The sequence below is a fragment of the Companilactobacillus pabuli genome (assembly GCF_014058425.1).
Classification (GTDB): domain Bacteria; phylum Bacillota; class Bacilli; order Lactobacillales; family Lactobacillaceae; genus Companilactobacillus; species Companilactobacillus pabuli.
This window is the reverse complement of sequence record NZ_CP049366.1, coordinates 1,903,158-1,960,828: the sequence shown is the minus strand read 5'-3', so window position 1 is coordinate 1,960,828 and position 57,671 is coordinate 1,903,158. Positions and strand designations below refer to the sequence as shown.

The 57,671-nt window shown below is 35.7% G+C and carries 54 protein-coding genes (1 of these 54 only partly in view); 32 read left to right on the top strand and 22 right to left on the bottom strand.

Annotation, left to right across the window (positions count from 1 at the left end):
* Positions 1-83: 83 nt before the first annotated feature.
* A complete protein-coding gene (locus G6534_RS09555; protein ID WP_182082654.1) occupies positions 84-302 on the bottom strand; it encodes a hypothetical protein in 219 nt (72 codons plus the stop codon).
* 685 nt (positions 303-987) lie between these two features.
* On the opposite strand from G6534_RS09555, the gene G6534_RS09550 reads away from it, so the two are divergent.
* Together G6534_RS09550 and G6534_RS09545 are read left to right on the top strand one after the other, a co-directional pair.
* Positions 988-1,998 carry a sensor histidine kinase gene (locus tag G6534_RS09550; RefSeq protein WP_182082653.1) on the top strand — a complete coding sequence of 337 codons (1,011 nt, stop codon included), beginning with the start codon at positions 988-990 and terminating at the stop codon, positions 1,996-1,998.
* Positions 1,999-2,000: 2 nt separating this feature from the next.
* Complete coding sequence (locus tag G6534_RS09545; protein ID WP_182082652.1) at positions 2,001-2,738, top strand: response regulator transcription factor; 738 nt, start codon at positions 2,001-2,003, stop codon at positions 2,736-2,738.
* A gap of 150 nt (positions 2,739-2,888) precedes the next feature.
* On the opposite strand, the gene G6534_RS09540 is transcribed toward G6534_RS09545, so the two are convergent.
* The 4 genes from G6534_RS09540 to G6534_RS09525 form a co-directional block, all read right to left on the bottom strand.
* Positions 2,889-3,686: a CPBP family intramembrane glutamic endopeptidase gene (locus tag G6534_RS09540; protein WP_182082651.1), complete on the bottom strand. Its 798-nt coding sequence runs from the start codon at positions 3,684-3,686 to the stop codon at positions 2,889-2,891.
* Positions 3,687-4,162: 476 nt separating this feature from the next.
* A complete protein-coding gene (locus G6534_RS09535; protein ID WP_182082650.1) occupies positions 4,163-4,360 on the bottom strand; it encodes a hypothetical protein in 198 nt (65 codons plus the stop codon).
* A 24-nt stretch (positions 4,361-4,384) separates the two neighbouring features.
* Positions 4,385-4,669, bottom strand: a complete 285-nt coding sequence (locus tag G6534_RS09530) for a hypothetical protein (protein WP_057814160.1) — start codon at positions 4,667-4,669, stop codon at positions 4,385-4,387.
* Positions 4,670-4,786: 117 nt separating this feature from the next.
* Positions 4,787-5,080 (bottom strand): bacteriocin immunity protein, encoded by a 294-nt coding sequence (locus G6534_RS09525; protein ID WP_182082649.1) that lies wholly within the window; start codon positions 5,078-5,080, stop codon positions 4,787-4,789.
* Positions 5,081-5,253: 173 nt separating this feature from the next.
* Between G6534_RS09525 and G6534_RS12220 the strand changes: the two genes are divergently transcribed.
* From G6534_RS12220 to G6534_RS09510, 3 genes are all read left to right on the top strand, one after another.
* Entirely contained in the window at positions 5,254-5,397 is a 144-nt protein-coding gene (locus G6534_RS12220; protein ID WP_238788891.1) for a hypothetical protein, read from the top strand.
* A 130-nt stretch (positions 5,398-5,527) separates the two neighbouring features.
* Positions 5,528-5,869: a bacteriocin immunity protein gene (locus tag G6534_RS09515; RefSeq protein ID WP_182082648.1), complete on the top strand. Its 342-nt coding sequence runs from the start codon at positions 5,528-5,530 to the stop codon at positions 5,867-5,869.
* Positions 5,870-5,897: 28 nt separating this feature from the next.
* Positions 5,898-6,167 (top strand): bacteriocin immunity family protein, encoded by a 270-nt coding sequence (locus G6534_RS09510; RefSeq protein WP_182082647.1) that lies wholly within the window; start codon positions 5,898-5,900, stop codon positions 6,165-6,167.
* A 53-nt stretch (positions 6,168-6,220) separates the two neighbouring features.
* Here the strand turns inward: G6534_RS09510 and G6534_RS09505 are convergent, their stop codons facing one another.
* Positions 6,221-7,672: an APC family permease gene (locus G6534_RS09505; RefSeq protein ID WP_238788890.1), complete on the bottom strand. Its 1,452-nt coding sequence runs from the start codon at positions 7,670-7,672 to the stop codon at positions 6,221-6,223.
* A gap of 251 nt (positions 7,673-7,923) precedes the next feature.
* Between G6534_RS09505 and G6534_RS09500 the strand changes: the two genes are divergently transcribed.
* Both G6534_RS09500 and G6534_RS09495 read left to right on the top strand, forming a co-directional pair.
* A complete protein-coding gene (locus tag G6534_RS09500) occupies positions 7,924-10,011 on the top strand; it encodes a putative ornithine decarboxylase (RefSeq protein WP_182082646.1) in 2,088 nt (695 codons plus the stop codon).
* Positions 10,012-10,029: 18 nt separating this feature from the next.
* A complete protein-coding gene (locus tag G6534_RS09495) occupies positions 10,030-11,292 on the top strand; it encodes a methionine gamma-lyase family protein (RefSeq protein WP_182082645.1) in 1,263 nt (420 codons plus the stop codon).
* 387 nt (positions 11,293-11,679) lie between these two features.
* Here the strand turns inward: G6534_RS09495 and G6534_RS09490 are convergent, their stop codons facing one another.
* From G6534_RS09490 to G6534_RS09480, 3 genes are all read right to left on the bottom strand, one after another.
* Positions 11,680-12,669 carry an aldo/keto reductase gene (locus tag G6534_RS09490; RefSeq protein ID WP_182082644.1) on the bottom strand — a complete coding sequence of 330 codons (990 nt, stop codon included), beginning with the start codon at positions 12,667-12,669 and terminating at the stop codon, positions 11,680-11,682.
* A gap of 66 nt (positions 12,670-12,735) precedes the next feature.
* Positions 12,736-14,352 carry an ABC transporter permease gene (locus G6534_RS09485; protein ID WP_182082643.1) on the bottom strand — a complete coding sequence of 539 codons (1,617 nt, stop codon included), beginning with the start codon at positions 14,350-14,352 and terminating at the stop codon, positions 12,736-12,738.
* Positions 14,342-15,262 (bottom strand): ABC transporter ATP-binding protein, encoded by a 921-nt coding sequence (locus G6534_RS09480; RefSeq protein ID WP_182082642.1) that lies wholly within the window; start codon positions 15,260-15,262, stop codon positions 14,342-14,344. Before G6534_RS09480 ends, G6534_RS09485 begins: the two co-directional genes overlap by 11 nt.
* A gap of 194 nt (positions 15,263-15,456) precedes the next feature.
* Between G6534_RS09480 and G6534_RS09475 the strand changes: the two genes are divergently transcribed.
* Positions 15,457-16,050 carry a TetR/AcrR family transcriptional regulator gene (locus tag G6534_RS09475; protein WP_182082641.1) on the top strand — a complete coding sequence of 198 codons (594 nt, stop codon included), beginning with the start codon at positions 15,457-15,459 and terminating at the stop codon, positions 16,048-16,050.
* Here G6534_RS09475 and G6534_RS09470 read toward each other — a convergent pair.
* Positions 16,021-16,677: an endonuclease III domain-containing protein gene (locus G6534_RS09470; RefSeq protein ID WP_238788889.1), complete on the bottom strand. Its 657-nt coding sequence runs from the start codon at positions 16,675-16,677 to the stop codon at positions 16,021-16,023. The two genes, G6534_RS09475 and G6534_RS09470, sit on opposite strands and share 30 nt — an antisense overlap.
* Positions 16,678-16,823: 146 nt before the next feature.
* On the opposite strand from G6534_RS09470, the gene G6534_RS09465 reads away from it, so the two are divergent.
* Positions 16,824-17,087 carry a hypothetical protein gene (locus G6534_RS09465; protein ID WP_182082639.1) on the top strand — a complete coding sequence of 88 codons (264 nt, stop codon included), beginning with the start codon at positions 16,824-16,826 and terminating at the stop codon, positions 17,085-17,087.
* A gap of 64 nt (positions 17,088-17,151) precedes the next feature.
* On the opposite strand, the gene G6534_RS09460 is transcribed toward G6534_RS09465, so the two are convergent.
* The 7 genes from G6534_RS09460 to G6534_RS09430 all read right to left on the bottom strand — a co-directional run bounded on the left by G6534_RS09460 (position 17,152) and on the right by G6534_RS09430 (position 24,656).
* A complete protein-coding gene (locus tag G6534_RS09460) occupies positions 17,152-17,487 on the bottom strand; it encodes a ribonuclease G (protein ID WP_182082638.1) in 336 nt (111 codons plus the stop codon).
* A 68-nt stretch (positions 17,488-17,555) separates the two neighbouring features.
* A complete protein-coding gene (locus tag G6534_RS09455) occupies positions 17,556-18,287 on the bottom strand; it encodes a sulfite exporter TauE/SafE family protein (protein WP_182082637.1) in 732 nt (243 codons plus the stop codon).
* Positions 18,288-18,351: 64 nt separating this feature from the next.
* A complete protein-coding gene (cls, locus tag G6534_RS09450) occupies positions 18,352-19,818 on the bottom strand; it encodes a cardiolipin synthase (RefSeq protein WP_059074965.1) in 1,467 nt (488 codons plus the stop codon).
* Between the two features lie 111 nt (positions 19,819-19,929).
* Positions 19,930-20,628 (bottom strand): zinc metallopeptidase, encoded by a 699-nt coding sequence (locus G6534_RS09445; protein ID WP_059074967.1) that lies wholly within the window; start codon positions 20,626-20,628, stop codon positions 19,930-19,932.
* 5 nt (positions 20,629-20,633) lie between these two features.
* Complete coding sequence (locus tag G6534_RS09440; RefSeq protein ID WP_182082636.1) at positions 20,634-21,080, bottom strand: hypothetical protein; 447 nt, start codon at positions 21,078-21,080, stop codon at positions 20,634-20,636.
* Between the two features lie 20 nt (positions 21,081-21,100).
* Positions 21,101-23,860 (bottom strand): YhgE/Pip domain-containing protein, encoded by a 2,760-nt coding sequence (locus G6534_RS09435; protein WP_182082635.1) that lies wholly within the window; start codon positions 23,858-23,860, stop codon positions 21,101-21,103.
* Positions 23,861-23,900: 40 nt separating this feature from the next.
* Positions 23,901-24,656 carry an alpha/beta hydrolase gene (locus G6534_RS09430; protein ID WP_182082634.1) on the bottom strand — a complete coding sequence of 252 codons (756 nt, stop codon included), beginning with the start codon at positions 24,654-24,656 and terminating at the stop codon, positions 23,901-23,903.
* A gap of 69 nt (positions 24,657-24,725) precedes the next feature.
* Here G6534_RS09430 and G6534_RS09425 point away from each other — a divergent pair, with 69 nt between their 5' ends.
* Positions 24,726-25,418 carry a ribonuclease H family protein gene (locus G6534_RS09425; RefSeq protein ID WP_182082633.1) on the top strand — a complete coding sequence of 231 codons (693 nt, stop codon included), beginning with the start codon at positions 24,726-24,728 and terminating at the stop codon, positions 25,416-25,418.
* A 67-nt stretch (positions 25,419-25,485) separates the two neighbouring features.
* On the opposite strand, the gene G6534_RS09420 is transcribed toward G6534_RS09425, so the two are convergent.
* Positions 25,486-28,215: an HAD-IC family P-type ATPase gene (locus G6534_RS09420; protein WP_182082632.1), complete on the bottom strand. Its 2,730-nt coding sequence runs from the start codon at positions 28,213-28,215 to the stop codon at positions 25,486-25,488.
* A gap of 408 nt (positions 28,216-28,623) precedes the next feature.
* On the bottom strand, positions 28,624-29,568 hold the full coding sequence (locus G6534_RS09415) for a DUF1002 domain-containing protein (RefSeq protein WP_059075254.1): 945 nt from the start codon (positions 29,566-29,568) through the stop codon (positions 28,624-28,626).
* 170 nt (positions 29,569-29,738) lie between these two features.
* Here G6534_RS09415 and G6534_RS09410 point away from each other — a divergent pair, with 170 nt between their 5' ends.
* The 19 genes from G6534_RS09410 to G6534_RS09320 all read left to right on the top strand — a co-directional run bounded on the left by G6534_RS09410 (position 29,739) and on the right by G6534_RS09320 (position 50,044).
* Complete coding sequence (locus G6534_RS09410) at positions 29,739-30,794, top strand: D-alanine--D-alanine ligase family protein (protein ID WP_059075253.1); 1,056 nt, start codon at positions 29,739-29,741, stop codon at positions 30,792-30,794.
* Positions 30,795-31,305: 511 nt separating this feature from the next.
* The gene (locus G6534_RS09405; RefSeq protein ID WP_059075049.1) at positions 31,306-32,217 is read left to right on the top strand and encodes an L-lactate dehydrogenase; all 912 of its coding nucleotides are present in this window, start codon (positions 31,306-31,308) and stop codon (positions 32,215-32,217) included.
* Positions 32,218-32,503: 286 nt separating this feature from the next.
* Positions 32,504-33,673, top strand: coding sequence for an RNA-guided endonuclease TnpB family protein (locus tag G6534_RS09400; protein ID WP_059075048.1), 1,170 nt, complete (start codon positions 32,504-32,506; stop codon positions 33,671-33,673).
* Positions 33,674-33,777: 104 nt separating this feature from the next.
* Positions 33,778-34,686: an L-lactate dehydrogenase gene (locus tag G6534_RS09395; protein ID WP_059075047.1), complete on the top strand. Its 909-nt coding sequence runs from the start codon at positions 33,778-33,780 to the stop codon at positions 34,684-34,686.
* Positions 34,687-35,002: 316 nt separating this feature from the next.
* Entirely contained in the window at positions 35,003-35,863 is an 861-nt protein-coding gene (locus G6534_RS09390) for a PRD domain-containing protein (protein WP_059075046.1), read from the top strand.
* Positions 35,864-36,052: 189 nt separating this feature from the next.
* Positions 36,053-37,534 carry a PTS transporter subunit EIIC gene (locus G6534_RS09385; protein ID WP_082666985.1) on the top strand — a complete coding sequence of 494 codons (1,482 nt, stop codon included), beginning with the start codon at positions 36,053-36,055 and terminating at the stop codon, positions 37,532-37,534.
* 15 nt (positions 37,535-37,549) lie between these two features.
* Positions 37,550-38,746 (top strand): MalY/PatB family protein, encoded by a 1,197-nt coding sequence (locus tag G6534_RS09380; RefSeq protein WP_238788888.1) that lies wholly within the window; start codon positions 37,550-37,552, stop codon positions 38,744-38,746.
* A 12-nt stretch (positions 38,747-38,758) separates the two neighbouring features.
* Positions 38,759-39,232, top strand: a complete 474-nt coding sequence (locus G6534_RS09375) for a PTS sugar transporter subunit IIA (RefSeq protein WP_059075044.1) — start codon at positions 38,759-38,761, stop codon at positions 39,230-39,232.
* A gap of 18 nt (positions 39,233-39,250) precedes the next feature.
* Entirely contained in the window at positions 39,251-39,625 is a 375-nt protein-coding gene (locus G6534_RS09370) for a RidA family protein (protein ID WP_059075043.1), read from the top strand.
* Between the two features lie 345 nt (positions 39,626-39,970).
* On the top strand, positions 39,971-40,687 hold the full coding sequence (locus G6534_RS09365; RefSeq protein WP_059075042.1) for a GntR family transcriptional regulator: 717 nt from the start codon (positions 39,971-39,973) through the stop codon (positions 40,685-40,687).
* A 33-nt stretch (positions 40,688-40,720) separates the two neighbouring features.
* Positions 40,721-41,209, top strand: coding sequence for a PTS sugar transporter subunit IIB (locus G6534_RS09360; protein ID WP_059075041.1), 489 nt, complete (start codon positions 40,721-40,723; stop codon positions 41,207-41,209).
* A 22-nt stretch (positions 41,210-41,231) separates the two neighbouring features.
* Positions 41,232-42,164 (top strand): PTS mannose/fructose/sorbose/N-acetylgalactosamine transporter subunit IIC, encoded by a 933-nt coding sequence (locus G6534_RS09355; RefSeq protein ID WP_059075040.1) that lies wholly within the window; start codon positions 41,232-41,234, stop codon positions 42,162-42,164.
* Positions 42,151-42,969 (top strand): PTS system mannose/fructose/sorbose family transporter subunit IID, encoded by an 819-nt coding sequence (locus G6534_RS09350; RefSeq protein WP_182082631.1) that lies wholly within the window; start codon positions 42,151-42,153, stop codon positions 42,967-42,969. Before G6534_RS09355 ends, G6534_RS09350 begins: the two co-directional genes overlap by 14 nt.
* Positions 42,970-42,982: 13 nt before the next feature.
* The gene (locus G6534_RS09345; protein ID WP_059075038.1) at positions 42,983-43,405 is read left to right on the top strand and encodes a PTS sugar transporter subunit IIA; all 423 of its coding nucleotides are present in this window, start codon (positions 42,983-42,985) and stop codon (positions 43,403-43,405) included.
* Positions 43,398-45,413, top strand: a complete 2,016-nt coding sequence (locus G6534_RS09340; protein ID WP_059075037.1) for a hypothetical protein — start codon at positions 43,398-43,400, stop codon at positions 45,411-45,413. Before G6534_RS09345 ends, G6534_RS09340 begins: the two co-directional genes overlap by 8 nt.
* Positions 45,414-45,440: 27 nt before the next feature.
* On the top strand, positions 45,441-46,613 hold the full coding sequence (locus tag G6534_RS09335; RefSeq protein WP_059075036.1) for an SIS domain-containing protein: 1,173 nt from the start codon (positions 45,441-45,443) through the stop codon (positions 46,611-46,613).
* 112 nt (positions 46,614-46,725) lie between these two features.
* Positions 46,726-47,886 (top strand): N-acetylglucosamine-6-phosphate deacetylase, encoded by a 1,161-nt coding sequence (gene nagA / locus G6534_RS09330; RefSeq protein ID WP_059075035.1) that lies wholly within the window; start codon positions 46,726-46,728, stop codon positions 47,884-47,886.
* Positions 47,887-48,022: 136 nt separating this feature from the next.
* Entirely contained in the window at positions 48,023-49,183 is a 1,161-nt protein-coding gene (gene nagA, locus G6534_RS09325; protein WP_059075034.1) for an N-acetylglucosamine-6-phosphate deacetylase, read from the top strand.
* 117 nt (positions 49,184-49,300) lie between these two features.
* Positions 49,301-50,044 (top strand): glycerophosphodiester phosphodiesterase family protein, encoded by a 744-nt coding sequence (locus tag G6534_RS09320; RefSeq protein ID WP_059075033.1) that lies wholly within the window; start codon positions 49,301-49,303, stop codon positions 50,042-50,044.
* Between the two features lie 421 nt (positions 50,045-50,465).
* Here the strand turns inward: G6534_RS09320 and G6534_RS09315 are convergent, their stop codons facing one another.
* The 3 genes from G6534_RS09315 to G6534_RS09305 form a co-directional block, all read right to left on the bottom strand.
* A complete protein-coding gene (locus G6534_RS09315; protein ID WP_182082630.1) occupies positions 50,466-52,394 on the bottom strand; it encodes a hypothetical protein in 1,929 nt (642 codons plus the stop codon).
* A 161-nt stretch (positions 52,395-52,555) separates the two neighbouring features.
* A complete protein-coding gene (locus G6534_RS09310; RefSeq protein ID WP_182082629.1) occupies positions 52,556-53,878 on the bottom strand; it encodes a zinc-ribbon domain-containing protein in 1,323 nt (440 codons plus the stop codon).
* Positions 53,879-54,246: 368 nt separating this feature from the next.
* On the bottom strand, positions 54,247-54,999 hold the full coding sequence (locus G6534_RS09305) for a tyrosine-protein phosphatase (RefSeq protein ID WP_059075030.1): 753 nt from the start codon (positions 54,997-54,999) through the stop codon (positions 54,247-54,249).
* A 64-nt stretch (positions 55,000-55,063) separates the two neighbouring features.
* On the opposite strand from G6534_RS09305, the gene G6534_RS09300 reads away from it, so the two are divergent.
* The 3 genes from G6534_RS09300 to G6534_RS09290 form a co-directional block, all read left to right on the top strand.
* On the top strand, positions 55,064-55,825 hold the full coding sequence (locus tag G6534_RS09300; protein ID WP_238788887.1) for a glycosyltransferase family 2 protein: 762 nt from the start codon (positions 55,064-55,066) through the stop codon (positions 55,823-55,825).
* Positions 55,826-56,059: 234 nt separating this feature from the next.
* Complete coding sequence (locus tag G6534_RS09295; protein WP_059075027.1) at positions 56,060-56,755, top strand: helix-turn-helix domain-containing protein; 696 nt, start codon at positions 56,060-56,062, stop codon at positions 56,753-56,755.
* 47 nt (positions 56,756-56,802) lie between these two features.
* On the top strand, positions 56,803-57,671 hold the 5' portion of the coding sequence (locus G6534_RS09290) for a helix-turn-helix transcriptional regulator (protein ID WP_182082628.1). 148 nt of this gene lie beyond the right edge of the window; 869 of the gene's 1,017 nt are visible here — the first part of the coding sequence; it begins with the start codon at positions 56,803-56,805; its stop codon lies beyond the right edge, outside the window.

Here is a 57,671-nt window from a genome sequence, read left to right as displayed (position 1 = left end):
AGTAAGGATAATCCAACCCAGAATCCCAGTTTTTTATAAAAATTCTTATTTATGTTTAAAGATTTAAACTTGTGCATATTAGATTAGCTCCTTGTTGTGTGTTGCTTATCATCTTTTTCTGTTAGAGCGGTGTAAATAGCACCTAAGCCCAGCACTAAACTGATGGTATCTACAGCTCCAGTTATTGAGAATAGTTTAACGTGTAATAAACCGATTGCTTCGTAAAGTAAAGATAATCCAATCCAAAAACCTAATTTTCTATAAAATTTCTTGTTTATTTTTAATTTCTTAAATTTTTTCATATTGATTCCTATAGCGTATTTTTTTACCCTTTGTATATTCAGAAACTGAAATTAGTAATTGCCGATTAGGCATCAACGGCCACGAGCTATGTTTATATTATAGATTGGTGGATTGATGAATTGATCGATGAAATATTAACGTTAATTTTATAGTGATTATCGTAGGGATTGTGCATGAAGATTGATAAGATAGTATAATTGCCAAAGTATTATTTTTGAGGGGAAAATATTTTATGAATAAAAATGATTCAGAGAAAGAATTAGTTACAATATTGGATGGTAAAACAAGGGATTTGTCTATAAGGTATCAAACTAAAACATTTGATAGAAACCTGATAAATGGGTTTAAAGGCTAGTAATGATTAATGTATCTGTACCGATTGAATTCTTTGTGAATTCGATGATAATTTTTTTCATATCGTTAATGTTTAGATGTCTAGACACAGAACAATTTTCGCTTATAAGATTACTTAAAGACGTATCATATTCTTTATTATTGGGAGGATTAGGAGTCCTATTTGAGGATTTTATTTTTCTGATTCTTATAATACTTTTTGTAATCAAAGAGATGATTCATCAGCATAGAGTTAATATCTATAAGAATAGATTGACGTCTTTTTTATTAGCGATTGTCGTAGAAATTACTCTACTCTTAATTTGTAACCTTTTGGGGAAAGTAGTTTTTTTGATCCCTATAAAAGCAAATGTTTTGAGAATTAATGATGTGTATGCTGTAGTTTCGTGTCTAATGAATTTATTGATAGTATTCTTTGGCGTTAAATATATAAAAAATAAAAACTTGAAAATAAAGGAAATCAAGAAAGAAGTCGATGATTTATCATTGAATAGTCAATTGTTTCTTCTTGTTTTATTTATTTTCGTAACTTTTATAAGCATATTATTCATTGGAGACATCGAAGGAATAACGTCAACTATTAGTGGTGTAATTGCCATATCGTACATTTCTTTTTTGGGATTCGCCACTTATCAAATGCTTAATATGATTAACGTGTATTCTGCTCATCAAAAGTTAGCTAATGAACTAGAACAAAACAGGCAATTGAATGAATACTTAAAAAATATTCAAGAACAGTACGATGATTTACGTCGTTTCAAACATGATTTCAAAAATATCATATTATCTATGAGTGTTGATTCATCTGAAAATGCTAGCAAAGATTATGAAGAACTATATCGAGAACTAACACAACAAAGAGAATTTACAAATGATTTGGATGGAAAAATTATATCTGAATATAAAAAAATAACCAACGATCCACTTCGAGGGTTGGTTATTCAAAAATTCTTTAAAGCTAAATCCAACGGTATAAAATTAAATGTTGAAATTACGGATAATTATATTCAAATTGATGATGGTGTACTAAATGTTGTTAGAATCGTTGGAATTTTATTGGATAATGCTATTGAAGAGACATCCAATGGATTGAATAAAAATATTGATCTGGCATTTGTTAAAAATGATGATGTTCTAGAGATATCAGTAGAAAATCCGTTAAATCATGGTATAAATATTAAAACTATTTTTAAAAAGGGTTATTCAACTAAGGGAGAAAACCATGGGATAGGTTTGGCTAATGTATCCGAATTGGTTGATAAAGATAATAATTTATATCTTGATACTGAAATTATTGATGATAAGTTAAGAATCACTTTAATAATTCTCAAAGGTAGGTAAAAATGTTTTCAATTTATTTGTTAGAAGATAATGACAGTCAAAGAAAATATTATAGAGAAATCGTAGATAATACAGTAATGATTAATGATTATCCAGTAAATGTAGTGGAGTCCAGTGACACGGAATCTTTTTACGATTCTTTTACCAAAGAACAGTTTGGCTTGTTTTTTTTAGATATGGAGCTGGATGGTGATGTCAAAGCAGGATTAAAGGTAGCTGAGTTTGTTAGAAGTAATATTCCTGATGCTAAAATAGTTTTTGTGACGACTCACGAAGAATTAGCATTCCTAACACTAGAGCGGAAAGTCTCACCGTTAGATTATGTTTTGAAAGATAAAAGTTCTGAAGAAATAAAAACGCAGATTATTAGGGACATTGAATTAGCTGAACAGTATTATCAAGCTTCCATTTATAGAAAAGAAAAGATTTTTGGTTATAAAGTCGGATCAAAATATTTCTCGATTCCTATGAAAGAATTGATTCTACTTTATACAGAGAAAGAGGCCCCTGGACGCGTTAAGCTGGAAGCAAATAATCGAGAGATGTCATTTCCAGGTAATTTGAATGCGTTGGAAGATAAATATGACAACTTGTTACGTGTTGATAAAAGTTCATTGATCAATGTCGATAGAATTGTTTCGTATGACAGACATAAAAGGATTTTACATTTGGATAATGACGTTCAATGTGCTGTTTCCATTAGAAAATCTTCAGTTGTTAGTAAATTGTTTAAGAAATAAAAAAATATTACATGTATGTTGATTCTAAAAAGATATGTAGGAAATTTTAATTGTTCAATCTTCTTGAAAGCGTGATTCGTTGATTAATGGTAAAAATAAAAATGTTCTTAAAGTTATTAGACTTTTGTCAGATGACTTTAAGAGCATTTTTTATGAATTTATTTTAGTAAGTAGTTTATGGTAATTAGCCCTATGTAAAACCGATATGCCAATAATAATATAAAATATTGCAATGATGAATGATGTGAGTATGTATGAGGGAATATCGGAAGCAGCCACTTGAGTATTTTGTTCCAATCCGTTGCTAATAGTTAATTCAAAATCCAGTAGGAAATGTAACGCGATTGGAGCTAGTAAAGATGAATAGGCAATATAGAATGATCCTGCCAGCAATCCGAAGCCAAAGGTTTGGATTATCTGACAAAAAGTATTTAATGTGCCATCAAAAATAACATTACTTATGTGTATTAATGAAAATAACAGACTACTGGCCACTAGGCAAAAAATTATCCGTGATTTTTCACTCCGCAATTTAGTTGATTTTAAGTATTTTAGAAAACCGCCTAAGACAATTCCTCTGTATAAATATTCTTCAGGTATTGCTGCAATAAGTCCTATAGTGATGGCTTCAAGTATTTTAGTACTAGATTGCTCCATAATTGGCATAAAAAATAAAATGATAAATAATATTGTGAAAGTTATTTTGTTTTTTAATTTGATTTTTAAAAATATAGGTTTGAAGTATACCCTTTGTTTTAAGATTAAAAAATTAAGTAAAAGAATGGATGTTAGTGAAAATACTTTGAAAAGTATATTGTCAATAAGAAAACCTATATGTGGGTTTAAAGGTATAAACGCAAAATTCTCTAATAGTTCGTCTATCAATAATAAAAGTAGAATACGAATAATCCCTTCATGTTTTGAGATGTGCTGTAATATTTTGTTCATGAGTATAAAATAAATCTCCTGTTTCATTAATGAAAAATAACTGATCATCTCTTATCAGTTGTTTTAAAGCTATTGATTTTTATTTGCCATCATTGATTTGTTGTAACGTATTTGCTGTAATTTTGTATACACTATACTTGTTCAAATTACTCATCTCCCAATTGTTTAAAAACATATAAATAATCACTGCTGATTTATAAATATAGTTAGTAATTTAATCTATTTTATTATGATATTTTCAAAAAAATATTAACGTTACAATTTAGCATATTAACGCTAGTATAGCGGTTTTATTTTTGGAGGTTAGATAAATAAAATATCTTAGTAATGTAATTTAAGAAGTTGTAAAGCAGATGGTAAGAGAGCATTGTGGTATTTTATATTCATATAATGATAAAAAAAATCCCTCTAAAGATATCAAATGAATTATATATTATTCACTTGATGTCCATAAAAGGACTATCACATTCAAAAAATTAGATTAAATGGAATACTGCAGAGATCCCTATAACTAAGAAAGCAACACCTATGAATAGGGAGAAGTAGATGGCTAGTGGAGAAAATCCTGATGTGGTCTTATTTCCAACTGTTTTCAGAACATTTAAATATTTGATACTGATGAAGAGTTGCCAAATGCCGATAAGTACAAAAAGAACGCCAAAGATACTTTCCATGATTCCTGACCTCCATATTATTGATTATAGACTGGCTCCCCAAAGATTGTTCCCTAAAGAATTAAAAGCAAACAACTTACGCCAAAGTGTTTTTTCCTCCTTATTAAGTTGGATATTGTCTGATATTTTTACGATATTAGCTTGATTAAAGAAGAGTTGTAAACTTCCGGTAAAGGCTACTCCATCGCTTTTTTTAAGTTTTTGTAGTGTCTCACTGACATAAGAAGTTGTTTCTGACTGTGCGTGATTCTTCTGCAATTCTGAAACTAAGGCCTGCATAGTATCGACAACTTCTGTTTTGTTTACCATCGTATGTTGTTCCTTTCTAGATTGAGAGCTATAAATATTTCTATAAGATTAGTATAGCATCAAGGGAGGGAAGCGGTAACAAAATATCCTGAGTAGTGGATTTTTGTGTCTTGAATTTTAATACCCGTAATAAATATTTGATAATTGAGTTAATTGTTGCAACCTTTCTTGTTGATCTTTAGGTAAAGTGATGCCGTTTTTGTGCATGGTCGTTGAGATTGTTAGATTCATGCGGCTGAGGATATAAGGAACAGCGGATTCTCTTTTTTCTAATTCAATTTTGAAATCAGTTAATACTTCTTGGAGTGGTTTAGTTGTGTCATCATCCAAATTATCTAGTAGATCGTCAATAATTGAGATTGCTACTTCACTGCGGTCTTTACCGCCAACAAACCATTTTAATTTCTTCATATTGTGCCCTCCAAAGGGGAAAACTTAATATTTGTTATAATTGTATTAGTAGATATCATTACATCCGACAAGGATGATACGCGGGGAATAAAAATATAGCAACCGTTATAACGCCTTTGATAACGTAAAATGATTTTAACTTTTAAATCACGGATGGTCTGCAGTTATCGGCTATGATGGTTGTTGGTGGTACTTTTAACAATATGTCCAACAATAAAGAAGAAGAATTAGTATTAAGTGATCTGTATGATTTTGTCTTGAATCCTAATATTTCTACCAGTGAAAGAAAAATAGGATTCAAGACAAAAAAGGATTAACAACCGAAGCATCACAACTTTACGATACTATTTACCCGATTCTCATAAAATTAAAACCTATTGGAACTAATCTTGGATATATTGGAATCAATAATAGTTATTTAGAGTAAATATTTAAAGGAGATAGTTAATGTTAGATATAGATACGACCAAAAAAGTAATTCATGAGCTGTACAATTCGCTACATTCGCATCCTGATCAATCACCTTATTTGTTGAATATAACGGATGTTTTGAGTCAAGTTTACATGAAACTGGATACGGTGAAGAATCCTGAAGCGTGGCTTAGTAGATTAGTGAATTATATTTACATGGAAGCTTTTAGTAGAGTTCCATTTTCCAGAGAAGAAGATAAGTTGTTGATCCAGTTAGGTGACTTGTCTAAAAAATCGGGACTTAATGGTCGGAATCGAGCTAGCTTTGATGATAAATCTCAGTTTTACGGTTTATTTGAAAAAATGCCTCGACGCTAAATAATATTTTTAAAAAGAAGGACTAATTATGAATAAAAAAGAATTAATTTGGTCAAGAATGGACGAATTGATCATGTCCGACAACGTATCAGATTCGGAAAGAAAGATATTTGTAGAAGCTAAACAAAAGATTGCTAAAGGTCAAGATAGTGAAGCTGTGGCTGGAAAACTTAAAACACAATTGTCGCTATTGTCATTAAAAAAGCAGCTATCACCTGATGTTGTACCATTCTTTACTGAATTATCCAGAGTGTACTTAGGATATGGAAGACGCGATAACATTTCAATTATTTCTTAGTACAAAAAAGCAGAGCCACTAACATAATTTGTTAGCAGCCCTGCTTTTTGATTTTAATTTAATTCCATACCTTCACGACGTTGCTCGCGTTTTCGTAACCATGGCATAACGAAGCCTAGTCCGAATAAGACGATAACAGTAATGAAGTTTAGTAGAAGTTGATGATTGAAAGCACCAGTACCGAACTTAGCTTCTTGAGGGATGAATCCTAAAGTAGCACAGATGAAGGTAAAGGCTAGACACCAACCACCGACGATCAAAGCGCCAGTTTTATTTTTGATGAAAGTATAATCTGAATGGAACCTGTCTTGATGCATTCTCATAGCAACGAAGGCGAAGAAAACCCAACAAGTCTTATATGGTGAAATGATTCCGTTGATATTTAACAACCAGTTATAAATAGTGTTGATATTTGGCAAAGTACCTGTTAGCAACAATAGGAACAAACTCAAACCAGTTGTCATCGTGTAACTGTGAACAGGACGACCATTCTTATTTTTCTTAGTTAACCACTTAGGCATGAACTTGTCAGCAACATCACCGGCAAAGACACGACTGGAGGCATCAAGCAAGACAGCTAATTGAGCCATCATAAAGATTGCTTGAACGACTGCGAAGATATACATCAATAATTTACCGACACCCAAACTATTACCTAATAAGTGGAAGGCGTAGTAAGGACCGTTCATCTTGAAATCATGTGGAATATGGTTGGCGTTGAAGAACATTGCCAAGGCTAAAGTACCAAAGATTGTTAAGAATCCAGTCATGATAGCAAGTAGCCACATAGCTTTAGGAAATTCGTGTTTAGGATCACGCATTTGAACGACGTATGGTGCAGCTAGTTCAGCCCCAGACATGGCAAAAATCAATAATCCGGTTGTCGAGAAGTATTTCAGACTAAAGTTAGGCTTGAAAGCTCCCCAGTTGAAAGGTTGTGTAGCGATATGGTGACCGTGTAAGACAGCGTAGCCAGCTAATAGAACGAACAAAGCTGACATGATGAACATGGCACCTCCACCAATTAGTGAAAGGATTTCTAGTGAGTTTTTGATGACATTTTCTAATAAGATAAAAATCAAGATGATAGCAAAAGTTAGGATTCCAAACCAGAAAGTCGACATTCTTTTGTCTAAAGTATTGTTACCCAAGAACATCCAACTGAATGAAACGATAACCGAGTTAGAAACATCGACGATGTAGGGCACACTTTGAACCCAATACATCCAAGAAGTCCAATAACCTAGAGTGTCATTACTGGAATGACGAACCCATGAAGCTAAACCTCCGGCTTGATTGTCGAACGTTAAACTCATTTGACTAGAAATCAAAGCGTAAGGAATAACGTAGGCGAAGAGTAGGAAAATCCATGAGATGACCACAGATAGTCCTTGGTTTTGAAATGGATAAAAGATGTTTTCAAAACTGATGATAGTAACGAAGTCGATCAAGGCAATGACCGGCCAACTTAAATAGTGCTTTTTATTTGGTTCTAAAGATTCCAATTTTATTTTCCCCCGAATTCGTGTAAAAGTCTTGTGTTAGTAGACTCCAACGATTTGGGGGCTTTAATGTAAGTAAAGAACTGTTGAATTTCACTTGTTAAAAACCCCAATGTGTAGATATAATCAATGCCGTAATAAATTTTCATAAATAATATTGCCAAAATGAAAAAAACATACCCAGAAAATTATAAGTATTTATATATCATTTGCAATACCTTTTTGAAAAAACATTAAAATAATAGGAGGAAATTATGAATTTTCTGAAAATTGCCATCGGAAATGATGTGATAATCAACGATTCGACTGATTTTGAGATAGTTTCATTTACAGAAAACAATACTGCTTCAGAATTAGCAGCAATCGTTTTGAATGAACACGATCAAAAGAATTTGTCGGTCGCCAAAAATCTACAAGAAACATCAGGTCTAGGCATTCCTATTATTACAACTGATGGGAAAACTGACGTTACAGTTAAGGCGCTACAATTAGCAAATGACTATCAAACTAAGATGGTACCGGGCTTTTTGAGTGACTTGATCAACTTTGCGGAAGACAAACCAATCAGTTTTACAACTCCGGGACACCATAACGGTCAATACTATGAAAAACATCCGGCTGGTGTAGTATTCAATCGTTTCTTCGGTAAGAATTTAATGTTCGCCGATACGTCCGATACTGTCGCTGAATTGGGCGATACGATGACTCACGAAGGAACTCCACTGACGGCTGAACAAAAGGCTGCTCAAACGTATAACGCCGATAAAGTTTATTTTTGTACTAATGGGACAACTAGTTCTAATTCGATTTGTGCCAGCGCTTTGTTATCTGAAGATGATTTAGTTTTATTTGACCGCAACAATCACAAGTCGCTTTACAACAGTGCTTTGGTGATGAGTGGGGCCAAACCAGTCTATGTGCCAACTAATCGTAATCCTTTGGGTTTGATTGGAGAAATGAATCCTGAAGCCTTAGACGAAGATAAATTACGTAAAGAAATCAGTAAAGTTGATCCTAAAAGAGCTCAAGTCAAACGTCCTTTTAGATTAGCAATCTTGCAATTAGAAACTTACGATGGTGTTTTCTATGATGCACAATGGATCATTGATAAAATCGGCCATCTCTGCGATTACATTTTGTTCGACTGTGCGTGGGGTGGATTTGAACAATTTGTGCCTATCATGAAACATCTCTCACCATTATCATTGGAATATGGACCAGATGATCCAGGAATCTTAGTAACGCAATCGTTACACAAACAACAGGCGGGACTTGCACAAACTTCACAGATTTTGAAAAAAGATGCTCATTTGAAAGGCCAAGCTCGTTATGTCGACCATAAACATTTCAACAACGCTTATTTGAAATTCGTCACATCTAGTTATTCCTATCCAATTTACGCTTCTTTGACAGTCAACGCCTATTTGACAGCTGGCCAAGGTAATAAGAATTGGTGGAATGAAACTTTACGTTTGGGTATTGAGTGGCGCAAGCAGCTGTTACAAAAGTCTAAATTATTCAAACCTTTAGTTCCTGACAACTTCTTGCAGATCAGTACCGATGATTTAGCTACTCACAGTGAATACTGGAACTTGAAGAGCAGCGATAATTGGCATGGTTTCAAGGAAATCGCTGACGGACAAGCAATGATTGACCCATTGAAAATCACCGTTATAACGCCTGGTGTCGATATCAAAAATGCTCAATATCAAGATTCAGGAATTCCTGGTCCGGTAGTAGCGGAATTTTTGATGGAGAAACGAATTATTCGTGCCAAAGATGATTTAAATTCATTATTATTCCTACTAACTCCTGGCGATTCAAGGGAAGAATTAGATATACTATTAGAGGCCTTTTTGAAATTTGAGCGTTTGTATTTGGCCGATGCTCCACTAACAGAAGTTTTGCCAAGATTAGCGCAACAATATCCAAAACGTTATCAAGGTTATACTTTGAAACAGTTGTGCCAAGAGATGCATGACTACTATCGTCAGAACAAGACTTTTACTCTTCAAAAGGAATTGTTTGCTAAAAAGAACATGCAAAATTACGAGATGACACCGGCTCAAGCAGATAGATTGTTCATGAAAAACCAAAGTGAATTAGTTGATTTGAAGGATATCAAAGGTCGAATTGCACTCGAAGGAGCATTGCCATACCCTCCCGGGGTCTTCATTGTGGCACCTGGTGAAAAGTGGCAAGATGTCGATTTGAAGTATTTTGAAGATCTCGTTGGAGCTATCGAACGTTTTCCTGGTTTTGTGCCAGAAATTCAAGGTGTATATTGGGATAAGAATGCTGATGGAACAATTTCTGTGCAAGCAGAAGTTTTGAAAAAATAATTATTGAGGGAGTTTATTATGTCATTATCATGGACAGATGATTTACCAGAAGATTTAAAAAACAAAGTTGCTAAAGTAGAAAAGTTGATTCAACCACGTTTAGAGGAGATTGACCAACAAGTTTTATACAATCAACAACGAGTTTTGAATTTATTTAGAAAGCACCGTGTTGGGGAAGAGGATTTAGTACCATCAACTGGTTATGGTTACGATGATATTGGTCGTGACAAGATTGAGGCAATTTACGCTGACTATTTCAAAGTTGACGATGCCTTAGTTCGTCCCCAATTTGCTTCAGGAACACACGCCATTTCAACAGCTTTGTTCAGTATGTTGCGTCCTGGCAATACTCTTTATTATTTAACAGGAACTCCTTACGATACGATCCAAGAAGTTATCGGTTTAGCTGGAAACAAGCGCGGTAACATGAAGGAATATGGGATTGATTTCAAAGCTACTGAATTGCTAGATGATGGTTCAGTTGACTATGACCAAGCCAAAAAAGACTTACAAGATGAATCTATTAAAGTAGTTGCTATCCAACGTTCTCGTGGTTATGCTGTTCGAGATAGTTTCACAGTTGAAAAAATCGCCAAGATGATCAAATTCGTAAAATCAATTCGTCCTGACGTCAATGTCTTCATCGATAACTGTTACGGTGAATTTTCAGAGAAAGAAGAACCAACTTTTTACGGTGCTGATATCATGGCTGGTTCACTTTACAAAAATGCTGGAGCTGGTTTAGTTAAGAGTGGTGCCTACATCGTTGGTCGTGAAGACTTAGTCGACGGTGCCGGGTCACGTTTGACAGTTCCTGGTGCGGGTAAAGGTGAAGGTGCTACTTGGGGTTACTTGCGTGACTTCTATCAAGGATTCTTCATGGCCGCTCATACGACTGGCGAAGCCTTGAAAGGTATGATCTTCACTGCAGCTTTGTGTGAAGAAATGGGTATGAACGTTTCACCTAAGTGGGATGCTCCAAGAACTGATATCGTTCAAACAGTTTCCTTCGGTGATCCAGATCCAATGGTTAAATTCTGTGCTGCCATCCAACACTACTCACCAATGAATTCTTTTGTTGATCCAATTCCTAGTCATCAAGATGGTTACGAAGATGACGTCGTTATGGCTTCAGGTAGTTTCGTTGAAGGATCAACTATCGAGTTATCATCTGATGGACCAATCAGACCACCATATTCACTTTATATTCAAGGTGGTTTGTCATATGCACACGTTCAAATCGCAATTACACAAGCAGTTAGAGAAACATTTTATAAATAAAATCAATGGTTGATTAAGTATGCCATCGTCCACAAAATCCCTGTGATTGGTTATTGAGCCATCACAGGGATTTTGTTCCCGACTAGATATCAGTCTGTATTTATAAATATCTAAAAAATAAAGCCCCGATAGAATTCAGTAATTGAGTTCCATCGGGGTTTTGTTGTTTTGATTAGAGTTAATTGTAGTAATACTATAAAAGACTATCTAGTCGGTAGTGAGAGCTCTGGAAAATGCTCAGCCGCCAGATTATCCTTAGCGATTTATCGCTTAGGATAAGGCCAATCTTGGAGACAGTTCCCGGTCTTGGAATTGGCTTCAAGTTGTGCCGGCAGCGTTCCAGCGTTTTCCAGAGCCGAACGGACGATGGTAGTGTTAACACTAATCCTATTTCTTAATAATCTTTTCGATAGCTGTAACTTCATCATCAGTGAAATCTAGCTTGTTGATGGCATCTAAATTGTCGTCTAAGTGTTTTACGCTAGTAGTTCCGATAATTACACTCGATACGACAGGATCTCTTAGAAGCCATGCTAGTGACATTTGACTCAAGGTTTGATTACGGTTTTGGGCGATGTCGTTTAATTCATTTAGTTTAGCAACTAAGGCATCTTTACCATTGGCTAATAGGACTTTGTTGGTTGGATGAATCTTGAAATCGTCAGTCAATCCATTTAAGTAGCGGTCAGATAATAGTCCTTCACATAGTGGTCCGTAGGCAATAGCGCCAACGCCACCGTCTTTTAGAACATCTCTTAAACCGCTGGCATCAACATGGTCATTCAATAAATTCATACTCATTTGGTTCAAAACAACGGGTGTGCCGAATTCTTTGAATAGTTTGAGTGCTTCTTTCATCTGTGGAACTTCAAAGTTTGAAACTCCAACGTACAATGCTTTACCTGATTTGACGATATCATCAAGGGCACGAACTGTTTCGTAGATTGGTGTTTGGTCGTCATAACGGTGAGCGTAAAGTACATCGACATAGTCCAAATTAAGGCGTTCTAGAGAAGAGTCGATTCCTTGAAGGAGAGCCTTTCTAGAAGTACCGGTACCAAAGGGTCCATCGTGAATTTCATAGCCGATTTTGGTAGAAATAACCAATTCATCACGATATGGTTTTAAATCAGTGTTCAAAACTTGTCCGAGCAATCTTTCTGAACTACCGAAGTCACCGTCACCATAGTGGTTGGCAACATCGAAGTGGAAGACGCCACGGTCAAAAGCGTGTAGTAAAACTTTCTTGCGGTCGGCTAGTGGATCAGCACTGCCATAATGACGCCATAATCCTAGAGAAATTGGTGGTAAAACTAGACCAGAGTTTCCAGCATGGCGCACTGGTCCTTGGTAACGATTATCTGAAGCTGTATACATCTAATCATCCTTTCAACTACTAAAGTTACCTAAATGATAAATCACTGCAAACGGTTGCGCAATTAACTAGCCGGTAATTAAGTCACGTCTGCGGTAACCAAGATAACCGACAACGATTAAAATAGCGGCGATGAGTAACTGCCACCCAAAAGTTGCCATGTCAAAATTATGAACGGGAACCTTATCGATGAACCCAAAAGGTGTGATTTTTTCGGTCCAATCAGGTAATTTTAATAGTTTGCCGAAGTATTTTACAAAGAATCCGACGATTAAATATCCATAATTTAAACTGACTAATTTAGGCATCCAACCTAATAGACAAGTTGAAATACCAAGCATGATTAGAGTTGGAGACAAGTAGCCGATGAAACAATTCCAGAAGAGATCAAATTTCAAAGGTTGTTCCATAACGGCGTTACCACCAAGGTATAATCCCAAAATGCCAGCGAATAGAACCGCAATACTAGTAATGAATGCAATCAAAGTTACAGAAGAAAATAGTCTGAGACGACTAGTAGGTTTTGAATGAATAATTTCTAGATAGCCCTTGTTTTCGCCATTTTTTAAATAATTGATGAGAGAAATACCAGGAATCAAAGCTAAAACAGCGAAGACAATAATCAAAACACCAATGAACTGTTTGATTAACAATAAATTAGCAGTGTCAATGGCTTTGGTATCTAATAATTGACTAAACATCGGGTTAGTTTTGAGAATATCTCCGATAGTGTTAAAAATTGAACCATAAGTCATGCCTAAAATCATAATTCCGAAGAACCAAACTAAAATGCTGATTCGATTGAGGCGCCACAATAGTGAAATTGGTCCACGTAAGAAGACACTGGCGTTTTTTCGGCCTGGTCTAGTGGCAATCAAGCCAGAACCGATGTCACGATGTCCGTTGAGATAAAAGGCTAGGATTATCAAAATCGTTGAAACTACGAGCATGAAAAGGACTGGTAACCAGTTGTTATCTTGATAAGTTGAGAACTTTTCGACCCAACCTAAAGGGACAAACCAAGTATATTTGGGATGCGTTACGTCGGATATCATTCTAGCGATGTACATTACCGCAAAAATTAAATAAGCGAGTATCGTTGCGGAACGGGAGTTGTCACTCAACTGAGCTATCACGGCGGCCACAGTAGCGAACATGAAGCCAGCCGCACCTAATCCGATCCCCAATAAGAAATTACCATTAGTATCAGTTCCGGCTAAACCGGCAAATTGTAATCCAATGGCGTAAATCAGACCAATGCCAAAATTTAAAACGAAGCTTTCAATCAAGACCGCTGCTAAATGCGACATCCGACCGACTGCGTGCGCTTGAATCAGTTCTAAAACACCAGATTCCTCTTCGCCACGGGTATTTTTGATTACGAAGTAGTAGTTCATAATAACGGCGAAGATAGCCATAAAGACGGTCATTTCAGCCGCAAAGACGTCAGCACTAGTGTAAGGACCTTGAGGCATTTTCCCAAAGAGGGAGACCATTGCTGGTGTTTTGAGAGTTTTAACAATTTGGTCGATACCGGCTTTTGAACCATAAAGACTAGTGAATTTGCCAGCAACACCGACGAATAGAGTTATTAGGACTAAAGCCCAGAGTGATAGTTTGAGCCAATCACGTTTGAAATTAAATTTGGTTAAGAAAAGAGTTTTTTGAAATCGTTTAGTTTGCATGTTGATCCACCTCGTTGGAATCATAATAACGAAGGAATAAATCTTCTAGAGTTGGTGGTGTGGCTTGGATAGAGAGGATTTGTTTTTTAGATAGGTAATCCATCACGGCATCTAAATGTTCCGAATCGACAGCTAGAGTTTGACTACCGTTATTTTCCGTAACGACGTTATGGACACCGATTAAAGTTGGCAATTCGGGAGTAGGTTCGGCAGTTTGGACTTTGATAACAGTTCTAGTCAGATGTCTCATTTGCTCTAATGTACCAGTCTCGACGATTTCACCGTTACGGATAATACCGATTCGATCACACATTTTTTCTACTTCGGATAAGATGTGACTCGACAATAAAACGGCTTTGCCAGCTTGTTTGAGCTTGAGCACTTCTTGTTGGAAAACTTCTTCATTCAAAGGATCTAATCCGGAAGTAGGCTCATCGAAAATATATAATTGAGCTTCTGTCGACAAGGCTGCGATCAAGGCAACTTTTTGACGATTACCTTTTGAATAAGTACGAGCTTTCTTAGTAGGGTCGAGTTGGAATCTTTTAATTAACTCGTCAGTTTTTTGAGTGTGGCGATTGTGACTGAGTTTTAAAAACAGATCGATGATTTCACCACCAGTCAGATTAGGCCACAAGTAAACATCACCGGGGACATAGGCTAGATGTTGATGAATTTTAACAGCATCTTTGAAAACATCACGTCCAAAGATTGTTGCTTTACCACCAGAAGCCCGCAGAATTCCGAGAAGAGTTCGAATTGTGGTTGATTTCCCGGCACCATTAGGTCCGATAAATCCAAAGACTTCCCCGGGATAAATATCAAAAGTGATATTTTTTAAAGCTTGGAATTTACCGAATCTCTTTTGAAGATGATCGATATGCAAAGTTGGTTTTGGTTGATTAAACATAATAAATTACCTCTAAAAATGAAATATAATTCTTGAATAGTTCACTATTTACCGAGTATATTAAAGCTGGGTATTATGCTTGTCAATCGCGGAATAATGGGCTTTTGAACTATTTTGGGAGTCGATTTTAAAAAGATTGATAGATTAAGCCAAAAACTGAAATATTTAATAAAAATTTTTTTGAGGAATTTATCATGACTAATAATTTAGAACGTAAGAAAGATAAAAAGCAGACAATTTTAGAAGCGGCGACTAAAGTTTTCTTAGAAAAAGGTTACAAAAAAGCCTCAATAGCACATATTGCTAAAGAGGCGAGGTCTTCTCAAGTGACGTTGTATAAATATTTTCCAAGCAAGGTAGTTCTAGGACGAGCAGTTATTATTAAATTAATTATTGATGGTTATTCAGAATACGACAAATTACTAGATGATGATTCACAATCATTCGTCGAAAAAATGAAAGTAATGATGAGTAGTAGTTCGAGTTTGGCTGATGGTATCAATGATGATTTCGTAGTATTTTTACAAAAGGAATTCAGTAGTCGAAATGGTGATACTAGTGTAGTGAAAGTCTACAATCAATACAAACGTAATTTCTGGTTTAAACTGCTAGATCAAGGTCGTCAAGAAGGGGTTATAAGCGATGAAGTAACTAATGAAGGCGCAATGATTTTCTTAGATTTATTTATTAATTATTCAATGAATGCTAAAGAAAATGGTGTTGTTGCCTTAAAAAATCACGAGAAGGATATTATTCACTTATTCTTTTATGGAATTATGGGACGTTAAATTCGGTAATAATAGTTGGTAATCACGGAAATAATCACTCTTGAGTTTACCGAATTCATCAATTAAAGCGTGCAATTCTTCAGCTTGTTTAGAATCCATTTTGAAGTCCTTTTGGACGGAATTTTTGAGTTGCATATAAGTGGGCCGTTTTGTAAAAGTATGCAGTTGAGTGAAGAGTTTCATGGCATAGTTGTCGGCTACAAAGACAGGACGATGGAAGTAGTAGAGCAGTAACACGTCAGCTGTTTCGTTGCCGATACCTTTGAGAGCCAGTAGTTTTTTGCGAAGAAGATTAGTAGGGAGCTTTTCCCATTCATCGAAATCATTCACGTAGGCTGTTAAAAGTGAACGTAAGTAGATAGCCTTATTGTGGAAAAAGCCACTAGGTTGGATCAGTTGTTCTAAATCAGCAGAGGATAATTGCAAAATTTTATCAGCTTCAAAATTGGTTGCTTTTTTGAGATTATCTAATGATTTAGCGACATTTTTTGAGTTAGTATTTTGAATTAAAATCATTCCTGAAAGCATTTCTTCAGTTTTTTCAGCTGGCCACCAATTTTGTGGTCCGAGTTTTTTAGTAAGTAAGTTTAGTAGTTCATAAATATCAATTTGTGTGTACAAAGTCATTTCCCCCAAAGATTAATTATCTAATATGTTGACGGAAAAAGGGTGTATTTACTCTTGAATACGTTTTCATAAGCTTTTGCGATTATTTCAGAAAAATAATTGTGATACGATAATATACGCTGATTAATTATGGGGGTGTAATTATTATGGGTATTATTTTTGTTATAGGTTCTATTACGTCTCTGATCCTTGAGAAATATGTTTTAGCAAATAATTCACACGTTTGGTTGGGAGCTATCGAACCAGTAATTTCAATTATTTTCATAATTAGTTTAATGTTGACTAATTACATGAAATTTGATATTTTAAACGTCATTTTGGCAGTCGTATACGTTTCACTAAGCTTTATTTTCTGGGGACAAGGAAACGATTTATATCATCAAAGAGTCGTTAATCGAATATATGAATAAGTTTTATTCTATCAAAAAAGGACTTCACTAGAGTGTAAGACACATTCTGGTGAAGTCCTTTTTGTTAATAATCAGATAAAAGTGAACCAATCATTGCTGCAAAGATGAAGAAGTAAAGAAGTACTACTAATACGACAAGAGCGAATTGGAATATTCCAGCACGATTCCAAGTTGCTTGAACCGCTTTAAAAGTTTCTACATCACTGTAGTTACCTTTTTGCCACGCCCAAGTGTTGCCCTTAAATCCAACGACGAATATCCAAAAAATATTAAAAATTGGAATTAAGCAGAGTAGTGGTAAATAGGTTTTGTTACCAATTCCCCAGATAAAATTAAACATAAAGGCTCCCCAGTTCCAACCTTTGATTTCATTTGGTACAGCTCTTCCAGTTTCGTTCATAATTTTCCCCTTTTACAATAAATTGTGCAGTAAGTATATCGTAAAGAGAAATTTCTAACTACAAAAAATCAACGTTTTAGCAACAAAATTAATCCAAAGATAATCAAGACTATATAAACGTACTTAGTAAAATGCTGGCTGTCGATTTTTGAATTGATCCAATTTCCTAGTGGTATCACGATTAACAACAAAGGAATAACCATCGCTAATAGTTTGACGACTTCAATATTCCACATGCCAGAGGCCAGTTGACTCAAGACAACTAAACTGCCGACACAGACGAAATGACCTTGTAAGATGCCACGCAATTTGTCAGCGTCCCATTTTTTGGCTGTACCGTAGACGACGATGGGGACGCCGTGGCTGTTAAATGAAGCACCCAAGATTCCCGAAACGATTCCAGCTAGATAATCGTATTTGTCACCAATTTTCAAATGAGAAGTCTTTTGACGTTTTAAAGCATAGAGATTGTATACGCCATAAATTACGATAAAACTTCCTAATACTTTCATGATGATTTGTGGAGAACCGAGTTTGATAATCAAAATCCCAACAGGAATCCCCAAAATTGAACCGATAACTAGTCGTTTGAGAGTTGCTAAATCGATGTGTTGGCGATATTTCAAAGCTACCGGAACTGCTACGATCAAACCTAAGGCTCCAATCAAGGCGGTTGAAGTTTGTAAGTCAAAGGCTATCAAAGCTAGTAATGGCATGGTAACTAAAGCTTCACCGAATCCAAAAACAGTCCGCATCAAAGCTCCAAATAAGGCGATTAAAACTACGATAAAGTAAGTCATTAAATTTATCCTTTCTCAAAAATAAGAGGGCCAAGTTAAACTTGGTCCTCTTTTGTGATATTCTCTACAGAATTGGTGATAAGAGTCGTGAAAATCTTTGTTTAAAGTGGAGCCACATACCTTGTTCCTTGATAATTTCTGGCGTCAAAAGAATTGAGTCATCCATATCTTTTTTGATGGAACGAGTAATTTGGTGTGCGACTTTGGCATCGTAAATAAAGGCGTTAGCTTCGAAGTTTAATGAGTAACTTCTGAAGTCATGATTCATTGAACCTACAGAACATATTTTATCATCAAAGACCGATGTTTTGGCATGCAAGAAGCCTTTTTGATAACTGTAAATTTTGATTCCGTAAGTCGTTAGTAAATTAGCATAATATTGCGTTGCACGATAGATAAATGGGTGGTCTGGCATACATGGAATCATGATCCTGACATCGACTCCAGATCTTGCAGCAATCGTTAAAGCAGTGAACATGGCATCATCAGGTACTAAATAAGGTGATTGAATCCAGACACTCTTCTTGGCACTGACGATCATATCGATGAAACCATCTTTTAGGATTTCTTCACGGTTATCTGGCCCATCAGAAATAATTTGGATAGGCAAGTTGGCATCGGTATTGAATTTGTCAGATGGGAAGTACTTTTCCAAGAATTCCAATGGTTCGGCGTTGCGGTCTAGAGAAGCATTCCAGTCACGGAAAAATCTTTCTTGCAACAACAACGTGGCGGCACCAAAGATTCTTGAGTGAGTATCGCGCCAATAACCGAATTTTTCGGTGGTGTTGACGTATTGATCACCGACGTTGAATCCACCGATCCAACCAATAGTTCCGTCGACGACAACAATTTTTCTGTGCAAGTGATAGTTCAAACGAGTTTTAGCAATTACGTTTTTAGAAGTGATAAAAGGTAAAACTTCACCACCAGCAGCTTGGAATTTCTTAAAGTATTTAGGCTTAGTTCCACCAGAACCCCATGGATCATAGAGGATTCTGACTTCGAGGCCTTCTTTAGCTTTTTGCGTTAGTAAGTCTAAGAACTGGTCTCCGATATTACTCTTGATAAAAGCATAATATTCCACGTGAACAGTTTCTTTGGCTTTTTTGATATCTTCAAACATATTTTTGAACTTTTCTTGCCCATCGAAGAATAGTTCAATCTCATTGTGACGCGTTAGTGGCGCTTCTTCGGTCTCGTTGAAGAATCTTATTATGTGGTCGGCATAACGCGTCTCATCGTAACGAGAGGCGTTTTGAGGACGCTTTTGAGCAGCTATGGCCATTTTCTTTAGTTGGCTTAAACTGTAATGTTCTTGTCGGCTAATATTGAAGATCTTTTCTTGAGCAATCCCACGACCCAAGAAAGCGTATATAAGGAATCCGACAATTGGTAATAACACGAGAACCAAAATCCAAGCCCAAGTAGTAACGATATTACGAGGCCTGTGGAAGACAGTAATCAGTGCTGAAATTGTATTGACTATTAAGATAATGAGAATTAGCCAAATGATCCAAATATCAATCATAAAATAAATTCCCCTCTATTATTCTTAATAGAAAGTTTACTTCAAAATGCTCATAAAATCTAATTTTTAGAGTTTTAAAACAAAATAAAAAAGCCTAATAATAGGCTTTTTTTAATTACGATTATCACCGAAGATAATAATTAAACGTAGTAGTTGTAGAGCAGTTGAAATAGCAGCAGCGACATAAGTTAAAGCGGCTGAGAAAAGAACTTTCTTAACCATAGGAACTTCATCGCTATCGAGCATTTCACCTGAACTCAAAATCTTAATAGCACGACCAGAAGCATTGAATTCAACTGGCAAAGTAACTACTTGGAATAAAACAACTAAGGCGAATAACCAAATACCGATTGTGATCAAAGTATGATTCATACCTAACAAGGCACCAACGATGATCAAAGGAATAGAAGCGTTAGAACCAAGATTAACGGCAGGAACTAAAGCAGCTCTCACACGCATAGGCACGTAACTAGTTTGATCTTGAATCGCATGTCCACATTCGTGAGCAGCAACCCCAATTGCCGCAACCGAAGTAGAATCATAAGTTGATTCAGAAAGATTTAAAGTTTTATTACCAGGATTGTAATTATCGGTCAAATTACCACTGACTTTGTTGATTTGAATATTTTGTAACCCAGCATTGTCCAAAATGAACCTTGCAGCATCAGCACCACTGATTCCGTGATGACTGGTGAATTGATCATATTTTTTGAAATTATGATTGACGTACCATGATGCCCACAAACTGATAACTAAACCAATAATTATCAATAAATAGCTGGGACCAAAACCGTAACCATATCCGTACATATAAGTTAACTCCTCTTTAATGTATTATTTGTTACATTATATCCATTAGTTGTGAAGTTTTCTTGAACAATACGATCTAATTGATTGATTTCAATAGTTTGAAGAGAAATTTGATCTTTCAAAAATACTAACAGTCTTTGAGCAATTTCTGACTTTTCAGCATCTGTGACATCTTTAAAAGTAACCATTAAGGCAGCTTTTTGGTTGTCCAAATCTAAGTCGCTTAGAGAAATCAAAGCACTGATTTTTTCAGTATGTTTTCTTTGCAATAACCAGTAAATTCCATCGTTACGCATGATAGTTTTAGCACTATCAGAAATATACTTAGTCGTTGGATCGATTTCTAAGCCGAGAAATTGACTGACTTCTTTAAGATTGAAATGTGTTGGAAAATCCCAGAAGAAACTTTTCGTAATGAAAGGTCGATAGGATTTCATTTTTATATCTGACATTTATTTCCCTCTAATCAAAATTATTCGATGATCATACTCTTCTTGGCACTCTTGTGAAGTTTGTGCATGAATGGTTTCAACTTCTCAGTTGTTAGAAGTCCTAACAAGTAGAAACCAATTCCAAATGCCAACAATATAATAATATCTTTTGTGGCGTTAGGCCAATAAATTCCACCGACGGCTTCACGAATCAGGTTGACCGCATAGGTAAATGGCAAGTATGGGTTGATAACTCTGAAGAATCCATCGGAAAGGACAACAGGGAAGTTACCACCGGCACCAGAAATTGATAGCACCAGAATGATAATACCTAATCCCTTACCAACCGTTCCAAACATTTGGACGAGCGAGTAAAGAATTGAAATGAAGACGAAACTTACCAGCATACAGAATAGTATTAACCAGATCTTTTGTTTCGTGTAAGCATGCAAGATGAAAATATTACCAAGAGCAGCCGAGATAGCTTGTAGTTGGTTCAAGAATCCGAAGGTCAAGTAACGGCCATTGAATCTTTGTTTGAAGCTGTAACGATACTTTTGACGGTCATTCAACTTGAAGTGAACTGTGAAGACACTGGATAGCAACAAGGCACCAACCCAAATACACAAGGCTAGGTAGAATGGCGCACTGGCAGAACCATAGTTTGGCACATCGTAAAGATTGTCTTGTTTCAATTTAACTGGGTTAGCGAAGAAATCGGATTCCTTTTCAGCATCGGACTTCATTAATTTGATAATAGCACCCAAATCAACGTCTTTCTCACCTTTTTTGAGTAGGGTAGCTGAATGGTGAACGTCTTTCTTCAACTGTGGCCAATCGTTTTGAGCAAAGTCATTAGCAGTAGATAAGGCTTTTTCTAGTTCAGGAGTTTTGGAATTGACCAGATTTAGAGTAGTCGTTAATTCATTTTCGATTTGTGGTAATTGATATTGCACGAAGAAGGTAGCTGTAGAAAGTTTCTTCTTCAAAGTTGGATAGTCATTATTATAAAAATCATTGGCTAAATTAATACCTGTCACAATATTTCCCATGTTACCGTTTAACAATTGGTTGGCATCATGAATTTCATTACCAACAGCTGGCAATTGCTTTTGGTATTTTTGAAGGTAAGTCAAAGCTGTTTTCAAAACGCCTTGTGTATTGTTCAAAAGTCCTGGAATAGCAGGGATGATATTGTTGTTGACATCACTAAGAGTTGAACCAGCGTCCTTTAAGAAAGTACTGATATTAGTGATGGTATCAGAAACACTATCGGTAATATTGAGATCTTTGATTTCAGCAACACCACTAGCAATCTTATCGGATTGTGCTTGCAACTCAGAAAGCTTGTTTTGTAGTTGAGTTGTATCGAGATCTTGATAGTTGTTGATGATATCGTTAGCCTTGTCAGCTAGGGTTTCATTTAGAGCAGCTAAGTCGTTTAGATGTTTGATAGGTTTGTCAAAAATAGTAATTTGATCGTGGCCTAAGTCTTGAGCTAAACGGTTGAACAAGTCTTGTAAATCACTCAATGATGAAGCAATTTGACGACTAACTTGAGCTAATTGTGTCGCATCGCTAGCAACATTTTCGAGGACAGTTTTGAGCTGTTCTTTTAATTGTTCATTAGTTGGATCGTTTTTGATTTTGTCAATCAAGGTATTGGCGTTTTCCAAGGAATTGCTAATTTGTTTAGCAATGTTGTAAATCATGGATAGACCAGTATCAACAGTTGATTTGATGACAGGTAGAGCTTTTTGAATTTTTGGAATTAATTCATTTTGAACTTTGTTAGTAGCATTTTGAGCGTCTTCTCCGAGTTGTTGAATATCGGGGATGACGTTTTGAACTTTGTTAACGACTTGAATACCATTTTCGACTTGAGTGATACTAGTATCCATTAATTTAGAAATTTGGCCAAAGTCACCATCAATCTCATTGATTTGAGAACCGGCACTTTGAATTTCAGGGATTTTAGTTTGTAAGTCTTTGACAGCCGTACCACCAGCATCAGCTAATGGCAAAATATTGTTGATATTGGTTAGTTTTTGCGCATCCTGATTGAGTAGTGGCAAATAGCCATACATATCGTTGACTTGTTGTAATTTATTATTTAAATTTGGCACCATGGTGTTGGCGTATTGGACCTTATCCATGATGTTTTGTAGTTCCGGCAAGTTATCGTCAGTTGTGACTAATAGGGAAGACAGACGCCGCAACATTGGTAAATTGTGTTGAATATCGACTCCAGATTTATTCAGAACTTTCGTAATAGTTTTACTAATAGTTCCCATGAATTCACTGGAAATAGTCGTTTGTAAAGTCGTCGCCCCGGTTTCTGTCAATTTCGGGGCAATCGCATTGATTTTCTGGTTGACCGAGAAGACCAAAGTAGGCTTCTTAATGTGTCCTGATAAGAAACTGATGATGTCGCGTGAGAACTTCTTAGGTACATAAATACCAGCGTAATAAGAACCATCTTTAACACCTTGGTCAAGTTCTTTCTTAGAATCAACGAAAGTCCAACCTAATTTGTGGTTCTTCTTCAAGTTGTCGATTAATTGATCACCGATTTCAATTTTTTGTCCCTCAACTTTGACGGCTTGATCATCGGAATAAACAGCAACTTTTAGTCCACTGGTGTTTGAATATGGGTCCCATAACGCCCAAACGTTAAACCAACAGTACAAACATGGCAAAATAATCATAGCCAACATTAGTAAAGTGGCGGGTTTTGAGTGTAAAGTCCTCTTTATATCTAGTCTGAATAGCTCCCAAGCTTTGATAGAAATCCCCTCCAAATCTCCTAAAAACTAAACGGCGCAACGCAATTATATAACGTTATGGTAACGGATTATAGTAAATGAAACCATTAACCGTTTTTAAAATTTCAGAATCGTCGTGGAGCATTGAATGTTCTGCATTAGTCCCCTTAATTAAATATTCGTTATATTCTTTTACCCGTGGTTTGAGAATATATGAGATGGATTTGGCTGAAGTAACCGAAATGTATTTATCACTATTTGAATGGTCACCGACGTTTCCAAAAATATTTAAAACTCGTAGGTCATCTGAAATATTGTTTTTATTCATAAATATTCTAAAATATGTAGGACTCATGAAAGCAGGACGACCATTGGGACGAACTCGGTTGACGTTGGGAAGATCACCTAGTCCAATAATTCCGTTGAAAGGTCCTGCAATGAGCACTAGTTTTTTGAGTCGTGGCATATAAGGACGCATTTTTTCCCTTAGATTGACTAGAACTAAGGCGACTGCTCCAAGAGAGTGTCCAATGGCGTCATATGTAGTAAATTCATGCTTTAAGCGTAAGTCAAATAAGAGTTTCACTAACCAATATTCCATTTGGTTACTGCCAACCCACTTGTTTTGGAAGACAACTTGCACAATTGGATGTTCGTCGTCAGTCCAAGTTCCTTCATATGTAACTTTGCCACGCCAGTTAATATTAGCTTTGAGAAATTGGTCTGATTTTTTACCGTTACATTTCAAAGCTGATTCAATCATTTTTTGTGTCGTATAGTCTCCACCACGAAATCCGTGGATGTAGAGTATCGGCCATTGTCCCTTTTTCATAAATTCACCCCAACAAGATATTATTATATAATTATTATTGAGAAATTTTAACCAAATGAGGTATGACAATTGCAAAAATATTATGCAGTAAGAAAAGGAAAAAAGCCAGGCATCTATTTAACATGGCCTGAATGCAAGAAACAAGTCGATGGTTTTGCCAATGCTAGATACAAAAGTTTCACAAGTCGAGTAGAAGCCGAGAAGTTTTTAACGGGAACGGATTCCTACAATAATAATAAGAAGAGTTCTCCTAAAAAAGTAACTAAAACATCAAATATTAATGATTTTGACGTAGTGATCTACACAGATGGCGGATCACGAAATCATGGCAATGTTAAAGGTGGCCACGTTAGAACCGACGACAAAGCTGCTTGGGCTTATCATATCAGTAATAACGGCCAAACATATGAAGGGACCGCAGGTGAGTTAGGTGCAACTAATAACCGCATGGAGATAATGGCCCTAATTCAGAGTATTATTCGATTAAATGACCTGAAAATCAACCAACAAAATGCGATATTTGTCTTAGATTCTCAATATGTCCTAAATGCCATTACTAAAAATTGGTTAAATGGTTGGAAAAGAAGAGGCTTCAAAAAGGCTGATGGCAGTGCTTTGGCAAATGTTGAATTGTGGAAACAACTAGACCAGTTATTGCCAACCGTTCCGAAAAAAACTTTCGAGTGGACTAAAGGACATGCAACTAATGTCGGAAATAATCGAGTTGATGAATTGCTGAACGAAACTATGGATAAAATGTAAAAATAGCCTTGTTAGAATGTAGTTTTACAATCTAAAAAGGCTATTATTTTGGTTAAATAAAATAGAACTAAGCTTTTCTCAAAACACGTACACGGATAAATTTCCCGATTTCAGTCACGATCAGAACAATAAATCCGGCGATAATTGGAATTCCCCAACCGTACCAGAAATTGATATTGGTTGTGTGGAAGATGTCTTGCATGAATGGTAGATAAATAATTCCCATTTGTAGCAAGATCAAGATTCCAATGATGTAAAAGGCCATCTTGTTTTGGAAGAAGTATTTAGAAATAACTGGATAATTATTTCTTAGATTAAAGAGATAGAAAATTTTACCGAAGATAATAATGTTAAGTGCCATCGTACTACCGACAACTTCAGGCAATCCTTGACGAGTTAACATATCAAAAGCCCAAATTCCTAGTCCAGAAATCAGCGCTGAAACGTAGACGATTTCGAAGGTATCTAATTTCGTCAGTAGACCAGCTTTGACATTTCTAGGACCACGAGCCATGATTCCAGATTCTGGTGGTTCGAAAATAAAGGCGAATTGGATCGTTAAGGCAGAAACCATGTTGATCCAAAGCAATTGAGCAGGATAAAGTGGCAAATCTTGACCAAGCAAGATACTAATTACCACGATCAAACCTTCAGCAAAACTAGTAGGTAATAGGAAACGAATTGTCTTACGAATGTTATCGAAGACGTGTCGACCTTCACGAACAGCCACTACGATGTCAGCAAAGTCATCATCGGCTAGAACCATATTGGCAGATTCTTTGGCAACTTCGGTACCTTTGATACCCATAGCGACACCAATGTCAGCTTGTTTCAAGGCAGGCGCATCGTTGACACCATCACCAGTCATTGAAACGACGTGTCCGTTAGCTTGTTGAGCACGGACGATTCTTAATTTGTTAGCTGGTGTAGTTCTGGCAAAAACGTTGTAATTATCGATTTTAGCAGTCAATTCATCATCAGACATAGCATCGATTTCAGGACCTGTGATAGCACGAACGACTGAATCCAAATCTAGTTTGTTAGCAATTGCCATCGCTGTATCAGGATGGTCACCAGTAATCATTTTGACCTTGATACCAGCCATACGTAGTTCGTGAATTGACTTTCTAGCTTCTTCACGAGGTGGGTCGATGATACCGACTAAACCAACTAAGTTTAAATCTCCAATTTTGTCTTTATCGATTTCTTCTAAGTTATCATCGACAATTTGATAAGCTAAGGCGACCACTCGTAAACCATCAGAAGCTAAATTTTTCATTTGATTGTTCCAATAGTCTTTATCAGTGTCTGATTTAGAAAGGTTCATGATAGTTGAAGGGGAACCTTTGACCATTAAAACTCTGTTTCCTTCAAAGTCCGCCAAACGAGCGGAGAATCTAAAGGCTGAGTCAAATGGCAGTGAGTCGATTTCGTCAACTTCAGGATCTTTACCAGTCATTTTACGATAAAGTGTTGTTAAGGCACCGTCAGTTGGTTCACCGTTTAATTCCCAACGATTATTTTCAAAATGCAACTGAGCATCAGTCGTTTGACCAGCGATATGAACTAGTTCTCTCATGTGTTCATCTTTTTGCCAATCATAAGTTTGACCGCCGAGCTTTAAGTCACCAGCGAAATCAACACCACCGTCAGCATTGTAACCAACACCAGTAACATCGAAGACGTGATTTGGAGTGACAACTTTTTGAACAGTCATTTCGTTTTTAGTTAAAGTACCAGTTTTATCAGTATTAACGATATCAACAGCACCCAAAGTTTCAACAGCAGGTAAGGATTTGACGATAACGTTACGCTTAGTCATTTTACGAGTACCCATGGCTAAAACAACTGAGGTACTAGCAGGCAATCCTTCAGGCATTGAACCTACGACCATGGTAATCACAGAAATTAACAAAGTAGGTAGGGTATAAGTGTCGATAAAGTAACCAATAATGAATAGAACTACCGCTGCAATCACAATAGCAACGGATAAACCAAAACCTAATGAATTCAAGTTTTGCATCAATGGGGTTGGTTTTTCTTTAACGTTTTCTACTGAATCTTGAATTTGACCAATTTCAGTATCGCCGGCTGTGGCAACCACGATTCCGAGTCCAGAACCCTTGGTAACAGCAGTTGAGGCGTAAACCATGTTCTTTCTTTCAGCTAAAGGAAGTTTGTCATCAGGGATGGCCTCTTCAATTTTTTCAACGGGATTAGTTTCACCAGTCAAAACAGATTCTTGAACACTCAAGTTATCAGCGGAAATCAAGCGCATATCAGCAGGGACAGCATCTCCAGCTTCCAGGTTGACTAAGTCACCAACAACTAAGTCACGAGCATCGATTTCTAGTTTTTCATCATCACGGAAGATGAAGTTTTTGGAAACTAATAATTCACGAATCTTTTCTAGAGCGTTACCAGCCTGTCTTTCTTGGACATATCCAATAATGGCATTAGCGATAATTACTAATCCAATAACGATTGAATCAGAATAACGATGCATTAAGAAAGTCATAATAGCAGCTGCAGCTAAAATATAGATGATACTGTTGTTGAACTGCTTAATGAATTGGATGAATTTGGAAGTTTTCTTGGTTTCTAGCTCGTTTTTACCATCACGATCTAGGCGCCGCTTGACTTCGGCACTAGTTAAACCTTTCTCCAAATCCGTTTGGTATTTTGAAGCCAGTTGTTCACTGGTTAATTGCCAAGTTTTTGTAGAATTTTGTATCGGGACATGATCCGAATCGGAATTTTCGGATGAAGTAGAATCAAAGACAGTTTCGTCTTTCATGTAGTCATTCCTCCTAGTTATTTAGATATTGATCTATCTCTCATTTTAATAAGATGATATTAACTTGATTATATATGGTTGAGGCTAAAAAAAACAACACCTTCACTAATTATTGTTTGTTAGGTCAGTATATGCCGTCCTCCATAGCAAAGAAAATTTGGCTGGAACGTAGTGGGCACGATTTTGAGCTTTTGCATAAACCAAGTGCGCAAAATCTCAAAACTCGGCCTTATTCTAAGCAACAAGTTGCTAAGAATAACTTCACTACTGAGCCAATTTTCTTTGCTATTCCGGACTAGAGAGTAACTTTAAATATTAATAGAAAAATAAATAGCATTCATATATAGAATGTAGTTCTATTCATTCAGAACCTATTCTAGTAATACGAATGCTATTCTTGTCTTTAGTTTAATTGAACAAACCGCTGAAGAAGGAAACAATGCTATCCCAGATTCTTTGTAGGAAATTACGATTTTCTTCTGTATTAAGGTTGTTGAAAATATTTTTGGCTTTGCTCATGATATCGCTACTTAATTTGGAAGCTTGCTCTTTGAAGTTTGAATTCTTCAAAGCACCAGAATTTCTAATTTGAACCATCAAGTTGATGATTTGTTGTTTTTGATTGTCATTGATGATGTTTTGAAGGTTATTCTTTTGCAAGTTGTTATTTACGATCGTGGTGATTTGGTTGACCGTGATGTTGTCGCCCTTTTGGGCCATATCGGATTTGATTCCGGCAACAGCATTGTTTAATTGCTTATCGGAATATCCGTCGGTTCCTTTGTTAGCATCAGTAATACCACTTAAAACGTTCATTTCTTTTTGAGCAGCGTTAACTTGGCTTTGATTTAAGTTATCACCACTGTTGGCGTAAGCGGCGTAGATACCAGCTAAAGCACCAGAACCATCGATTGGAGTAGCTGAAGTTACGTAAATGTTGGCATCACTGATACCAGCAGTAACTGCGGCGTTACGATATTGGTCGGCAGTAATAGTAGTGATATTGTTTTTACCATTATAGTCGACAATTTTGACGTTGATACCAGAGCCAGATGAAGTTTTTTGAATCAAGGCTGAAGACCAAACGCCTGAACTACTAGTAAAAGAACTACCACTTGGATTTAAGTATTTAACTAAAGTATCGCCATTGACAGTAATTGTTTTGTAATTACTGTCGCTGATCTGTGAAGATAAAGCGTTGATAGTACCTTGACGTTGGTCGCTCGTTAGAGATGTTCCCAAAGTCATTACCGGTTGATCACTTAAACTATCAGCCTTAACACTTTGAGCGGTGAAGATTCCCAAAGTAATTACAGATACTAAACTCAATAAAATAATATTTAACTTTTTCACAGTAAAGTCCTCCTTAGTCCCAATTAAACCAGATATGTGTGAAAAATTCGAGAAGATGGCCAATTTTTTTAAAAACTTGTATTTTGAAATGGTTTTTTAAAATAAATTGTGCTATTCTGTAAGTTCTAGGATTACGCTTAAATAAATGTATAAGGATTAGGTGAAACACAATGAAAATTGTCGTTCTTTCAGGCGGAAGAAGTACAGAAAGAAATGTTTCTTTATCTTCCGGAGTTAAAATCACCAACGCACTACGTAGCAAAGGTTATGAAGTCGCATACGTTGATTCATTTTTAGGTAAGGATATCGAAGAAGATAAGATTGATGATCTTTTCACAACTGAACCAGAAAGTGAAAGTAAATTGATTATTGATGATGAAGTCTTAACTGACGAAAAGATCAATGCACTTCGTACCGATGGAACTCGTGGTCTTCTAGGTAGAAACGTTTTGAAGATTTGTCAACACGCCGATATTGTCTACATGGGACTTCACGGTGAAGATGGAGAAAATGGTAAGATGCAAGCTGTTTTCGATGTCTTTGATATTAGATATACGGGAAGTGGTACTTTAGCTTCTGGTCTAGCTATGGATAAGAAATATTCTAAAGAAATTTTTGTTCAAGGCAATATCCCAACAGCTAAGTATGTAACTACTAAGACTGCTAAGATTTTGTCAGAAGATATTCCATTCAACTATCCAATGGTTGTTAAACCTTCTAATGGTGGTTCAAGTGTCGGTACACACATCGTTAAAAATGCGACTGAATTAAGAGAATCAGTTGCTGATGCTTTGAGATTCGATACAGAAGTCTTGATTGAAGAGTACATTCAAGGTCGCGAATTCTCAGTTGCTATTGTTGATGGTTTGGTTCTACCAGCTGTTGAAATTACAGTTGATACAGGTTGGTATGATTTCCAACACAAATTCCAAGAAAACAATGTAACACATTTCATTACACCACCAAATAACTTGGATGATGAAACACACATTAAGATGCAAGCTTTGACTAAGAAGACCTTCGAAGCTCTAGGGATGAGCAACTACGGTCGTGTCGACTTCTTATTACGTGATGGTCAATTGTACGTCATGGAAGCTAACACTTTGCCAGGTATGACACCATTATCATTGATGCCAAGAGAGGCAGAAGCAGCCGGAATTTCATACGCTGATCTTTGCGAAAGAATCATTAAGAGCAAAATGAAGTATTACGAAAATAAAAAATAATTTCTAAAAAAGCCATTTTCTTCTAAGAAAGTGGCTTTTTTTCTAATCAAAACAAACTTAAGGAACAGTTATAATAAAAGCGTAACCATTGAAAATATGGTTTTATTTGAATTTTGGTTAAAATTCCGTCGTCTGTTCAGCTTTGTGGACGCTAGAACGTACAGGGCACAACTTTAAGACAATTCCAGAACTAGGAACTGTCTTAAAGCTTGACCTTTCACTTAGCCGTCACTCCTGACTAGATAACGTCATTTATTGTTTATTGAAACTAAAAACAGAACCACTATCTAGTCCGGAATAGCAAAGAAAATTGGCTCAGTAGTGAAATTATTCTTAGCAACTTGTTGCTTAGAATAAGGCCGAATTTTGAGATTTTGCGCACTTGGTTTATGCAAAAGCTTAAAATCGTGCCCACTACGTTCCAGCCAAATTTTCTTTGCTATGGAGGACGGAATATTACATTAACTGAAGTTCAGAAAGAACTAAAATATTGACTGTGAGGAATGTTTTTATGACAAGAAAAATTGGAATCATTGGAATGGGTAACGTTGGTGCAGCCTGTGCTCACTATATCGTTGCCGGAGGATTTGTGGATGATTTAGTTTTGATCGACAAAAACGAAAAGAAGGTCAAAGCTGATGCGTTAGATTTTGAAGATGCAATGGCAAATCTTCCTTACCACACTAATATTTTTGTAAATGACTATTCACAATTAGATGACGCTGACGTAATTATCTCAGCTGTAGGTCACATTAAGTTGATCGGTGGCGACCATCCTAACCGTTTTGGAGAATTGAAACCAACTGGTGACGATGTTAAAGAAGTTGCTGCCAAGATCAAACAAACAAAGTTCCACGGCATCATGGTCGTAATTAGTAATCCTAATGATGTTATGACTTCGTTGTATCAACAAGTGCTAGATTTCCCTAAGGAACGCGTTATCGGAACCGGTACTTTGCTAGATTCAGCTCGTATGAAGCGTGCCGTTGGTAAAGCCTTCAAAGTCGACCCAAGATCAGTTTCTGGCTATAACTTGGGTGAACATGGTAATTCTCAATTTACAGCTTGGTCAACAGTTAAAGTGATGGACCAACCAATTTTGAAACTTGCTAAAGATGACGGTCTTGACCTAGATAAGATCAATGAAGATGTTCGTATGGGTGGTTTCACGGTCTTTGATGGTAAAGGTTACACTAATTATGGTATTTCAACGGCTGCTGTCAGATTGTCATTGGCTATTTTGAATGATGCTCGCATTGAATTACCAGTGTCTAACTTCCGTGAAGAATACGGAGTTTACTTATCATATCCAGCAATTGTAGGACGTGAAGGTATTTTGAAACAATTACAATTAGACTTACCACAAGAAGAATTGGATAAGTTGCAATACTCAGCTGATTACATCAAGAAAAATCTTAAATAAGTTTCTTAATTTAGTCATTCTCGAAAGAGAGTGGCTTTTTTTATGCCAAAATTTAATTATTTTATATTATTAACTTTATTTTAATGAAATTAGAGTATAATGGCAGTCACAAACAGAAATTCTTTAATAGATTGAGAGGCTGATTTTATAAAAATCGCTAATTGAGAAAACACGGTAATTTATTGCCGTGATGAATCAATGAGTTATGCGATTTTAGGTGCTTCCGCAAACATATGTTCCCCTTATGTGATATAATTACGATACCAAATCATGGGGGAGGGTTCATATGGTCTTAAAAGGTATCAAACTACGTATATATCCAGATGGTTACCAGAAAGAACTGATTGAATATAATTTTGGCGCTAATCGTTTTGTTTGGAACAATATGTTAGACATGATGATCAAACGTCATGAAAATAATCCTGATTTGAAATCTTTAAAAGCATTCGACTTGAACTATATTTTAACAACTTTCAAAAAAGAACACACTTGGCTAAAAAAAGCTGAAAGCACTAGTCTTCAAGTTTCTAATAAAAATTTATTTGAAGCTTATAAAGGATTCTTTAGTAAAAAGCGTAAGTTTCCACGATTCAAAAGTAAGAAATATCCAAAACAAAGTTATCAATCTAAATTTGTTAATAACAATGTTGAAATCATTGATGATTCTTATATCAAATTACCCAAACTTGGAGTAATGAAATATAAGAACAAAAAATCAATTCCTAGTGTAATCAAGTACGTGACTATTCGTAAATCATCAACTAACAAATATTACGCCATTCTTACGGTTGGTGAAGATATTACTAAATTACCAAAGACAAACAGGTCTGTCGGTCTTGATATGGGTGTTTGTGACCTAGTGATCTGTTCAGATGGAAATAAATACAGGACTGTTCGTTTCGATAAAAAATTAGCTAAAAAGAAACACTATTGGGAAAAACGATTAGCTAGACGACGTACGCAAGCTCTAAAAGATATCCAGTATAAAAAGAAATTTGGACTAATTGATCCAAAGTCTTTAGGACAATATTCAAATTATATGAAAGCTAAACTCATGGTAGCTAAATATAGTGAGAAGATAGCTGATCAACGAAAAGACTACCTTCATAAAATAACTCGTGAATTAGTTGAAAATAATGATTTGATTGTTATTGAAGATTTGAAAACCAAAAATCTTCTTGGCAATCATAGCCTATCACGTGCTATCGCTAATCAATCATGGAGATCGTTAAGATTAATGCTTGAGTACAAATGTGAGTGGTACGGTAAGAAACTTCTGGTTGTTAATCCATTCAAAACTAGTCAAATCTGTGCCAACTGTGGTTACGACGATGGTAAACATGGGTTAGATATAAGAGAATGGGATTGTCCTAGTTGTGGTATTCATCATGATCGTGATGTCAATGCAAGTAAAAACATATTGAATAATGGCTTGGAACAAGCCTTAGTAAAATAATTCTAGCCTCTACCAACTGGTTGAAATACTAGTTGGCAAGTATGGAATGTTCCTAGAAGCTCGGTACTTTAGTGCCGATGTAGTTCACGACTAGAAAAGTAGCAATCATCGGAACTGGTAATGTAGGAGCTGCCTGTGCGCATTATATCGTAGCTAGTGGTTTCGTCGATGATTTAGTTTTGATTGATAAGAATGAAAAGAAAGTAAAATCCGATGCGTTGGATTTTGAAGATGCAATGGCTAATTTGCCGTTCCATACTAATATTTTCGTGAATGACTACTCTCAATTGGATGATACAGATGTGATCATCTCGGCTGTAGGTAATATCAAGTTACAAGATCGAGTAGTACCAGATCGTTTTGCGGAACTAGGATTCACTAGTGATGCCGTGACTGATGTAGCAAAGAAGATTCAGCAAACAAAATTCCATGGATGCATTGTTGTAATTAGCAATCCTAACGACGTCATGGTTTCGATTTATCAAAAAATCACCGGTTTGCCTAAGAATCAAGTTATGGGAACTGGCACTTTGTTGGATTCAGCTCGGATGAAACGTGCTGTTGGAGCAGCTCTAGACGTCGATCAAAGATCCGTTGAAGGATACAATTTGGGCGAACATGGTAATTCACAATTTACGGCTTGGTCCACCGTTAAAGTAATGGATCGTTCCATTAAAGACTGGGCTCAAGAAGATGGTCTTGATCTTGATAAATTGAATGAAGATATCAGAATGGGCGGTTTCACAGTCTTTAGTGGAAAGAAATATACTAATTATGGTATTTCAACTGCAGCTGTGAAGTTGACCTTGGCAGTGTTAAATGATGCTCACATTGAATTGCCTGTTTCTAATTATCGTGAAGAATATGGAACTTACTTATCATTTCCAGCTATTATTGGAAGAAAAGGTGTCATCAAACAAGTTCAATTGGACTTGCCACAAGAAGAATTGGATAAATTGCAATATTCAGCTGATTTCATTAAAAGCAAATTAGCTGAACAGACTTCTGAGTAATATACAAATTAATAAATTTTGTTAATTGAAAATATTGTTAAAATGGATATAAGAGGGAATCATAGTTAGCGTTGTGGCGTTATAATCGTTATAACTATGATTCTTTATTTGTTTAAAAATAATTAACTTTTTATTTTTAGGAGATGTAACTGGTTTTCGCTGTAAAGCTATGATTGTCAATGTATAAAGATACATGGTATTAAATGCCATTAAAGAAATAAAAAAATCGAACTAAATGATTAGTTGACATAACGCCGTTATTACTCTATCGTTCATAACGTAAGCGTTTACAAAAAAGACTGGTGGTGTGAAATCCATGTACATTAGGCAGATTTTGAACAATAATTTGCTTTTGGCGGAGGATTCTAACCATACAGAAAAATTAATTTGGGGAAGAGGTATAGGGTTTAGCAACAAGAAAAATCAGGCGTATGAGTTACAAAAGAGTGACAAAGTTTATACGATGCAGAGTAGCAGTCACAATTCGAAATTTATGGATCAATTTAATCAGCTGTTAGAAAAAGTGCCGTATGAATATTTCAAAGTCACTAGCAAAATTATTGATATTGCAAAAGAGTACACTGGCAATGAATATGATGATTTTCTATTAATTACTTTAACCGATCATATTTATTTTTCTGTAGGAAGAATGAAAGACGGTATTTACATTGGAAATCCCTTTTTAAATGATTTGCGGGTCCTTTACGAAAAAGAGTATGGGGCAGCCAAAGCAGGTTTGAAATATATTGAAGAGATTTCTAATTTGAAAATGCCGGATGACGAAGCTGGATTTATTGCAATACATTTGATTGAAAGCAAAATTAACCATAACGATGATAGTGGTGTAATCAAAACTGAAATTTTATTACAGAGGATTGAGGAGATTAGCGATTTAGTTTCTTCAAAAATAAGACTTGATAAAAATAGTGTTAGTTACAATAGATTTCTAATCCATTTAAAATATTTACTGGTCAGATGGTCATTGGGGACTGAAAATACAGATGATGAATTATCTGATTACGAAGCAAAATTATATAGAGAAATGATTAGAAAAAATCGTAAGTTAAAAAAGGTTCTAGAAATCGTTGTAAATTATTTTCAAAATGAAATGAATTTCACTTTGGATACATCTGAGAAACTCTATCTAGCATTACATATAAAAAGATTATTTAAATAGTGGTTTGTAACTTTAAGTAGGCAATACCTTGTAATCAATATTATTGATTATTTGGTATTGTCTTCTTTTTTGCTTTCAATTAGTAAAAAGGAGGAAAAGATTTTGAGTAAGAAGAATGCTACGAATGTAGAAAAAACTAGTAGAAAAACTGAAATCTATGGTTTCTTTCAGGATCTAGGTAAATCATTTATGTTTCCAATTGCTACTTTAGCAGCGATGGGAATTCTTGTGGGATTAGGTAGTTCCTTTACTGCTCCTGCGATGATGGAAAGATTACCATTCTTTAAAATACCAGTAGTATTTACTATTTTTAGTTTTATGAATACCGTGGGTAGTTTTGGATTTACTTATTTACCAGCAATGTTTGCTATGGCAATTCCATTCGGACTTGCTAAAAAGAACAAAGGTGTTGGGGCAATATCTGCCTTTGCTGGATATATTGCCTTGAATATGGGTATCAACTTTATGTTGCAACAACAAGATAAACTAGCTAGCCCATCGAAAATGCAAGCCGTTGGTCAAGCTAATGTTTTAGGTATTCAAACGCTTGAAATGGGGGTTATTGGTGGTATCTTCGTTGGTTTGATTGTTTATGCACTGCTAGAAAGATACCAAGAAATTAAGTTACCTGATGCATTTTCTTTCTTTGGCGGTATTAGATTTATTCCTATCATTAGTGTAATTATTTGTTCAATTCTTGGATTGGGAGTCCCATTTGTATGGCCAACTATTCAAAGCTGGATTATTGGTTTGGGTCATGTAATTCAAAACGCAGGAATATTTGGACCATTCTTATATGGTGTGGCTTTAGCTGTTTTGAAGTTAATGGGATTACACCATATTTTGTTAGCTATGATTAGATTTACAGATGCCGGTGGTACTGCAGTAGTAGCCGGTAAAACAGTTCATGGTGCACTTAATGTTTTCTATGCAGAATTAAATGCTGGTGTTCCTATTTCACCAAAAGCTACAGCCTTCTTATCACAAGGGTTCATGCCTACATTTATGTTCGGGCTACCTGCAATTTGTTTAGCAATTTATTTCACTGCTAAATCCAAGAACAGAGATCGTATCAAAGGTATTTTAATTTCTGCAGCATTAGTTGGATTTGTTTCAGGGATTTCAGAACCAACTGAGTATCTATTCTTATTCGTATCACCAATTCTTTATGTATTCCATACAATTATGCAAGGTTTGTCCCTATCAGTTATGGCTTTACTCGGCGCTAGAATGGGTAATACTGATGGTGGTGTTATTGACTGGATTCTATTTGGATGGCTACAACCGGGTTCAAGATGGTGGCTATTAATTCCCGTTGGGTTGATTTGGTTTGCAATCTACTTCTTCGTATTCCGTTGGTATATCTTGAAGAAAAATGTTAAGACTCCAGGGAGAGAAGACGATGGAGCAGCCGTAATGACTAAAGGTAACGGTATTTATGATCCAAAAGTTATTCTAGGTGCATTAGGTGGAGCAGCCAATATTACTTCATTAGATAATTGTGTTACTAGATTAAGACTTATGTTAAATGATCCAAGTAAGATTGATGAAGATAAACTAAAACAATCGGGAGCTTTAGCCGTAGTAAAGGCAGATAAGGCCGTTCAAGTTGTGTATGGTGCTCAGGTTCAAAGTGTTAAAGATGGACTAGAGAAAGAAATGGGAATATAGAAAGGATGACTTATTTTGAAGTATGATTTCGATACTATTGCTGATAGAACCATTGATAATGCTAGAAAATGGGATAAAAATATTGTAAACAGTAAATTCCCAGGTATTTCAGAAGATTTTATTCCATTGTGGATTGCTGATATGGATTTCAAGGCCGCTCCTGAGATTAGAAATGCTTTAGAAAATATGTCTGAGAATGGTGCTTATGGATATACATATTCAACTGATAAATGGTATCAAAGTGTTATTGATTGGCAAGAGAAGAAGCATGGTAATAAGGTTCAGAAGGAATGGATTACATTGGGGTATGGGACTGTTCCTAATATGCATTGTTTAGTTCAGACACTTACCCAACCAGATGATTCTATAATTATGAATACACCAGTTTATGGGCCGTTCGCATATGCGGCTGAACATAATGATCGTAAAGTTATTACGGTACCTTTGATAATAAAGGATGATAACTATTACCTTGACTTTGAAAAGTTAGAGCAAAAAATGAAAACTAAGAAACCTAAAATCATGATGTTTTGTTCGCCGCATAATCCGAGTGGAAGAATTTGGAGTTATGATGAATTACTTAAAATTGCTCAGTTATGTCTTGATAATAATGTAGTGATGGTTAGTGATGAAGTCCATTCAGAGCATATCATGGAAGGAAAATTTGTTTCAGCATTACAACTACCAGAAAAATACCTTCAAAATCTAGTTATGTTCACTTCTCCAAATAAGGCATTTAATCTAGGTGGTCTTAAATTATCATATTCAATTATCCCTAATAAAAATTTAAGAGAAGCCTTGAGGAAACAATATCAACGGAATTCAGTTACTTCCCCTAATGTACCTGGACAAATTGCTATGATTACTGCATATAACGATTGTGGTGAGTGGCTCGTACAGTGTGAGTCATATATTAAAGAGAATTTAGAGCTTTTTGAAGCGAGACTTAAAAGAGATTTTCCTGAATGGAAGATGATGAAAATGGAATCGTCCTACCTACCATGGGTCGATGTTTCAGAATCTGGGTTTGATATGCACACCATTGCAAAGAATATGGCTTTGAATGCAGGGGTCGTTATCGGTATTGGTGATGATTATGTTGCTAATGCAGACGATTTTCTTAGATTTAATTTAGGAACTTCCAAAGCAATTATTAAAGAGTCTATGGACCGCATGGCTAAAGAATGGGCTCGAATGAAACTAACTAAATAAGGTGTTGAGAAAATGTTTAATATATTTAAAAAGAAAAAGCAAAATCAACTGATGGCACCAATCGATGGAACACTAATAAAAATTGAAGATGTTTCTGATGAAGTGTTCTCAACTAAAGTTATGGGAGATGGATTTGCGGTTAAACCAAATTCTGATACAGTGGTATCTCCAATCGCTGGAGAAATAACTAATATATTTCCAACTAAACATGCTATTTCAATAACATCCAATAATGGATTAGAAATACTATTACATTTGGGTATAGACACAGTTGAACTTAACGGAGAACCATTTGATGTATTGGTACAACAAGGACAAAAAGTGTCTGCCGGAGATGAATTAGTAAAAATGGATAGAAATATGATTAAGGAAAAAGGAAAGGACGATATGGTGATATTAGTTGTTCCAAATAACAACGATATATCATTTGATCCAGATATTTCTTCAAGAGATGTGAATACTGGAGAACTAGTAACTGAATTTTAAGTTGAGAAAGGCAAAAAAATGCAAAGAATAATCTCAAACCAAGCACCAGATGCAATTGGACCATACATTCATGCAACACAATTTAACAATCTCATATTTACTTCTGGGCAAATTGGTTTAGATCCAAAGACTAACAAAGTAGTAGAAGGAATTTCTAATCAATCTAAACAAGTTATGGATAACTTAGCTAGTATTTTGGAAACAGCCGATAGTGATTTAGATCATGTTTTGAAAGCAACCGTTTACTTATCTAATATGAATAACTTCCAAACTTTCAATAAGATATATCAGAATTACTTTAATGATAGTTATCCTGCAAGAACTGCCATTGAAATATCCAAGTTACCAATGGATGCTTTGATTGAGATTGAAATGGTAGCAGAGATAAAATAAAGAATAATTTTTAAAAAATAGATAAAATTCACACTAGAATAACGTAGCCATAACGCTACGTTATTTTTTTGTATTCCTGTTATTACAGTTAATTCAGTCGTTATTGAATACATTATGAAAGAATGCATATACAAATGAAAAATTGGTCAGACCAGTTTTACCAGTGGTATCTTATGTAAGTGGTACCAAAAAAAGTACCACTTTATTTTTTCACCACAAAAACCATTGATACCGCTGATTTTCCAAGATAAACCACCTTGAAACTGGTCTATCCCAGTTATTGTTTTATAAAATGTAACCGGATACAATGGTCTTGTGGTTGATACCAGAAAGGATTGGATTCGTATGAAAATTACTCTTCAAGAACAGTTAATCAACTTGCTGACTAATTACATTCAGACTTTACCAGCCAATGCCAAATTACCTTCCGAAAGGGAATTAGCAGAAAAGTACGAATTATCTAGAACAACTGTCAGAGCCGCTCTGATGGAATTAGAAGTTACTGGAATGATTCGTCGAGTTCATGGTAAAGGCACTTTTGTTAATAGAGTTGATCTGAATAGTGATTTGAATAGTAGTTATAGTTTCAATAAGCAAATGATTTCACTGGGGAAAAAACCACAAACCAAGATTCTTAGTTTTGAGAGGAAGGAGGCCAACGCATACTTCGCTAAGAATTTGGAAACTGAAGTGGGCAGTCAAATCATTAAGTTAAAGCGACTTCGATTTGCCGACGGGATTCCGGTAATGTTGGAAAGAACTTACTTACCGGCTGAACACTTCAGTTTAATGACTGAATCGATGTTATCCAATCGCTCATTGTATTCAGTTTTCGCAGAAGAATTTAATGAACAAGTGTACTACGCTGATGAATATTTTCTAGCTGGCATTACTAGTGCAAATGATAGTAAATATTTGAAAATCAAAGAAGGTACACCGTGCTTGAATCTCAGACGACAAACGTATAATCCGCACAATCAAATTATTGAGTTTACTTTGAGTGTTGCAAGAAGTGATCAATTTGCATATCACATCAGACACGATATCAGTAACAAATCCTAAGGAAGAGTAGTTAATATTTGGAGGTATAAAGATATGGGTATTATTGCAGTAAGAATCGATGAAAGATTAATTCACGGACAAGTTGCTAATTTATGGACAACTAAATTACAAGCTTCAAGAATCATGGTAGTTGATAACGATATTATAAAGAACGACATTCAAAAAACTGCCCTTAAATTAGCTAAACCAGCCGGAGTTAACCTCAGTATTTTAGGAACAAAGAAATCTTCAGCAAATATCTTAGCCGGCAAGTATGAATCACAAAGAGTGTTCCTTGTTGTTAAGAAACCTGAAACATTAGTCCAAATGATTGAAGAAGGCGTTAAGTTCGACACTATCAATGTTGGTAACATGTCTCAAAAGGACAATACACAACACTTAACACAATCAATCAATGTAACAGACGAAGATTACGATGCATTCCATAAAATTTTAGATGCAGGGGTTAAGATTACTGCTCAAATGGTTCCAAATGACGATGCCAAAGACTTCGCAGGTATCTTAAAAGATTACAAAAAATAGTCATTAATTGGGGGAAAAAACAATGGAATTTTCAATTGTTCAAATATTGCTTTTAACGGCATATTCTATGTACAACATCTATGATGAATTGCAAATGAACTCATCATTGAGTCAACCCGTTTGGGCCGGAATGGTTTCTGGTTTAATTATGGGCGATATGAAAACCGGACTAATTATTGGTGCGGCTCTTCAATTAACAGTTCTTGGTGTTGGTACTTTCGGTGGTGCTTCAAAGATCGATGCTAATTCAGGTACTGTTTTGGCTACAGCCTTTTCAATCGGTACTGGTATGAAAGCTACTACAGCCATTGCTGCTATTGGTGTTCCAGTTGCCGCATTGTTAACATCATTTGATATCCTAGCAAGATTTGCTAATACTTATTTCCAACACAAAGTTGATAAAGATATTGAAAACTTCAACTACAAGGGTATTGAAAGACACACAATCATGGGTGCTTTGCCATGGTGCTTATCACGTGGTATTCCTGTATTTCTAGCTTTGGCTCTAGGTCAAGGTGTTGTTAAGACAATGGTTACATATCTAAATGGTGATCTACAATGGTTGAACACAGGTCTACAAACAGCCGGTGCTACATTACCAGCCGTTGGTTTTGCTATTTTGCTTCACTACTTACCAGTTAAGAAGCACATTGCTTACTTGATCTTAGGCTTCACAATTACAGCTCTACTATCTACAGTATTTACAAGTATTCAAACACTTGGTACAGGTCTTGGTGCTGCAAGTAAGGCATTTACAACAACATTCAATTCTTTACCAATGTTGGCTATTGCTTTAATCGGTGGTGCCCTTGCTATTCTTGAATATAAGAAATCAATGGCTAAATTAAATTCAGCTCCAGCTGCAGGTACTAAGAATTCTTCAACTGACGATGAAGATGAAGAAGACGAAATCGAAGATGCTAACGGGGAGGTAACTGGTGATGAAGAAGAATAACGAAGAATATAAATTAACAAAAAAAGATTTCAACCAAATCAACAGACGTAGTTTGTTTGGATTCCAAATGGGTTGGAATTATGAAAGAATGCAAGCTTCAGGTTATTTATATACAATTTTGCCACAACTAAGAAAAATCTATGGTGATGGTACTCCAGAACTAAAAGAAGCTATGAAGACTCATAACCAATTCTTTAATACAAGTAATTTCTTTAACACAATTATTACTGGTATTGATTTAGCTGTTGAAGGTAAAGAAGGTGTTGATTCACTAGACACCGTTGCCGGTATTAAGACAGGTCTTATGGGACCATTCGCTGCTATTGGTGATTCACTTTTTGCCGCTTTGGTTCCAACTATCATGGGTGCTATTGCTGCTACAATGGCTGCTCAAGGTAATCCTATTGGTTTATTCCTATGGTTAGCAGTTAACATCGCAATCTGTGTGTTCCGTTGGAAACAACTTCATTTTGCATATAAAGCAGGTACAAAACTTGTTTCAGAAATGCAAGGTCAATTAAATGCTCTAACAGATGCTGCTACATTACTTGGTGTTTTTGTTGTTGGTGCTTTGATTGCAAGTATGATCAATATTCAAGTTCCACTAGTTGCTCACTTGGGTAAGGTTTCATTAAATGTTCAAAATAATATTGATATGATTATTCCTAAGTTAGTTCCAGCCTTAGTTGTAGGATTCGTATACTGGTTATTAGGTAAGAAAGGTATGACTTCTACAAAGGTTATCTTTATTGTTATTGTTTTAGCTATTATTCTTTCAGCAATCGGCGTACTTGGTAAAATCTAGGAGGATTTAAATTATGGCATTAATCTTGATGAGTCATGGAAACATGGCAATTGAAACTTTAAAATCAGCAGAATTAATTATCGGCGAACTACCAGAAACAGTAGCTTTGGGACTACAAAAATCAGATGGTCCTGAAACTCTAAAAGCTAAGGTAGAAACTGAGATCAAAAAGTATTATGGCAAGGAACCAGTCTTCTTGATTGTTGACCTACTTGGAGGAACTCCTGGTAACGTCGCTGTCAACTTGACTCAAGATTATCCTGAAATGCACGTTATGTCTGGTTTGAATCTACCAATGGTCATTAACTATGCTAATCAAAAGTTTATCGGACAAGACATTAAAGTTAGCGACATTATGAAGGAAGGCAAAGACGGAATCGTCGATGTTAACGCCTTTATCAATGCCGAATCTGATGAGGACGATGAGGATGAATAATTCTTATCGCTATACATTAAGACTCGCTGTTGACAAGAATGTTTATACTGCTGAAAAAAAACAGAGATTGATTGATTTTGTCAAAAAAGCTCATATTTCAGATGTTGCCTTTTTCCTAAATCAAGAAGAATTGTCAGATACTCATATTACTTTAGATAAAGCCAAAGAATTAATTAAAAATGTTGATGAAATAAGTCAGTCGCTTAAAGAATTAGGCGTGACAATCAGTTTGAATCCGTGGACTACGATGAATCATTCTGATCGAGGAATTTCCATTAAACCTGAGCTTGATATCAAGCCAATGGTTAATTATCAAGGCGTTACTAGTTTATCTATGGCTTGTCCTGGATATAGTGGTTGGGCTGATTATATCAGTGATATCTATGCTATCTGGGCAAGTATTCACCCACATGAACTATGGCTGGAAGATGACTTCAGACATTACAAGAACGCACCCTTCAAATTAGGTTGTTTCTGCGATGATCATATGAAGCAGTACAACGACATCTTACAAACTGACCTGTCTCGTGAGGAATTCGTCCACAAAATGTTCACTGGTGGCGAGAATATTTACCGTGATGCTTATTTACAAGTTGCTCGAAAAGAAATTTTTCATGTAGCTCACATGATTGAACAAAAAGTTCATGCTGTTTCACCAACCACAACGTTAGGACTAATGAGTTCTTGGCCAGAGGTACATGCTCTTGAGGGACGTGACTGGCAAAAACTCTTGGACTTAATGAGTGGTGAAGATACACCAGCTGTTTCCAGACCACATTTGCCCGCTTACAACGAAGTAAGTCCACAGCAATATGCTAGAGATTTTGAAAAATATACAGTTGCAACGAGAACGGAAGTTGGCGACAGACATAAGATTTATCCAGAAATGGAAAGTTTCTTGTATTCACCTTATGCTAAGTCAAATAAATTTACTCAATTTCAATTAGATACAACGAGTTTAGTTCATGCTGACGGCGTTTTGCTTAACATGTTCAGTATGATGGGGGACGGGATCAATCCGACTTACCGTTATGACGCCTTATTAGACGATGATAAAGAATTCTTAGATTTCTTATACAGTCATGGCGTCGATATTGAACAACGTGGCGGCGTTATCGTACCGATGAACCAAGACGTTGTAAAAACAAAAATTGACGAAGAAGGCACTCTAGAAGGGTTAGTAGCATCACAAACACAATGGTTAGAACTTCTTTCCACAATGGGAATTGCAACGAAACCATTAAATTATATTGATCAGGAAATCAAAAATAAATGTGTCGCTGTTACAGGAAACTTCTTGAATACCTTGAGCGATGAACAAATTACTCAGTTATTAACGCGTAACTTTGTCCTTTTGGATGGGGATGCAGTCGTTATATTAAACAATCGTCATTTATTGAATTTGATCAATGCAACAAGTATTGAAGTACTTAAGAATCGTTCAGGACAACAATCCTTTGAACAATTTGACGATACAACAATTTCAGGAATCAGTGATCCAAGAATTACTATGTTAACTCACACTGGCGATTACGTAAGAATCCAATACCAATCTCAAGTTAAAGTACATTCACATGCTTACGATCGCTTTGAGAACAATTTAGGTCCAGTAACTGTCAGCGATGACAAATTTTATATCCTCCCAATGACCGACTCTCCAAAATACGGTTGGCAAGCGCAATATACCGATATTCGTGAGGGTGATATAAAGCATTTCTTTGAAGAACAGTTAAGCGTTCCACACTTAGTCAACATGTACAATTGCAAGATGGTTATCGATGAGGCACAGACTCAAATGATTGTCAGCAATTGGTCAATCGATAATGTTGATGGAATTAATTTCTTCTTGAAAGACCGCAGTGTCAAGCAAGTTTCTATTACATATCGTGATGAAAACAATCAAATGCAAAATGAAGTTTTAGATGTCACTTTGGATAAAAAGGGAATCTATCACGTCGACTTCACTGTTAAAGAATTAGCAGTTGTTCACATTCAATTCTTAGACTAAATAAATAGAGAAGGGATTTTCAATATCATGTTTACTAAAACAGATCAAGAACTAGAAAAAATGGGTGCTAAAATTACAACCCGTGAAATTCAACAACAACCAGACTTATGGAAAGAGGCTTTCCAAAACTACACTAATAAAAAATCAGAAATAGATAGCTTTTTAAAGCAAATCACAGACAAGTTTGCGGATCAAAAAATTAGAGTTATCTTCACTGGTGCTGGTACTTCAGCTTATGTAGGTGATACCTTAAGACCATATTTGAATCGTGTTGGCGATACATCACGTTTTGTCTTTGAAAGCATTCCCACAACTGATATTGTATCTGCTCCTTTAGACAATCTAAGAAGTGAAGATCCAACTATCTTAGTATCATTTGCTAGAAGTGGTAACTCACCAGAAAGTGTTGCTACAGTTGAATTAGCCGAAAAACTCATTAAGAATTTGTATCAAATCACTATCACTTGTGCCCCTGAAGGACATTTAGCAAAGAAAGCTGAAACTGAAGACGCTAACCTTTTGCTTCTTCAACCAGCACTTTCAAATGATAAGGGATTTGCCATGACCGGAAGCTTCTCTTGTATGACTCTAACGGCCGCATTGATTTTTGATACAAATGCTGAAGACAAGAAATCTTCATGGGTTGATGCGATGGTTAAGATGGGTCAAGAAGTCATCAGCCGTGAAGATGAAATTCAAGCCTATGCTGACTTAGACTATGATCGTATTACTTACCTTGGTAGTGGTTCACTTTCAGGACTTACTCGTGAAGCCCAATTGAAGGTTCTTGAACTAACCGCTGGTGCTTTGACAACAATCTTTGATTCATCAATGGGATTCCGTCATGGTCCAAAATCATATGTTAACGGTAAAACAATTGTCTTTGATTTCTTAAGCAATGATAAATACACTCGCCAATACGATGTTGATATTTTGGAAGAAATCAAAGGTGATGAAATCTGCGAAAAGGTTGTTGGTGTTGGTACTTCTGATGACAACGACTTCTCGGGCGACAACTTCTTTATTGAAGCTGGAGACAAGGATCTTCCAGAACTTTATCAAGCATTGCCTGACGTAGTATTTGCTCAAACATTTGCATTGATGAACTCAATCAAGGTTAATAACACTCCTGATACACCATCAGCTAGTGGTACTGTTAACCGTGTTGTTAAAGGTGTAACGATTCACGATTACGAATAAAAACTTTTAAAAGGTTGAGACATTAATTTGTTTCAACCTTTTGTTGCAAAAGGTATGGTATAGACCGATTCTCGGTGCTATAATACTTTATATATTTGGAGGAGATGTGGAAATGACGTACTATATTCATGCTAAGAAATTCTTTTTACACAATACTACTGAACACGGTGGTTATCTAGAAATCACTGACGACGGTAAGTTTGGTAAATACTTCACTGAAGAAGATGGAAAGCCAGCAGGCAAAGTTGTCGATTACTCAGATAAATTCATCGCCCCAGGTCTAGTCGACACACATATTCATGGAACTTGCGGTCATGATGTTATGGATAATGACTTTGAAGGTATCAACGAAATGTCAGAAGGTTTACTTAAGACAGGTGTTACTTCATGGTTGCCAACAACATTGACAGCTTCACACGAAGAGTTCTTAAACGTATGTAAAACAATTGGTGACAATTACCAAAAAGCTACTGGTGCTAAGATTCAAGGTATTCATCTTGAAGGCCCATTTTATACAGAAGAACATAAAGGTGCTCAAAATCCTAAGTACTTTAGAGATCCAAGTGTTGAAGAATTCGATGATTGGCAAGAAGCTGCTCATGGAATCATCAAGAAGATCTCGATTGCTGCCGAACGTGATGGTGCACTTGATTTTATTAAAGAAGTTACAGCTAACGATGTAGCAGTTGCTATTGGTCACACGAATGCAACTTTTGCTCAAGTTAAAAAAGCTGTTGAAGCTGGAGCTAGCGTCTTCACACATGCCTTTAATGGTATGAGAGGTTTCACACATCGTGAACCAGGAGTTGCCGGTGCAGCTATGGGCTTGGATGGAATTTATGATGAGTTGATCTGTGATGGTCACCACGTTCATCCGTTCTCTGTTAAGATGTTGATTAACGCTCAAACACCTGACCACGTTGCTTTGATTACAGATTGTATGAGAGCCGGTTTGATGCCAGAAGGTGATTATGTTTTAGGTGAATTGCCAGTTATCGTTGAAAACGGTACGGCTAGACTTAAAGACGAATCACACAATTTAGCCGGAAGTATTTTGCAATTGAAACAAGGCGTTAAAAACGTTGTTGATTGGGATATTGCAACACCAGCTCAAGCAGTCAAAATGGGTAGTTATGTACCAGCTAAGAGTACTTATATTGATGACAAATGTGGTATTATCGCACAAGGCCGTGATGCAGACTTTATTGTATTAGATGAAGACATGGAATTAAGCGAAACATATTTGGACGGAGTAAGCCGTTACCAAAGATAGATACAGTAATCCCTTATTGATTGATATGTGAAAGCCTTTCATATAACTTTCGAAAAGGGATTTTTTTTAGGGTCGAATACAAGGTATAGACCAAATAGAGTGTTATAATTATGGAGTAAATTAAGGAGGAAAAACGATGTCATATTATATTCATGCTAAGAAATTCTTTTTAAAGAACACAACTGAAAATGGGGGTTATCTAGAAGTTACTGACGATGGTAAATTTGGTAAATTTATTCCAGCCGATGGTAACAAACCAGAAGGTAAAATTGTTGATTATTCAGACAAATTTATCGCTCCTGGACTTGTAGATACTCACATTCATGGTCTTGTAGGTCATGATGTTATGGATGATGATTTTGACAAGTTGAACGAAATGTCAGAAGGTCTACTAAAAGCTGGTGTTACTTCATGGTTGCCAACAACTTTGACAGCTTCACACGACCAACTTTTGAGTATTTGCCACACAATTGGTGATAATTACAAGAAGATCACTGGTGCTAAAGTTCAAGGAATCCACTTTGAAGGACCTTTCTATACAGAAAAACACAAGGGTGCTCAAAATCCTAAATACTTCAGAGATCCAGACGTTGACGAATTTAATGACTGGCAAGATGCTGCTCAAGGCATGATTAAGAAGATTTCAATCGCTCCTGAAAGAAAAGGTGCCGCAGAATTTACAAAAGCTGTTGCTTCTGACAACGTTGCCGTTTACTTAGGTCACAGTGATGCTACATTTGAACAAGCTAAAGCCTGTGTTGAAGCCGGTGCTACTGGATTTACACACACATATAATGGTATGAGTGGCTTGAACCACAGAGTTCCTGGTATGGTTGGTGCAGCTCTTTCAATGCACTTAGTAGATGATGAATTAATTTGTGACGGACACCACGTAAATCCTTATGCCGCAAGAATCGTAATCGAAAAGAAGGGTGCCGAACACGTTGCTTTGATCACTGATTGTATGCGTGCAGGTTTGATGCCAGATGGTGACTACGTACTAGGTGAACTACCTGTTGTTGTTGCTAACGGAACTGCTAGATTAAAGGCAGAACCACATAGTTTAGCTGGTTCAATCCTTATGCTAAATGAAGCTATCAAGAATGTTGTTGACTGGAACATTGCTACAGATGAAGAAGCTATCGAAATGGCTAGTTACACAGCAGCTAAGAGTTCAAAAGTTCTTGATAAATGTGGTATCATCGCTGACGGCCGTGATGCTGACTTTATCGTTTTGAACGATGATATGAGCTTATCAGAAACATACCTTGATGGTGTTTCACGTTACCAAGCTTAATTGGATAGAATACCGATAATTATTTTTTAAAAGACTGTTAAACCGAGAATATAAATGTACTCTCGGTTTTTTTGTTACTTGCATATTGTTGTATACTCTATCTATTGGAGGATTATTATGTCAAAAAAAATTGTTGCGCATAGAGGAATACCTACCTTAGCACCCGAAAATACCATGGCATCATTTAATACTGTTGCTGATCGTGATGTGAAGTGGATTGAAACTGATCTTAGTATCACCAAAGATGAACAAGTCTTTGTTATTCATGATGATAAATTAGACCGAACGACTAATATCTCTGGTTCGATTGAGACAGTTGACAGTTCCGAAGTAAAAAATGCTGATGCTGGTTATTGGTTTGCCGAAAGATTCCGCGGTGAAAAGGTACCTACCTTGGACCAACTAATCGACTTTCTTAATATCCACAAAATCAATGCTAATATTGAACTAAAGGGTGTTGTGGGGGACAATGCCAATTATTTAGCTGATAAATTAGTTGAGAAATTTGCCGAAGCTTTGGACCGCTTGGATGATCAAGTAGAATTGATTATTTCTAGTTTTAATCCCATCATGTTGGAAAAAATGTATCAACTCAAACCAGATTTGAAGTATGCCGTTTTGTTCAGTAAGGCTACTTTGGGGGATGACTGGAATTTAGTAATGCAAGCTTGCCATGCTAAAATTATTCATCCAGACAGTAATGGTTTGACTGAAGCCAAAGTTAAGAAAATGAAAGACTATGGTTACGAAATCAACGTTTGGACGGTTGACGATATCAATCGTGCTCAAGAGTTGTTGAGCTGGGGCGTTGATGGTGTAATTACTAATATTGCTGATAGAATGCTCTTCTTAGAAAAATAGACGCAAAAAATGACCTCGGGATTCAGTACGACACTGACTATCCTGAGGCCTTTTTGTCTAGACTAATTTGTGTTTTCGGAGGATTCATTATGAAAATTAATAGCTTACTGTTTATTAAAAGGGGCAGAAGCTTACTCCAAATACGATTTTTATGAATTAACATTGATTGATACTGCAAAATCCGAATTTGTTTTCGATTTTGCCTCATCTCGATTCAACCCAAATTTTTTTGATACTATCCCATTCTACAACTACCTTAATTACGATTCTTTTAAACCGGTGACGTCTTGGTAGATGTATGCTCTTGCGAGACTTCGAAGATTGGAAACTACTTAGTTCATTTCCATTCCCCTTACTTTTAAGTATAAACATTCTGGAGACTTATCCAATGAAAAACGGCGGTATCATACTGTTTGTACAATTAAGTTGATTCTATGAAGGTCCAATTGAGCTTGGTTTCATATTTGCCGGGCCGTATTGATCCCGGTTTGAGTCTTAAGAGTAGGCCCTCATCTTTGCTCCAATTTAAGTAGTGAAGCTGTTGATTTTTTGCTGAGGTAGCTACGGAAGTGGGATTGTTTGAAATATCTGTAAAGGTATTATTTGTAGGATCATGGAGTTGTAATGTTGCCGGTAAATAAAGATTCTTTTTCTCATCATGAAAAGGATTTTCCTGAGCTACTTGTATTTGAACAGAATTAAAACTCCGGCGCTGGTCGTCAAAGTCAATGATGTTGTTTGGAGCGTTAGTATCATTCAGACGATAGATTAAAGAATTTGGGACATACGTTTGAATAGGACTAAAAGTAATATCATGAATTGTTGGGAATAACATGTTTGTTATGAAATGAAGGGATACTGTGGTTCCATTGTTGTGATAACTATTATCATTATCGCTATCAAGATATGTTCCGTAAATCACGGGAGTTGATTTAAATTCAAAATTGTTTGAGATTTTCCCTACATTTAAATTCAATTCGATATTTAAATCTTCATTATCTTTAAATTTAGCCAAATCAAGAATTAATTTTTTCTCTTTTAGGCTTTCAGTTTGAAGCTTATATTCAATGTGTTGATCATCATTGATTTTTAGATTAGTAATATCCACTTGTAGTGGTAATGGAATAACCAAAGTTTGATCTTTTAGATTAGTTTTATTGGCATTAGATAAATGAAGTGTATAAGTTAGTTTATCGTCTTTAGAAACATTGGCTAGGTTGGTTTTCGTATCTAACGGATCATCTTTATTACTGGTGTTTTGAATTTGATTGTCGATACCAATAATAGAGTTGGAAATTGTCAATTGAGCCTCGTTTGTTTGAAAGGTTTTTTTCTTATGATATTCATCCGTATAAGAAAAAACTGCATAATACATTGATCCATCGAGATTAGATTTCAAATTATTCAAAGTTAACTCAGTAGTATTACTATGAGGCAATTTGATACAATTGCCATGGACGGATTTCTTTTGAAACCAATTAATAGAAACGTCATCAGCATCATCGCGTTTATCATCAGATAATCCCTGAATTTTAAAAGTCACATTGTCACCTAATTTGGCGTTAATATCATCTAATCCGCCACCAACACGAATTTCCTTTTGAGCAATCTTGGTTTTCTTATTGATAGAATTTTTTACCAACGCCTTAATTAAAATATCACCAGAGTATTCATTGCTAACAGGAGTTATTTCGCCATTTGAATTTATATGAGCTATAGTATCATCACTAGTTGACCATATTATGGGGTCAGTGGCTTCTTCAGGATTTCTAGAACTTGTAGCGTAAATGGCGTTATCTAAAACTGAATTACCAATGTTTAACAAATAAGGAGAACTAGTTTCAATAGATAGATCTTCTGTATCAATCGGCTTTTCATTGATTGCCACTTTGATTATTTTTGAATAATAAGGCCCATGAATTGTATAACCAGCAAAAGCTTTATATACAGCTTTAACTTGATAATATTTAATTCCTTTTCTTGAAGTATTGATCTTTAAATTACCGGTTTTGTTGTTAGAAATCGGACGCCAGTCTGTCTTGTTATCAGAAATCCACCAAGAATAAGTTAGAAATGCAGGTAGAGGAGGACGAACAGCTTGTAAATTTAAAGTGAAATCGTCATTAATAGTTAAAGATTTAAATGTGTAATAATTTTTTTTGAATCCCCCTTGTGTATAAAAAATCCCCCTTTTAATAGGATCTGGTGAAGGAGTAAAAGGTGGGCGAACTTGCTCATACGTTTGTAAATCAGTGGTATCTGCCGAAGTATTTTGTACTGTTGATTGATAAGCAAGTGGTGCAATGATGATCGTTAAAAATAGCAGAAATTTGAAAAGTGCGGTCGTCATAATATTTTTCTCCTCAATTGTCTATACCAATTCAGTATTATATAAAACATCATGATTATAAGATAGTCTAGTTTGCAATTTAATTTTTAATAATCAAATATAAATAACAAAAGAGCTTACGAATAGACATCGTAAGCTCTTTTTTTGAAATATGTTTTTAATTACATTTTTACTTTTGGACGTAAAGTGTAAGCCATAATCAATGAAATAACTGAAGTAATCAAGAGAACGTAAAAACTAGTTCCTAATGATTTACCAGTAGATGCAACTACTTGGCCGGTAATCATTGATGAGTTGACATAACCGAAGGTAATCACTACATACAAAGCAGCATAGAGGATTGAAGGTAAGAAGGTGAATAATCTAACCAAGCGAATCGTTCCACGTGATCTGAAGCAAGCTGCAATCAAGGCAATGACTGGTGACAAGAAACAAATCAAACGAATAGCAGACACACCATTGGTAATCCAAACAGGCTGAGCAACGTAAGCACTAGTCCGACTAGCAGCACTAGTAATTGTTGCTGAAAGAGAGAAACCATCTAAGAAAGGTCCGCCGATTGAAGCGATGAAACCAATTATTGATGACACAATGATAGCCTTTTGAGCTGTTGTCTTATGATTTGGTTTGAGACGGTCAGCGGCAGTTTCGTATTTAGGTTTTTGCTTATGAGTTGTTTGAGCAGTCGTATCAGGATGATCATCATTAGAATCTTTATTAAAAGAAGTCTCGTGTTTGAGAGCTTTATTTGCTCCAACTTCATTACCATGACGGAGTTGTGAAAGTAGGAACCACAAAATAATAACGATGGCTAAGGCAATATAACCGTAGTTTCTTTTAACAACTAACAAAATAGCCGTAATGATGACTGCAAAGATACTGATATAAGCATTATTTTTCGCAAATTTGATCATGTTATGGATAAAACCATCATTAGGGTCAGTTTGTTCAGCCTTTTTCTTAGCCTCTGCAGCACGTCTCTCATTTTCTGTTGGTGCGAAAGGATCTTTGATTGGGTCTTTGATAGGATCTTCGTAAGAATGGTAATCAGTTTCATGTTCTTGAGTCTTTTTGTAAGGCTTTTGAGAAATGGGATTAAAGTCATTCTTGCTATAAACTTGAGTCTTATCATCTAAAGGTTCATCGGCACTAGATTTAGCAAATGAAGATGGGTGTGAAGTAGTATTACCAGATTTGCTATAAGTTTTCATCTCAGGTTCAGGATCTGGACGTTGGACCTTAGGATGGTCAAAAGAACCATATTCTCTTTGTTGAGCAGGAGCTTGTTGTAATGGAGCTTCAGATTCTTTTTCTGATTTATCTTCTTGATTTAATTCATTTTCAATATCTGACAATGAGCGGATAGTGTCATCATCTTTTACTTGATTAGTAGTTTCAGTCTTTTTCTTCTTTAGGGCGTAGCCGCAATTATCACAAAATTTTTGATCTGGATCGACTTTATGACCACAATTTGGACAAAACATTATTCATTCCTCCATTATGTTGACAAAATAAGTATACAAGACAACCTCTATCATAGGAAGACATTCCCCGGAAAGTTCACAAAAACGTCACATGTTGTATATCCGAAACTTAATTATACAAAATATTCTTAGACTTTGCTTAAATAAATAAAAAAACCTCACACATCGGGAAATGAGTGAGGAAAACGATTGTAGGTTTTGTATTAGTCAAACTTCAAGGTATGGAAATGTTGCAAATCGGTAGCGGGAGAGAACAGGCTGGATTTTTGAGTAAGAGGTGAGGTTCGTCTCTCCCGTAGTTGTATTATAACGAAACCTAATTCCTCAGTGCCAATCTAGTTTGATATAAGTGGATATTAACTTGTTGATTATTCAGTATAAATTGACTTTAATTGTTTTAATTTAGCAGCATCAACGCCTAAAGCTTTATCCAAATAATTATCAAAGGTTCCATAATAGTGTTCGATAGCTCTAAAGACAGAAGTAATACTAGCCAAGTCAGCCTTAGTCATGTTCATCTTGTTAATATCTTGATTACCGTTTTCGTCATTTAAAGTATTTTCAATCGTATCGATGTCGTCATACATTAAGTTAGTTAATAAATAATCTTTGGTGATAGTCTCTTCGTCTACATCTAAGGCTTTTAAGACTAACAAAGCGCCAATTCCGGTCCGGTCTTTTCCAGCCGCACAGTGAAAGAGCAGTGATTGCTTTGGTTGATCATTGTGCAACATTAAATCAAATAAAATTTTGTAAGCTTGTTGACCGTGTTTATCGAGGACAACGCTTTGATAAATCATACCTAAATAAGAATAATTGTCGTGATTGATCATCATAGCTAACTTGTCGCCGTTACCTTTGAGTGGATAAACAGGGTCGGAATATATTTTGTAAAAGTCAGAAGTAGTATCAGCCCAAGTCCGTTGTTCGCTGTTGGAACGAAAGTCGACTACATACCGTAATCCGTAATTTTTAAGGTATCTTAAAGATTTTCCTGTTAGATTACTTATATCCCCTGAACGTAAGAGTTTATTATATTTAATTGTCGTTCCATCTTTAGTGGGATATCCACCTAGTTCACGTAAATTTATTGCACCTTCGAGATTTAGTATACGTTTCATTTTGTCCTCCCCTGGTCGTTGCGTATTTTAGGTCATTAGAAGTATTATAATAATAAGGTGATTTATGGTGAGAAATAAACTTTCAATTATTATGACAGCTTATAATGTAGCTGATTATATTTCCAGCTCGATCGATTCAGTGATTGCTCAAACTAATCGAAATTTTGATTTAATTATTGTGGACGATTGCTCTACAGATCAAACTCAAAAGATAATCCGTTCTTATGCTCAAAAATATGATTGGATTTCGGTTATTTGCCACGCTCAAAATTTTGGCGTTTCAACTGCTAGAAATACAGGTCTAAAAAATGCCGATGGTGAATTTTTAACTTTTATCGACGGCGATGATTGGGTCGAACCTGATTATGTCGAACATTTTTTAGACGTTTTTTCAGATCAAGATGTTGATATGGTAACTTGCGGTTTCTTTAACGAAACTGAAAGTGGCAAAGTCAAAAATAAATTTACCAAGCGTCAAACTAGTATCGTTGGTCGTGAAGAAGCTACTAAGCTCATTATCAAGATGACAGGTACAGTTATGGGTTACACATGGAACAAAGCTTACGTCCGTTCAATCATTGAAGAGCATAAGTTGATGTTTCAGACTGATTTGGATTTGATGGAAGATCAAGTTTTTAATGTCGAATATGCAGCTCATGCTAGAAAGTTCTACCTTGATAATTTGCCACTGTATCATTATATTTCCCGCAAGGAAAGCATTACTAATCGTTTTGCTATGGAAAATGTCAGAGATATTGGTGTCGCTAGAATGAAAGTTTATAAAACCATTCGAGAAAGCACTCGAAATGAGAAAAAACAGATTTAATATATATATTAATAGGTAAGTCGAGCCGAGTGCTTGGCTTTTTGTATGCCATCAATCATCTTAAGAATAACATTTTGTTGGATGAAAATGCTTACAAAGGAAATTTTTGTTACTTAAAGATTGAAAGTAATTTAAATAAATAATGGGACTGTTAGTCAAGTAACATCCAAATGTCATAATATGACGGACCTCAATGATAGAATTTGAAATGATCAAAGAGGGGGATGTCGAACATTGACTAATAAAGATGTTAACAGTAAAGAACGTGCTCTTATTATTGCATTCAGAATGTTTTTTGGTGAGAAAATTAATGTAAAAGAAACTGCCGAAACTTATGGTGTTTCTAAGAGAACCATCTTGAGAGATATTAGTTCAATCAGACATGTTTTGGCAGACAAAGATTTGGCCAATTACCGTTTTGAATTAAAATATAATGAAAGCCACAATAACTATAATATTTTTGATAATGGAATTTTGACTTTAGAAGAAGCGTTGTTAGTTCTGATGACTTTGGCAGGTAACATTCCAGATATTAATTCGGATTCACTTAACAAAGTGTCGAAGGGAATAACTGATTTAGTGGCTACTTCTAAACGTCGACAATTAGGACCAGCTTTATTAAATGCTAAGGAAAGTTATATGGCCTTGTCTAATAAAAAGGATATTTTGCCACGGGTAAAGAAATTTTTGATTTGGACTATTGATCATAAGACAATTCATTTCACAGATGCGTCGGCTGATTGTAGTTTGGATGGCGTACCTTTAAGTATTTTTGTCAGAAACCGTGATTGTTTTGTATTGATGTATGTGGCTGGGGATATTAATCGTAATATTGTTTATCCGATTGATAAATTGACTAATTTAAGTGAAAGTAAAAAGGAAATAAAAATTTCACGAACTAATTTAGAAAGTCATGGTGATTTTTACTAATTTAAGGGGTTCGATAATATATAATCAAACTGACAGGGGGATTTAAAATGGAAGCTGATAAAGAGAAATTAGATCCTGAATATCAAGATATTGAAAAAAGTGGTAGTCGTTATCGAATCTTGAATATTTTTACACGATTTTTAAATCATGAAACAATGACAATGGATTGGGCAACTGATCATTATGAAGCCAATAAAACTGCTATTCAAAAAGATTTTAAACTTATCAGAAGAATTTTGGCCCAACAAATGCCAAATCGACAGTTAATTTTGGATAAAACTAATTCTGAATATCACATTAGTCGAGAAGGTGTGATTGACGGTGCTGATGCGATAGCACTCTTAAAGATGCTGATAGGAACTAGAGCTTTTTCAAAAGAAGAATTAAAAGATTTTTCCAGTGATATTTTAGACTTAGTTGATGATAGTGCTTATCGTAATATTAAAATTCTATTATCCGCTACGATGGCTGAATACAAACCGGTTAAAGTTAGTGATGACTTACGTGAACGAATTAGGCGTTTGTCGGAATGTATTTTGAAAAAGAGATCCGTCACTTTTAAATATCACAGTAGTCGTCAAGGCAGTGATGCTTCAAAAGATATTATTGGGGTTCCTATCAATATGTATTTTGACACCTCATATTATTACGTGATGATTTATGTTTTAAAGGATGCTGATCCAAAAGACAATCCACGAATTTTTCGTTTAGATAGATTCGAGTTTCCAATTAGCTCAAGTAAAAGAGCCATTAATATTCCTTATTCAAAAAAAGTTGATGAAGGAACGATGTTGAATAAGACTCATTTATTAAAGATGGGCAATGATGTCAATTATCGTTTTGAATACTTCAGTTATCCACAGACTGCCTTGGATAAATTACCAGGTTCTAGGATTGTGGAGAAAAAGGAAAATAG

Excerpts from the sequence above, each read along its gene's own strand:
- G6534_RS09480 (WP_182082642.1), bottom strand. The coding sequence starts at position 15,262 with ATGTTTAATCAACCAAAACCAACTTTGCATATCGATCATCTTCAAAAG.
- G6534_RS09485 (WP_182082643.1), bottom strand. The coding sequence starts at position 14,352 with ATGCAAACTAAACGATTTCAAAAAACTCTTTTCTTAACCAAATTTAAT.
- G6534_RS09360 (WP_059075041.1), top strand. The coding sequence starts at position 40,721 with ATGGGTATTATTGCAGTAAGAATCGATGAAAGATTAATTCACGGACAA.
- G6534_RS09440 (WP_182082636.1), bottom strand. The coding sequence starts at position 21,080 with ATGTCAGATATAAAAATGAAATCCTATCGACCTTTCATTACGAAAAGT.
- cls (WP_059074965.1), bottom strand. The coding sequence starts at position 19,818 with ATGATTGATATTTGGATCATTTGGCTAATTCTCATTATCTTAATAGTC.
- G6534_RS09465 (WP_182082639.1), top strand. The coding sequence starts at position 16,824 with ATGGGTATTATTTTTGTTATAGGTTCTATTACGTCTCTGATCCTTGAG.
- G6534_RS09315 (WP_182082630.1), bottom strand. The coding sequence starts at position 52,394 with ATGACGACCGCACTTTTCAAATTTCTGCTATTTTTAACGATCATCATT.
- G6534_RS09370 (WP_059075043.1), top strand. The coding sequence starts at position 39,251 with ATGCAAAGAATAATCTCAAACCAAGCACCAGATGCAATTGGACCATAC.
- G6534_RS09405 (WP_059075049.1), top strand. The coding sequence starts at position 31,306 with ATGACAAGAAAAATTGGAATCATTGGAATGGGTAACGTTGGTGCAGCC.
- G6534_RS09390 (WP_059075046.1), top strand. The coding sequence starts at position 35,003 with ATGTACATTAGGCAGATTTTGAACAATAATTTGCTTTTGGCGGAGGAT.
- G6534_RS09335 (WP_059075036.1), top strand. The coding sequence starts at position 45,441 with ATGTTTACTAAAACAGATCAAGAACTAGAAAAAATGGGTGCTAAAATT.
- nagA (WP_059075035.1), top strand. The coding sequence starts at position 46,726 with ATGACGTACTATATTCATGCTAAGAAATTCTTTTTACACAATACTACT.
- G6534_RS09470 (WP_238788889.1), bottom strand. The coding sequence starts at position 16,677 with ATGACTTTGTACACACAAATTGATATTTATGAACTACTAAACTTACTT.
- G6534_RS09525 (WP_182082649.1), bottom strand. The coding sequence starts at position 5,080 with ATGAAGAAATTAAAATGGTTTGTTGGCGGTAAAGACCGCAGTGAAGTA.
- G6534_RS09515 (WP_182082648.1), top strand. The coding sequence starts at position 5,528 with ATGTTAGATATAGATACGACCAAAAAAGTAATTCATGAGCTGTACAAT.
- G6534_RS09545 (WP_182082652.1), top strand. The coding sequence starts at position 2,001 with ATGTTTTCAATTTATTTGTTAGAAGATAATGACAGTCAAAGAAAATAT.
- G6534_RS09305 (WP_059075030.1), bottom strand. The coding sequence starts at position 54,999 with ATGAAACGTATACTAAATCTCGAAGGTGCAATAAATTTACGTGAACTA.
- G6534_RS09475 (WP_182082641.1), top strand. The coding sequence starts at position 15,457 with ATGACTAATAATTTAGAACGTAAGAAAGATAAAAAGCAGACAATTTTA.
- G6534_RS09455 (WP_182082637.1), bottom strand. The coding sequence starts at position 18,287 with ATGACTTACTTTATCGTAGTTTTAATCGCCTTATTTGGAGCTTTGATG.
- G6534_RS09535 (WP_182082650.1), bottom strand. The coding sequence starts at position 4,360 with ATGGAAAGTATCTTTGGCGTTCTTTTTGTACTTATCGGCATTTGGCAA.
- G6534_RS09420 (WP_182082632.1), bottom strand. The coding sequence starts at position 28,215 with ATGAAAGACGAAACTGTCTTTGATTCTACTTCATCCGAAAATTCCGAT.
- G6534_RS09310 (WP_182082629.1), bottom strand. The coding sequence starts at position 53,878 with ATGTTTTGTCCAAATTGTGGTCATAAAGTCGATCCAGATCAAAAATTT.
- G6534_RS09300 (WP_238788887.1), top strand. The coding sequence starts at position 55,064 with ATGGTGAGAAATAAACTTTCAATTATTATGACAGCTTATAATGTAGCT.
- G6534_RS09385 (WP_082666985.1), top strand. The coding sequence starts at position 36,053 with ATGTTTCCAATTGCTACTTTAGCAGCGATGGGAATTCTTGTGGGATTA.
- G6534_RS09345 (WP_059075038.1), top strand. The coding sequence starts at position 42,983 with ATGGCATTAATCTTGATGAGTCATGGAAACATGGCAATTGAAACTTTA.
- G6534_RS09410 (WP_059075253.1), top strand. The coding sequence starts at position 29,739 with ATGAAAATTGTCGTTCTTTCAGGCGGAAGAAGTACAGAAAGAAATGTT.
- nagA (WP_059075034.1), top strand. The coding sequence starts at position 48,023 with ATGTCATATTATATTCATGCTAAGAAATTCTTTTTAAAGAACACAACT.
- G6534_RS09400 (WP_059075048.1), top strand. The coding sequence starts at position 32,504 with ATGGTCTTAAAAGGTATCAAACTACGTATATATCCAGATGGTTACCAG.
- G6534_RS09375 (WP_059075044.1), top strand. The coding sequence starts at position 38,759 with ATGTTTAATATATTTAAAAAGAAAAAGCAAAATCAACTGATGGCACCA.
- G6534_RS09430 (WP_182082634.1), bottom strand. The coding sequence starts at position 24,656 with ATGAAAAAGGGACAATGGCCGATACTCTACATCCACGGATTTCGTGGT.
- G6534_RS09555 (WP_182082654.1), bottom strand. The coding sequence starts at position 302 with ATGAAAAAATTTAAGAAATTAAAAATAAACAAGAAATTTTATAGAAAA.
- G6534_RS09490 (WP_182082644.1), bottom strand. The coding sequence starts at position 12,669 with ATGTATACAGCTTCAGATAATCGTTACCAAGGACCAGTGCGCCATGCT.
- G6534_RS09355 (WP_059075040.1), top strand. The coding sequence starts at position 41,232 with ATGGAATTTTCAATTGTTCAAATATTGCTTTTAACGGCATATTCTATG.
- G6534_RS09540 (WP_182082651.1), bottom strand. The coding sequence starts at position 3,686 with ATGAACAAAATATTACAGCACATCTCAAAACATGAAGGGATTATTCGT.
- G6534_RS09350 (WP_182082631.1), top strand. The coding sequence starts at position 42,151 with ATGAAGAAGAATAACGAAGAATATAAATTAACAAAAAAAGATTTCAAC.
- G6534_RS09445 (WP_059074967.1), bottom strand. The coding sequence starts at position 20,628 with ATGTACGGATATGGTTACGGTTTTGGTCCCAGCTATTTATTGATAATT.
- G6534_RS09320 (WP_059075033.1), top strand. The coding sequence starts at position 49,301 with ATGTCAAAAAAAATTGTTGCGCATAGAGGAATACCTACCTTAGCACCC.
- G6534_RS09530 (WP_057814160.1), bottom strand. The coding sequence starts at position 4,669 with ATGGTAAACAAAACAGAAGTTGTCGATACTATGCAGGCCTTAGTTTCA.
- G6534_RS09460 (WP_182082638.1), bottom strand. The coding sequence starts at position 17,487 with ATGAACGAAACTGGAAGAGCTGTACCAAATGAAATCAAAGGTTGGAAC.
- G6534_RS09340 (WP_059075037.1), top strand. The coding sequence starts at position 43,398 with ATGAATAATTCTTATCGCTATACATTAAGACTCGCTGTTGACAAGAAT.
- G6534_RS09495 (WP_182082645.1), top strand. The coding sequence starts at position 10,030 with ATGTCATTATCATGGACAGATGATTTACCAGAAGATTTAAAAAACAAA.
- G6534_RS09510 (WP_182082647.1), top strand. The coding sequence starts at position 5,898 with ATGAATAAAAAAGAATTAATTTGGTCAAGAATGGACGAATTGATCATG.
- G6534_RS09365 (WP_059075042.1), top strand. The coding sequence starts at position 39,971 with ATGAAAATTACTCTTCAAGAACAGTTAATCAACTTGCTGACTAATTAC.
- G6534_RS12220 (WP_238788891.1), top strand. The coding sequence starts at position 5,254 with ATGATGGTTGTTGGTGGTACTTTTAACAATATGTCCAACAATAAAGAA.
- G6534_RS09500 (WP_182082646.1), top strand. The coding sequence starts at position 7,924 with ATGAATTTTCTGAAAATTGCCATCGGAAATGATGTGATAATCAACGAT.